Source organism: Streptomyces sp. NPDC055103 (genome assembly GCF_053607625.1).
On the sequence record NZ_JBSGTX010000016.1, the window covers coordinates 1 to 56,768 of the forward strand.

Here is a 56,768-nt window from a genome sequence, read left to right on the forward strand (position 1 = left end):
GCCGGGCGGGGCGCGTCCGCTCTCGGCCGGGCGGGGCGCGTCCGCTCTCGGCCGGGCGGGGCGCGTCCGCTCTCGGCCGGGCGGGGCGCGTCCGCTCTCGGCCGGGCGGGGCGCGTCCGCGGGGGACCGCGTCGGCGGGACCGCGTCAGGACGAGGCGCGGACGACCAGCTCGGTGGGCAGCATGTGGCGGGGCTGCTCGTCCGGGTCGCTGGGGGCGGCGATCTCCTGGAGGAGCAGGCGGGCCATCGTGCGGCCCATCTCCTCGATGGGCTGCCGGACGCTCGTCAGCGGCGGGTCCATGTGCCGGGCGACCGCCGAGTCGTCGACGCCGACGAGCGCGACGTCCTCGGGGACCCGGCGGCCCGCCTCGCGCAGGACCGCGCGCGCCCCGGCCGCCATCACGTCGGAGGCGGCGAAGACGGCGTCGAGGCCGGGCCTGCGGTCCAGGAGTTCCCACATGGCGCGCCGGCCTCCCTCCTCGGTGAAGTCGCCGTTGGCGACGAGATCCTGGTCGGGGGCGTGTCCGGCCTCCGCCAGGCCCTCGCGGTAGCCGTCGAGGCGGCAGCGGGCCACGTACATGTCGAGGGGGCCGGTAATGGTGGCGATCGCGCGCCGGCCGCGGGCGGCGAGGTGGGCGACGGCGGTCCGGCCGGCGCCGGTGTTGTCGGAGTCGACGAAGGCGACGCGCTCGTCCTCGCGGCGGCGGCCGTTGAGGACGGCGGGCAGGCCGAGGGCGCGGACCTGGTCGGGCAGCGGGTCGTCGCCGTGGACGGAGACGAGCAGGACGCCGTCGACGCGCTGGGCGGCGAGGTACTGCTCGAAGCGCTGGCGCTCCTGCTCACTGCGGATCAGGGTGAGCAGCAGCTGCTTGTCGGCGTCGGCGAGTTCCGTGCTGACGCCGCGGATGATGTCGAGGAAGTACGGCTCGGCGAAGAGGCGCGCCTCGGTCTCGGGGATCACCAGGGCGACGGCGTCGGTGCGGCTGCCGGCGAGGGCGCGGGCGGCGCGGTTGGGGACGTAGCCGAGTTCGGCGACGGCTTGTTCGACGGCGGCCTTGGCCTGCTCGCTCACCTTCGGGGAGCCGTTGATGACCCGGGAGACCGTGCCGCGGCCGACTCCGGCCCGGGCCGCGACCTCTTCCAGGGTGGGCCTGCCGGTCTGCCGTCCGCTCACCGCCATGTGCCGCTTCTCCCCTCGGGCCGCCGCCCCGCCTGCGTTTCCCGCGAACCTATCAGGCGGGGCGGGGCGGCCCGGGGTGCTCAGGCGTCGGCCGGGGCGAGCTCGGCCATGGCGCCCCAGCCCTGCTGCGGGACCTCGACGTTGATGATCTCGGGGGTGGAGGCGATGGCTCCGGCCATGGTGGCGAGGCCCGCCGCGAAGTGGGCGGAGGAGACGTGGGCGGCGCCGGCCCCGGCGTCGGCGAACGCCTCCAGGAGGACGAAGACGTTCGGGTCGTCGACGCTGCGGGACCAGTCGAAGAAGAGGTTGCCGGGCTCCTCGCGGGTGGCGCGGGTGAACTCGGCGACCCGGTCGAGCCAGTGGTCGGCGTGGTCGGGGCGGACGGTGAAACGGACGGCGATGAAGATCATGCGTCCACCCTGCGGCGGCCCCCTCCGGTGGGACCAGCCGGGCCGGTCAGGATTCCGGCAGGGCCGGAAACTCGGGTACGGCACGGGCGAGCGCGGCCCGGATCTCTCCCTGCCGCCGTCCGAACTCCGTGGTGGGGAGCGAGACGGACAGCGCGTGCACGATGCCGTCGCCGCGCTCGGGGAGCGCCACGGCGAGGCAGGTGTAGGCGAGGTCCGCCTCGCCCACCGACACGGCGAATCCCTGGTCGCGCACCCGGGCGGCCTCCGCCTCGAAGCGCTCGGCGCTGGTGATGGTCCGCTCGGTGAAGCGGGCCATGCCGTGCTCCGCGAGATAGCGGCGGCGCAGCGGGCGCGGGAGTGCGGCGAGGAGGGCCTTGCCGTGGGCGGTCGCGTGCGCGCGGTCCTCGGGCCCGGGGGTGAAGGGGTGGGTGGCGTCGGTCACGGGGGCGGTGGTGTCGACGACGGTGATCAGGCCGTCCCGGTACGCCGTGTGGTATGCCTCCGCCCCGGTGGCCCGGCGGAGCCGGCCGAGGAGCTCGCCGGTCCCGGTCCCGAGGCCGTGGTGGCGCTGGTGGGAGCGGTGCAGGGCGGGGACCCTGGGACCGGGGGCGTACCCGTCGGCGGTGCGGACGAGGTAGCCGCGCGCGAGCAGGGGGCCGGTGACGTGGTAGACGGTCGACAGCGCACAGCCGAGCCGTCGCGCCAGCGCCTTCGCCCCGACGGGCCGGTCGGCGTCGGCGACGGCGTCGAGTACGGCGAGGGCCCGGTCGACGGACTGCGGTCCGGGACTCGGGTTTGCGCTGGGGCTTGCGCTCGCACGCGGGCTCGGGCGCGGGGTGGAGGGCATCGTTCCAGCTTAGGGGGCCGCGTGCGGCTCAGCTCAGGGGCCGTGTGCGGCTCAGCTCAGGGGCCGCGTGCGGCCCATGCTCAGGGGCCCGCGTGCGGCGCCTCTCCCCGTACCTCGGAACGGTCCGTACCCCTTCCGCCTCGCTCCGTATCCCCGCAGGTCAGCGCTGCTTTATGTGCATTTGACACTCTTTCGGCGTACCGTCGTGGAGATCCCCCCATCCTCGACGCCCCGGGAGAGCGTGTGCCCCGCTCCAGGACCGACCATGCCCCGACGCCCCGCGAGGGGCGCAGCCCGCGCCTCCGGACGGCGGCGATCGCGACGGGTGTGGTGGCCGTCGCCGCGGGCGGCCTGTACGTGGCGGGCCTGCTCACCGCCGGGGACGACATATCCGACGGCACCAGCGTCGCCGGAGTGGATGTCGGCGGCATGAGCCGCGCCGAGGCGCGGGCGAAGCTCGCGGCCGAGGCCCCGGCCGCCTGGAGCGCGCCGATACCCGTCACGGTCGGCGACCGGGCGTCCACCGTCTCCCCCGCCGCCGCGGGCCTGACCGTGGACGTGGAGAAGACCGCCGACCTGGCGGCCGACCCGTCCCGCGACCCCGTGACCGTCATCGGGCGGCTCTTCTCCTCGGGCGAGCGCGACATCCGGCCGGTGTTCGCCTACGACGAGGCCAAGGCGAAGGCCGCCGTGGCCGAGCTCGCCAAGAAGAACGACCGGAAGGTCCGCGAGGGCTCCGTCGCCTTCCGAAACGGCGAGGCGGTCGCGACCCGGGCGGTGACCGGCCAGCAGCTGGACACAGGGCGGGCCGTCGAGACGCTCCGCGCGGCCTACCCCGCCGCCTCGGGCGCCTCGTCCGTGACCCTCCCCGTCACCGTGACGGAGCCGAAGCTGGGCGACTCCGAGGTCACCCGCTTCCTCGACACGTACGCGAAGCCCGCCGTCTCCGGCCCGGTGACGCTCACGGCCGGTACCGAGCGGCTGCGGATCTCCCCCGCCACGCTCGCCGACCACCTCACCGTGAAGGCCGAGAACGGCAGGCTCGGCGCCTCGCTCGACGCCGAGGCCCTCCTCCGCGACCCCGACGTCGCCCGGCCCCTCGCGTCCATGACGGGCGCCCCGGTGGAAGCGACCCTCGGGGTGCGGGACGGCAAGGTCGTCGTCGAGTCGGAGGGCAGGCCGGGGCACGAGGTCACCGCGAAGGCCCTCGGCGACGCCGTGCGCCCGCTGCTGTCCAAGTCGGGCGCCACGGCCCGTACGGCTCCGGTGGCCACCACCGTGACGCAGCCCGAGCTCACCGCCGACTCCCTGGCCAGCCTCGGCATCACCGAGCAGATGTCGACCTTCACGGTGGACTTCCCCACCGCGCCCTACCGGACGACGAACATCGGCCGGGCCGCCGAGCTGATCAACGGCTCGGTCGTGCAGCCCGGCGAGGTGTGGAGCTTCAACAAGACGGTCGGCGAGCGCACCGCCGACAACGGCTTCGTGGACGGCACGATGATCCTCGACGGCCAGTACCGGTCCGCGCCGGGCGGTGGCGTGTCGGCCATGGCCACGACCGTCTTCAACGCGATGTTCTTCGCGGGCGTGAAGCCCGTCGAGTACGGCGCCCACTCCTTCTACATCGAGCGTTACCCGGCGGGCCGCGAGGCGACGGTCGCCTGGGGCAGCCTGGACCTGAAGTTCCGCAACGACTCGGGCAAGCCGATCTACATCAAGGCGAGCGCGACGGACTCCTCGGTCACCGTGAGCTTCCTCGGGACGAAGAAGTACGACGCCGTGGAGGCGGTCGCCGGGCCGCGCACCAACCTCAAGGAGCCCGCGAAGCGCGAGGGCACCGGCGAGGCCTGCATGCCCCAGCCGCCCCTGGAGGGCTTCGACATCTCGGTGGACCGGGTCTTCAAGGACGGTGGCGCCGAGGTGAAGCGGGAGACCTTCAAGACCCACTACACCCCGCGTGACGAGGTCACGTGCAAGTGACGTCCTGGGACAGGAGCTGACGGAAGGGTGTCTTCCACCACCTCCCGGGCATGACTCCGGAGCACGGCCCGTCAGGGACTCGGCGGTCCGGCCCGCAGGCCCCCGGACGGGTCCGCCCCGACCCGCCGGAGGCACGCCTTGGTCCAGCCCAGCGACCCCACGGCCCAGCGCGGCGATACCACGGCCCAGCGCGGCGATACCACGGCCGAGCCCCGCGACCCCACGGCCCAGCGCGGTGATCCCCTCGACCGGCTCCTCGACGACGGTGTGCGCGCGGGCGTGTACCCCGGTGCCGTGTGGGCCGTGGGCGACGCCAGGACCACCCTCTCCGAGGGCGCCGTCGGCGCGCTCGATCCCGCGCGGCCCGGCGGGCCGATGCTCCGGGACACGCTCTTCGACGTCGCGAGCCTGACCAAGATCCTCACGGTCTGGGCCGTGATCGGCACCCTCGTCGACGCGGGGAAGCTGGAGCCGGACGCGCCGCTGGGCACGTACTGGCCCGAGGCCGCGGGGCGGCCCCTCGCGGGCGTCACGGCCCTGAACCTCCTCACCCACACCGCCGGGCTGCCGCTGCGCGCCAATCTGCGGCCCCTGTACGGCTCCGACCCGCAGGACGTCCGGGACGGGGTGCTCGCGGAGCCCCTGCGGCACCGGCCCGGGGAGGCCGTCGCCTACACCGACCGGGCGGCCCTGATCCTCGGCTACCTCGCCGAGCACCTCACGCGCGTCCCGCTGACCCGGCTCGCGCAGGACCGGGTCTGGACGCCGCTCGGCATGACGGAGACCCGGTACGGACCGCTGTCCGCCGAGGCCCGGGAGCGCTGCGCTCCCACCGAGTACGACGAGGAGAGCGGCGCCCCGCTGCGCGGGACCGTCCACGACTTCTCGGCCCGGCTGCTCGGCGGTGCCTGCGGGATCGCCGGCGTCTTCACCACGGCCGGCGACATCGGCCGGTTCCTGCGGCACCTCCTCGCCCCGGTGCCCGGGACCTTCTCCGCGGAGTGGACGGCGTCGTCGTTACAGGTCCGGACCGGCGCGCTCACCCCGCCGCGCGGGCTCTTCTGGCACCCGGCGCCCGGCACCGGCCCGGCGGACGACGTCTGGGCGCACTTCGGCTTCACCGGCACGGGCCTGTGGGTCTCCCCCGCGCGCGGCCGCTGGGCGGTCCTCCTCACGAACCGGCTGTACTTCACCCGGGACCCCGGCCCGCTGGCCCGGGTCCGCGAGGTCTTCCGGACGGTCGCCTTCCGCTGACGGGCCTCTCTTCTGACCAGCAGCTGGAACAGGGGTGCCCCGACGGCGGGACTCTGCGATTCTGCTCACCGTCCGGTGATCGACTCACCGTTCGGTGATCGACGACGGCTCGACGCGTACACGGGGTGCGGAACGATGGGTTTCACGCTGGCAGGGCCGGTGCTGGAGGGCGCGTTCGTGCGCCTGGAGCCGCTGGGACACCGGCACGCCGCCGGTCTCGCCGAGGCGGCGGAGGAGAACCGGGACTCGTACCGGTTCACCTGGGTGCCGGGGCGGGACGGGGCCGGGGCCTACGTCGACACCCAGCTGGCCCGCGCCGCCGACGGCAGGCTCGCGCCGTACGCGCAGGTGGACGTGGCGACCGGCCGGGTGGTCGGCGCCACCTCCTTCTGGGATCCGCGCCACTGGCCGTCCGGTGGGGGTCTGTACGCGATCGAGATCGGCTTCACCTGGCTCGCCGCCTCGGCGCAGGGCACCGGTGTGAACGTCGAAGCCAAGCACCTGCTCTTCCGGCACGCCTTCGAGACCTGGGGCGTGGCGCGGGTCGACCTCAAGACGGACGCGCGCAACGCCCGCTCCCGGGCGGCGATCGAGCGGGTGGGGGCGACCCTGGAGGGCGTCCTGCGGAACGCGGCCCCCTCCTGGGTCCCGGGCGAGGAGGGCCGGCTCCGCGACTCCGCCGTCTTCTCGATCGTGGCCGAGGAGTGGCCCGCGCGCCGGGTGGCCCTGGAGGAGCGTCTGGCGCGCCTGCGCGAGCGGCGCTCCGCGGCCGGGCGTGGGATGCGCCACCCCTCTGAAACGGCGAACGGACCTGGGGTTACCATATGAGCGCCGCCTAGCTCGAAAGATAAACTTGTGACTGTCAATGACGACTCGTTCACCAGCTGGAAGAACCGCGAGGAGATCGCGGAGTCGATGATCCCGATCATCGGGAAGCTGCACCGGGAGCAGGACGTCACCGTCCTGGTCCACAGCCGCTCCCTGGTGAACAAGTCGGTGGTCAGCATCCTCAAGACCCACCGCTTCGCCCGGCAGATCGACGGCGAGGAGCTCTCGGTCACCGAGACGCTCCCGTTCCTCCAGACGCTCACGACGCTCGACCTCGGCCCCTGCCAGATCGACATCGGCGTGCTGGCCGCGGACTACAAGACCGACGACCGCGGTCTCACCGTGGCCGAGTTCACCGCCGAGGCCGTCGCCGGCGCCACCGGCGAGAACAAGATCGAGCGCCGCGACGGCCGTGACGTCGTCCTCTACGGCTTCGGCCGCATCGGCCGGCTCGTCGCCCGCCTCCTGATCGAGAAGGCCGGTTCCGGCAACGGTCTGCGCCTGCGCGCGATCGTCGTCCGCGGCGGCGGCGACCAGGACCTCGTGAAGCGCGCCTCGCTGCTGCGCCGCGACTCGATCCACGGCCAGTTCCAGGGCACGATCACGGTCGACGAGGCGAACAGCACGATCGTCGCCAACGGCAACACGATCAAGGTCATCTACGCCAACGACCCCTCCGAGGTCGACTACACGGCGTACGGCATCGACAACGCCATCCTGATCGACAACACCGGCAAGTGGCGCGACCGCGAGGGCCTCTCCAAGCACCTGCGCCCCGGCATCGACAAGGTCGTCCTGACCGCGCCCGGCAAGGGCGACGTGCCGAACATCGTGCACGGTGTGAACCACGAGACGGTCAAGCCGGACGAGAAGATCCTGTCCTGCGCGTCCTGCACGACCAACGCGATCGTCCCGCCGCTGAAGGCGATGGACGACGAGTACGGCGTGCTCCGCGGCCACGTCGAGACGGTCCACTCGTTCACGAACGACCAGAACCTGCTCGACAACTACCACAAGGCCGACCGCCGCGGCCGCTCGGCGCCGCTGAACATGGTGATCACCGAGACCGGTGCCGCCTCGGCCGTCGCCAAGGCGCTGCCGGACCTCAAGGCCCCGATCACCGGCAGCTCGATCCGCGTGCCGGTGCCGGACGTCTCGATCGCCATCCTGAGCCTGCGCCTGGGCCGTGAGACCACCCGCGAAGAGGTCCTCGAGTACCTCCGCGACGTCTCGCTGCACTCGCCGCTGAAGCGTCAGATCGACTTCACCACGGCCCCCGACGCCGTCTCGATGGACTTCGTCGGCTCGCGCCACGCGTCGATCGTCGACGCCGGCGCGACCAAGGTCGACGGCGACAACGCGATCCTCTACCTGTGGTACGACAACGAGTTCGGCTACTCGTGCCAGGTCATCCGGGTCGTCCAGCACGTCTCCGGCGTGGAGTACCCGACCTTCCCGGCCCCCGCGGTCTGATTCACCGAGGTCACGAACCGCACGACGGCGCGCCGCACTTCCCTTCCAGGAGGTGCGGCGCGCCGCGTTTCTGACGCGCGGTGCTCCGCGTTTCTGACGCGCGGTGCTCCGCGTTTCTGACGCGCGGTGCTCCGCGTGGAGCGGCGCGCTCCCGGCCCCTACGGAACCCAGTGGTTCCCCGAGGCCGTGATCATGACCTGGAGCTGGATGCTGGCCGAGAAGTAGCTGCTCGTGTCGACCGGCGTGACCAGCATCTTGTTCCAGAGGGCGTCCAGCCAGGCCTGGCTGCCCGGGTCGGTCATCGCCGCCACGGCGAACGGCGCGAAGAAGGCGGCCTCGCTGCCCGCCGCGATCTGGGTGCCGTTGAGCTTGTACCCGATGGCGATCTTGTTCGGGTCGCCGCCGGTCTTCGTCTTGATCCAGCTGTTGAGCTTGCGCGCGGCGGCGAGCGAGCCGGCGTCCCCGCTGGTCACCGCGTCGTCCGCGATGCGCCACGGGGTGCGACACGCGTTCCACCAGTACGCGCCGTCGTTCGGGTCCTCCAGGACCTGGCCGGGCGCGGGCTTGGGCGTCGTGTTCGTGTCCACGACGAAGTCGGGCAGCAGGCCGGTGCCGGACGCGTACGTCGACTGGAGCCGCGTGATCTGGGTCTGGTGCGCGCTGCGCACGGCGTCCCAGGTCGTGTCGCCGGAGGCCGTACGGAAGGCGCGGAAGTGGTCGACCATCCAGTCCGAGGTGCGGGAGATGTAGTAGTACTGGTCGCCGGAGCTGCTCCAGTCGCCGAGCTTCAGCAGCTTGGTCGTCGCGTTGAGCTCGTCCTTCTTGATCGCCGCGATGTGCTTGAGCGCGAGGTCCTTGTAGTTGTAGGTGCCGGCGCTCCCCCACTGCTTGTCGGCGAGGAGCAGGCCGTAGGCGACGTCCATGTCGCCGTCGGTGGCGCCGTCTCCGCCGTTGACGCTCTTGCAGGCGACGTCCTGTTCGGCGGCGAGGAGGTTCGGGTTGACCGAGGACGGGTGGTCGATCTTCCACTTCACGAGACCGTCGAAGATCTTCTTCGCGTCGGGGTCGGCGCCCGCCATGGTCGCGGTGACGACCATGCCGTATCCCTGCGCCTCGGCGACGTACGGGTGGTCGGCGTCCGGCGAGATGATCTGGTACCAGCCGTTGCCGCAGTTCTGCCGGACGAAGGCGGCCTTCCACTTGTTGTAGTAGTCGACGACCTTCTGGTCGACGGCGGCCTGGGTGCCGGTGGGCTTCAGGGTGCCCGCGGTGTAGGGCTTGAGGTGGCTGCCGAAGGGGACGGCCGGCCCACCGGGGACGCCGCCGCCGCTCGGGGTGCCGTAGACCTCGAACTCCCAGAGGGAGTAGCCGTACGGCGTGCCGCGTGTGGTTCCGTGCATGCGGACGTACCGGCCGCTGCCGGAGACGGTGAGGTCGTCGACTGCTCCGTCACCGGTCGTGGTCGCGTAGACGTCGGTCCAGGTCGACCCGTCGGCCGAGGTCTGGATCTTGTACGCCTTGCCGTAGGCGGCCTCCCAGTTGAGCTTGACCCGGGAGACGGTGTGCGTCGCGCCGAGATCTATTTTGATCCACTGCGGGTCGATGCCCTCCAGACTGGCCCAGCGGGTGGCGGTGTTGCCGTCCACCGCCAGACCGGGTGCGAAGCCCGAGGCCTCGACGGACGAGGCCGTCGCCGGCTTTCCGGCGGAGACCAGACTGTCGGCGGCCACCGCCAGGTCCTGCGCCCGCGGCTGCACCGGCACCTGGGCCAGGGCCTGCGGAACCGACGTCAGGGGCAGCACCAGCAGTCCGGCGAGCCCGAGAAGCGAGACGCTTCGTCGACGCATGACAACTCCCTTTCCTACGAAGCTCATTGGTTAGGAAGTTTTCCTAACCAATGAGCCCGGAGGGTAGAGAGGGTCGGGGATCCGCGCAAGACCCCCGACCGGTCACCCGCGCCTCACGGGACGATCCGCAGCAGGCGGTTGGGCGAGCCGCTGCCCGGGCTGGTCACCTTGTTCGGGGTCGCGCCGTTCACCAGAGCGGTCGCGACCTGCGCCGGAGTGGCGGAGGTGTGGCCCGCGAGGTAGACGGCGGCGGCGCCCGCGATGTGCGGGGTGGCCATCGAGGTGCCCGAGATCGTGTTGGTGGCCGTGTCGCTCGTGTTCCAGCCCGCCGTGATCGACACACCGGGGGCGAAGAGGTCCAGCACGGAGCCGTAGTTGGGCCAGCTCGCCTTGGCGTCGGTGGTGCTCGTGGCGCCGACGGTGATGGCGGCGGCGACCCGGGCGGGCGACGTGGAGGAGGCGTTGGTACCGGAGTTGCCCGCGGCGACGGCGTAGGTGACACCGTCCGAGATGGAGTTCTTCACCGCGCTGTCGAGGGCGTCGGAAACGCCGCCGCCGAGGGAGAGGTTGGCGACGGCCGGTGCCCCCGCCGTGTGGTGGGAGGTGACCCAGTCGATGCCCGCGATGACGCCGGCGGTGGTGCCGGAGCCCGCGTTGTCGAGGACGCGGACGGCGACGATCTTCGCGGCCTTGGCCACGCCGTACGTCGATCCCGCGATGGTGGTGGCGACGTGCGTGCCGTGTCCGTTGCCGTCCCGGGCGACGGTGCCGTACCCGTGCACGGCCCTGCCGACGAGCTGCGCGCGCGAGATCCGGACGCCGGTGTCGATGACGTACGCGGTGACGCCCCCGCCGGCCGTGTCGGGGTAGGCGTACGTGCCGTTGAGCGGCAGGTTCGCCTGGTCGACGCGGTCCAGGCCCCAGGAGGCGTTGGTCTGCGTCGCGTCGGCGCGGTAGACCTGGTTCTTCTCGACGGAGGCGACGGCGGAGCGCGAGCCGGGCCTTGGTGTGCTGCGGGAGTGCCGTACGAGGGAGTCCTCCTCTTCGACGTCGCGCCTCGTGTGGGGGCGGCGCGACCGCGGGGGGCGCGTGTGGGTCACACGCACGGCCGGGAGCCGTGTGGGGCGCTCCGGGTGGTCAGAGCCTGGCCGGTCTACGGGCGTGGCTCAAGGAAGCTGGGTGCTTGTCATGCATTTGCCATGCCCGCAATCGAAATCCCGCCGAACCCATGGAAAACGCCCACCTCCTGACGGCGGGTCGGAGAACGGCGTTATGCCCCTCTCATCCTGATACCTTCGAATTTGCCGTGACCGATGCGCGGCACGCATCCGTGCCGCCCGCCCGACGGGATCAGACATGACCGGTGGACCCGAGTCTCTCAGCGCCGCCGCCCGTGCGGCGTTCGAGCGCGAACTCGCCGACCTGCGCACCGAGCGCGAGACGGTCGCCGTGACCTTGCGCGACGGCGGCGACGATCCGGTGGGCGACCGCGCGGACCAGGCCGACGAGCTGCAGCGCGCCACCGACATCCAGCGCCTGGACGCCCGCATCGCCCTGATCGAGGGGCGGCTGCGCGAGGGCGCCGTCGCCGGGCCGCCGAGCACCGACACGGTCGGCGTCGGCAGCACCGTGACCGTGCGGTTCGCGGACGCCACGGAGACGACCGTCCAGATCGGCGAGGTCGCCGAGGTCCGGGACGCGACGATGGTCACCGCCGACAGCCCGCTCGGCCGCGCGCTGCTCGGCCACCGCGCCGGGGACACCGTCACGTACGCCACGCCCGCGGGCCGGACGACGGCGACCGTGGTCTCGCTCGGCGGCCAGGACGGCAAGGGCGAACCGTCATAGACGCACGGGCCGAACGGAACGAGCCGCCGACACAGGCGGAGCAGACGCAGGGGACGCAGGGGACGCAGCAGGCAGACCAGGCACACCAGGCGCAGCAGGTCGATCGCAAGGGCGGTCCCGGGCACACCGTCCTGATGGCGCTCGCCCTCGCCGTACCGGTCGCGAAGGTCGCCTACACGGTCGGCGGCGGCGACGCGGTGCGGGACGTGCTCGTCGGCATGGAGCCGGGGAACTGGCCGGACGTCCTGCTCGGCATGGTCATCACCGACCCGCTCCTCGGGTCCGTGCTCGCCGTGGTCGTCTCCCGTGTGGTGTTCGCCCTGTTCGCCGCGCGCGGCTCGGTCCCCCTGGGCGGCGGCTTCGCCGGAGCCGTCCGCCGGGCGGCGCTGACGGTCGTCAACCCGCTCGCGGTCGCGGTCATCGACGCGTGCTTCTTCGGCCCCTGGTGGGGGCTCGCGACGGGACTCGCGGCGTACGCGCTGCGGCAGGGCGTGGTCGTGGAGTACCGCACGGGCCGCCGCCGTTCGCACCGGCACCACGACGCCGGGCACGGCGGGCCCGCCCAGCGCGACACCGCCCACCGGGACGCCGCCCAGCGGGACTCCGCCCACCCGGACGCCGGCTATCGGCCGTCCTCCTGGCTGCGGCGGGCCGCCGCCGTCGAGCAGTGGGTGGCGCTGTCCCTGACCGTGGCCGTGCTGCCGTTCCTGGCGTTCGTCTCGGCGCTGGACGGGCAGGCGTGGACGTCGATCGTCGCGTGCCGGGTGACCGACGGCACGGAGACCCGGACCGACCGGCTGATCGAGCTGGGCCGCAAGGGCAACGGCGTCGTCGGCTGGAACCTCGACTCCGAGCAGGTCTCCAACGGCCTGGGGTGCACGAGCACCGAGAGCCGCTACGTCCGCGAACCCTGGTGGCGCGGCTGAGGCGACGCCGCCGGCTCAGCCCGTGACGATCCCGGTCACCAGATTGACGGTGGTGGCCAGGATGCTGGCGCCGAAGACGTACGACAGCAGGCAGTGCCGGAGGACGATGGCCCGGATCGAGGACTTCGAGACGTTCGTGTCGGAGACCTGGTAGGTCATGCCGAGGTTGAAGCTGAAGTACGGGAAGTCGCTGTACCGGGGCGGGTCTTCGGTGTTGAAGTCGATCCCGCCGCCGGGTTTCAGGGCGTAGTAGTCGTACGCGTGGCGGGCCGCGTACATCAGGTGGAGCGCCGCCCAGGCCATGAAGACGCCGCAGAGCGCGGTCGAGGCGGCGGCGTGGCCCAGGTCCGAGTGGCCGACGAGGAGCATCACGATGATGCCGACGAGACCGCACACGGCGGTCCCGACGACGAGCTCCTCGACGACGGGGCGGAACTCCTCCCGCCGGACGTTGCGGTGGGTGGTGGCCGCGTCCATGGGCCACAGCACGAGCCACCCCGTGACGACGAAGAGGGTCTCCGCCGTGGCGATGCCGGCGAGGACGCCCGTCGGGGTGTCCGAGAGGCCGCCGACGGGGCCACCCCGGTCGCCGCCCCGACGACCGTCGCTCCGACGAGTCGCGGGACGGTGTCGGACAGCCGGCGCTTCCCGGACAGCCGGCGGTTCACGGCTCAGGCCTCCAGGACGACCACGGCCTCGTCGGTGTACGCGAGGAAGGTCAGCGTCTCGTGGAAGTACAGCTCGACGCTGTCCGCGTCATGGCTCGTGTAGCCGATCGCCACGTCCTGGCCGAGCCGCAGCTCGAAGTCACCGCCCCGGGTGGACAGCACGAAGCCGCCGCTGAGCGCCGGTGCCCAGATCGGGGAGCCGTCGAGCATGCGGCCCAGGTGGGCGGCGATCGGGTACCCGTGGTCGGAGGTCTCGCTGACCGCGCGGTACTGGTCGGCGCCGAGCAGCAGCGCGTACGGGCCGTCGACGCCGACGAGCCGGAGCGCCGTCAGGGCCCGGCTGACGGCGTCGGGGTACTCGCGCGGCTCGGTGGGCAGGCGCACGACCGGGTTGGACGACCGGGAGCGCAGTCCCTCGACGCCGGCGGCACCGTAACCGTCGAAGATCGTCCGGTCCTCGACGAACGCCATGGTGCGCGCCGCGTCCTTGACGGGCTGCCAGTCGGAGTCCTTGGAGCCGCGCTCGACGTCGTCGACGGCGGCCCGGGAGACGGTGAACGGTACCCGCAGTTCGACGATCGGCCGCGCCTCGCGCAGCCGCGCCGAGACACCGGGCGCGGGCGGCGCGATGTGGGCGAGGTGGCCGACACCGACGGCGGCGAGCCCGGGGCCCGCCGGTTCCGGCACGTCGACGACGCGACGGCCGGCGACGTGGCGCCGGAAGGTGCGGCGGGCCTCCTCCTCGATCTCCGCCCAGGCCGCGGGGGTGATCGGGGCGAGTTCACGGTGCAGGTTGTTCGTCACGTCGGGAGTCGTCATGGCGCGGGGGCTCCTTTCAGGCTGCCGATGCCCAGGGACTCCCCGGGGCTCACGGCGGCCGCGGACGGGGCGGCGGGGAGGTCGTCGAGCAGGTCGGCGCTCGGGACGAAGAAGAGGCAGCCGGTGACGGCGCGGGAGAAGTCGAGGATGCGGTCCGTGGTGCCCGGGGGATCCCCGAGGAACATGTTGCGCAGCATCCGCTCGGTGACGGCGGGCGTGCGGGCGTATCCGATGAAGTAGGTGCCCATCTCACCGCTGCCGACGTGGCCGAACGGCATGTTCTGGCGGAGGATCTGCTGCTCGGCGCCGTCGTCGTCCACGACCGTGTTGAGCGCGACGTGCGAGTCGGACGGTTTGACGCCGTCGGGCAGTTCGACGTTGGCCTGTTTGGTGCGGCCGATGACGTGCTCCTGCTCCTCGACGGTGAGGGAGTCCCAGGCGGTCATGTCGTGGAGGTACTTCTGCACGACGACGTAGCTTCCGCCACGGAAGTCCGGATCCTCGCCGCCGATGTGCACCGCGTCGGCGGCGGCCGTGCCCGCGGGGTTCTCGCTGCCGTCGACGAAGCCGAGCAGGTCGCGCTGGTCGAAGTAGGTGAAGCCGTGGACCTCGTCGACGACCGTCACCGCGCCACCGAGCCGGTCCAGGATCAGCCGGGCCAGTTCGAAGCAGAGGTCCATGCGCCGGGCGCGCAGATGGAACAGCAGGTCGCCCGGGGTCGCCGGCGCGCGGTGGCGGGGACCGCGCAGGGGCGCGAAGGGGTGCAGGTCGCGCGGACGTGGGCCGGCGATCAGTCGGTCCCAGACGTCCGAGCCCAGGCCGACGACGCAGCTCAGCGCGGATTCCGGGGACCGGAACGCCACCGAACGGGTCAGACCCGCCAGGTCCTGGAGCGCGTCCCGTACGGCCGCCTCCCCGCCGGGAGCCACGGTGGCCACCAGGAAGACGGCCGCCGGGGAGGTGGGTGCGAGGACGCGCTGGGCGACGACCATGGGGCTCCCGTCGAGCAAGGACATGTACACAGACATGGATCAATGGGGCGGCGTCAGCGTAGCCGTGCGCGGCGGAGCCCGCCCGGCCGGACGTCCGGGGCTCGGACCGGGAAGCCGGCGGCGGTCCGCTCTCGCCCCGCGGTGCCAGTTCTCCGCTGCCCGTCCTGGCGGTCACCGCCCCGGCACTTCCAGGACCTCGACGTCGGCCCCCGCCGGTACGCCGCCGGGCGGGACGACCGCGAGACCGTCGGCGACCGCGAGACCGCGCAGCATCGCCGGTCCGTCGGACGGCAGCGGCCCGACCCCGTGCGGCAGGCGCCGCACCGGGAGGAGCCGGGTGTCGAGCGGGTGCCCCGGCAGGGCAGCGGCGGCGGCCGTCCGGAGCGGCTCGGGGTCCGTGTGGCCGCCCAGGCGGCGCAGCAGGGGTACGGCGAGGGTGACCGTACCGGCGACGGCGGCCGGCGGGTCGCCGGGCAGACCGACCAGGAGGCGGGGGCGGCCGTCGGGGGCCGCTGGCAGTGCGGCGAGCAGCATGGGGTGTCCGGGCCGTACGGCGACGGAGCCGAGGAGGAGCCGCGCGCCCAGGTCGCCGAGAGCGGTGTGCAGAGGGTCCATGGGCCCGGCGGCCGTGCTGCCGGTGGTGACGACGACATCGGCGGTGGAGTCGCGCAGGAGGTCTCGCAGCGGTGCGAAGTCGTCCGCCACGAGGCGGCGGCCGATCACGTCGGCGCCGCCGTGACGGTGCAGCCAGGGTGGGAGGAGCGGCCCGAGCGCGTCGCGGACGCGGCCCTCGCGGGGCGGGCCGGACGGGAGCAACTCGTGTCCGAGGAGGAGGAGTTCCACGCGGGGGCGGCGGTGCACGGCCAGCCGGTCGTAACCGGCCGCGGCCGCCAGGCCGACGACGGACGGGGTCACGGGCGTCCCGGCGGGCAGGAGGACCTCGCCCGCACGCCACTCGTGCCCTCGCGCCAGGACACCGCCGGCCGACAGGCGCCACGGCCCGGGTCCCGCGACGGCCCAGCCGTCCCTGGCCGAGGTGTCGAACGGCGGGAGGTCGGTGAGGGCCGTCAGCGGTCCGGCGAGGGCGTGCCCGAGAGCCGCGTCGAGGTCGCGGGTGACGACGGGCAGTGGCGGTCCGGCGCTGTCACGAGCGAGGGCGCGGGCCTGTTCCCAGGCCGCGGCGGCGTGACCCGCCGCCGCGGGCGCCGGCGACCGCGCGACGGTCGAGCCACGCAGCCGTTCGAGGGCGAGCTCACGGTCCAGCTCGGCCTCGGCCGCGGCGATCCATTGACGCATCTGATCCATCCGGCTCCCCATCTCCTCGGGTCCTGTCCTCGCGCGTCAGCCGCCGACGGCCGACAGGGGGCTTCCGGACGGCGGGAGTCCGGGCTGCCAGTCGCTCGGTGCCGGAATCACCGTCATTCCCGACAGTCGACGAAGCTCGAACAGTCACCAGCCGATCGATCGCCTTCGGCGCATTCCCCTCCGGAAGCCGAAGAGGGATTCTCGACGGGGCGCCGTCGGCGGCGCCTATCCGACCACAAAACCCCTGTACACAGCGGTGCGACACATCGAGAGGCCGCGCCTGTCACCTCATCGGAAAGACCTCCTCGGCACTGTCGCGAGACCCCGCGCGCCGCCGCCCTTCCCGTAACCGGAGCGGCGGTGGGTCGGATAGCGTCGTGGGGTGTGCGGAGTCGGTGTTCGGATGCCGGTCGCCGCGGCAGACGCAGGTGCAGACGAAAGGACGGACAGCCATGCCCCTCGAAGGTGAGTACGAGCCCAGCACGTCGGAGTGGGTCCGCGAGCAGGTCGAGCTGTACGAGTCGTCCGGTGGCACGGAGGGCACCACGATGCGGGGCATGCCCGTGGTCCTGGTGACGAACGTCGGCGCGCGGAGCGGCAAGCTCCGCAAGACGCCGCTGATGCGCGTGGAGCACGAGGGCGCGTACGCGCTGGTGGCGTCGAACGGCGGGGCGGTGAAGCACCCCGTCTGGTACCACAACCTGGTCGCCACACCGCTCGTCGAGCTGCGTGACGGCACGCGGACCTGGGACATGAAGGCCAGGATCGTCACGGGCGAGGAGCGGCAGGCGTGGTGGGAGCGGGCCGTCGAGGCCTTCGCCGACTACGCGGACTACCAGCGGAAGACGGACCGCGAGATCCCGGTCTTCGTGGTCGAGCCCGTCGTCCAGGAGCCGTAGGGGCCTGTCTGAACAATCGGCGTCGGATACCTCCTGCCGGGTGCGGCCGCCGCTGACGTCGCGTTAGCAGAACGTTGGCGGCCGTCGGGAGACTTCCTCCGAGTCAAGAGGCGTGAAGGCGCCGGACTTTCGGAGTCCGGCGCGTCCCACCGCGCCGCTCGCGAGAGGACCCGATGCGCGCCGACGAACAGACCCGAGGCCCCGACGCCGCGGCGGCCGACCGTACGCTCGCCGGACCCCCGGCCGCTCTCCGCGGGGGTACGCCGGCGGAGCCGATCGCCTTCCGGAGCGGCGCGGGCAACGCCGCCGTCGTACAGATGCTGCGCCGAGCCGGTCGCTCCTGGGCGCAGGAGGAACACCGGCACGGCGCCGGGTGCGGTCACGGGGCGGCCGAGCGGCCTCAGGTGCAGCGTTCCACGGTCCACGACGTGCTGCGCGGCAGCGGCACTCCCCTGGACGGCGCGCCCCGGGCCGACATGGAAGCACGGCTCGGCGCCGACTTCTCCGACGTCCGCATCCAGGACGACAGCGCCGCCCGCGCCTCGGCCGCGGAGGTCGGCGCCCGCGCTTACACCAGCGGCAGCCATGTCGTCATCGGCGACGGCGGTGCGGACAGGCGCACCCTCGCCCACAGCTGACCCACGTCATCCAGCAGCGCCAGGGGCCGGTCGCGGGGACGGACGTCGGCGACGGCCTGCGGGTCAGCGACCCGTCGGACCGTTCGAACGCGAGGCGGAGCTGAACGCCCGGCGCGTGCTGAGCACCACTCCCCCGCCCCGGACCGAGCCGGGGTACGAGGCCGGGCCGGCGTCCGGGCAGGACGGCGTCGTCCAGCGGATGATGCCGCGGCCCGGGAACACCATGAGCCTCGACACCGACGGGGACGTCCACATGGACTCGGACTCCCAGCAGACGGTCTCCTACGGGCAGTCGAGCCAGGGTTCGAGCACGCCGACCCCGTCCCAGTTCATGTCACCCTCCCAGGATCTGACGCAGTCCCAGGACATTCGCGACGGACCTGAACCAGCAGCCCGTGGCGGACGACAGCGACTCGGAGTCCGACGGCGAAGCGTGACCGCCGACCCCGCCGGCCTCGGCTCAGCCGAGCGCCGCGCGGGAGCGGTTGAGGAAGTCGCGGAAGGCCGTGCGCTCGCGGGCGGTGAAGCCCGTGAGCATCTCGTCCTCCAGGTGCTGGACGGCCGGCGCGTGGAGGGCGAGCAGGGCGCGGCCCTCGTCGGTGAGGCTGATGACATGGCGCCGCCGGCTCGCCGGGTCCGGGGACCGGACGATGAGGCCGCGCCGCTCCAGTGCGCCGACCAGGTCGGACATAGACTGGGGCGTGACGAAGGAGTTGCGGGCGAGCTCCGCCGAGGACATGCCGTCCCGGCGTTCGAGCACGGTCAGGGCCGTGTACTGGAGGGCGGTGACGCCCGAGGGCCTGAGCAGCTCGTCGAGCCGGGCCCGGGTGGCCAGCTCGACCTGTTTCACCGAGTACAGCAGAGACGGCGGTGTGGTCGTGTCCGTCACCTTCGCTCCCCCCCTCCATCATCAGGAATCCTGTCGAAAATTCTAGCGCAACCCCCCTTGCCTGACGGCAGCCCGTCCTCCGATACTCAGGATTCCTGATGATTGAGGAGTCCTTCTTGAGCACGCTTTCGATCGATCGCCGCGACGGGGTGGCGGTCCTGACGCTCTGCCGCCCCGCCAAGCGCAACGCCCTCGACGACGCCACGGTGCTGGGCATCGAGGAGTTCTTCCGGAAGCCGGGGGCCGACGTCCGGGCCGTCGTCCTGGACGCCGAGGGCGACCACTTCTCGGCCGGGCTCGACCTCGGCGAGCTGACCGAGCGGTCCACCGAGGAGGCACTGGAACACTCGCTCATGTGGCACCGCGTCTTCGACACGATCGAGGGCGGACGGGTCCCCGTGGTCGCCGCGCTGAAGGGCGCGGTCATCGGCGGCGGTCTGGAGCTGGCGGCCGCCGCGCACCTCCGCGTGGCCGAACCCTCCGCGTTCTACGCCCTGCCGGAGGGCCGGCGCGGACTCTTCGTCGGCGGTGGCGGCTCGGTCCGGATACCCCGGCTGATCGGCGCGCACCGGATGGCGGACATGATGCTCACCGGCCGTGTCCTCGACGCCGTCGAGGGCCAGGCCGTCGGACTCTCCCATTACCTGACCGACGAGGGCGGCTCGCGGGCGAAGGCCCTGGACCTCGCGGAGCGGATCGCGGCCAACGCACCACTGACCAACTTCGCCGTCCTCCAGGCCCTCCCCCGCATCGCCGAGGCCTCACCCGCCGGCGGCCTCCTCCTCGAATCCCTGATGGCGGCCGTCGCCGCCGGCAGCGGCGACGCCCAGGAACGCATGCGGGCGTTCCTCGACGGCCGCGCCGGAAAGGTCACCCGATGAGCGAGATCCTCAGCACCCCCGGCCCCCGGGTCAGGGACGAGTCGGAGATCGGCCGCTACCTCCGCTGGCTGGAGTCGGAGCGCAAGCTGAGCTTCCCCGACTACGACAGCCTGTGGCAGTGGTCCGTCACGGACCTGGAAGGCTTCTGGTCCTCGGTCTGGGAGTTCTTCGACGTCCGCCCCCACACCCCGCCGACCGCCGCCCTGGGCCGCCGGTCCATGCCGGACACCGAGTGGTTCCCCGGCGCGACCCTCAACTACGCCGAGCACGCGCTCGGCCGCGACGAGGATCTCGACGCCGTCGCGGTCGTCGCCCACTCCCAGACCCGGGCGCCGATGGAACTGACCTTCGGCGAGCTCCGCGACCAGGTCGCCCGGGCCCGCGCCGGGCTCCTCCGCCTCGGTGTCCGCAAGGGCGACCGCGTCGTCGCCTATCTGCCGAACATCCCCGAGACCCTGGTGGCCTTCCTCGCCACGGCGAGCATCGGAGCGGTCTGGGCGGCCTGCGCGCCGGAGTTCGGCCCACGCAGCGTGGTCGACCGGTTCGCCCAGCTCGAACCGAAGGTGCTGCTCACCGTCGCCGGGTACCGGTACGGGGAGCGCGACGTCGACCGCCGTACCGAGGTGGCGGAGATCGCCGCGCTGCTCCCCACCGTGGAGCGGGTCGTCCACGTCCCGTACGGCCCGAACACGCTGCCCGACGCGCTGGGCTGGGCGGAGCTGCTCGCCGAGCCGGCGCCCGGGCCCGTGCCCTTCGAACCCGTGCCGTTCGACCATCCGCTGTTCGTGCTGTTCTCCTCCGGCACCACCGGCATCCCCAAGGCGATCGTCCACCGCCACGGCGGGATCCTCCTGGAGCACCTGAAGAACAACGCGCTGAGCTGGGACCTGCGGCCGGGCGACCGGATGCTCTGGTTCAGCACCACCGCCTGGATGCTGTGGAACACCCTGGTCTCGGCGCTGCTCGTCCGCGCCTCGATCGTGATGATCGACGGCAACCCGGTCCACCCCGAGCTGCGTGAGCAGTGGCGGATCGCGGAGGAGACGGGGGCGACGCTCATGGGCGTCAGCCCCGGCTATCTGATGGCCTGCCGCAAGGCCGGGATCCGGCCCGCCGAGGAGTTCGACCTGTCGCGGCTGCGCCAGCTCGGCGCGGCCGGCAGCCCGCTCGCCGCCGACGGATTCCGCTGGGTGGCCGAGCAGTTCGGCGACCGGGTGCTCCTGAACGTCGGCTGCGGCGGCACCGACGTGTGCACGGGCATCCTCCAGGGCAGCCCGCTCCAGACCGTGCGCGCCGGGGAGATCTCCGGCCCGTGCCTCGGGGTCGCCGCGTACGCCTACGACACCGAAGGCCGGCGGGTCGTCGGCGAGCTGGGCGAACTGGTCATCACCGAGCCCATGCCGTCGATGCCGGTCGGCTTCTGGGGCGACACCGACGGCTCCCGCTACCGCGCCGCGTACTTCGAGGAGTACCCGGGCGTGTGGCGGCACGGCGACTGGGTGCGGTTCGCGCCCGAGGGCCACTGCGTCGTCGCCGGGCGCTCCGACGCCACCCTCAACCGGGGCGGGGTCCGGCTCGGCACCGCGGAGTTCTACGCCGTCGTCGAGGACCTGCCCGAGGTCGACGACAGCCTCGTCGTCCACATCGAGGACCCCGAGGGGGGCAACGGCGAGCTGCTGCTCTTCTTCTCCGGCCCGGTCCAGCTGGACGACGCCCTCCGTACGAAGATCGCCCGGGCGCTCCGGTCGGCACTGTCGCCCCGGCACGTCCCGGACGTCATCGAGCGCATACCGGCCGTCCCGCGCAACCGCACCGGCAAGAAGCTGGAGGTCCCGGTCAAGCGGATCCTCCTCGGCGCGGCCCCCGCGTCCGTCGCCAGCACCGACGTCCTCGCGGACCCCCGCTCGCTCGACACCTTCGTCGCGTACGCCGCCCGGCGCGGCGGCGACATGAGCGGCGACGAAGCGCGTGGCAGGGACGCGCGCGGCGACGCGAAGGGCGGGAGCGCCTCATGAGGATCGCCGTCGTAGGAACCGGTGTCATCGGGGCCTCCTGGACCACCCTCTTCCTCCAGTACGGGCACGAGGTCGTCGCGACCGACCCGGCGCCCGGCGCGGAGGCCAGGCTCCGGGCGGCCGTCACCGCCGACCAGACCCGCCTGACGTTCACGGCGGACCTCGCCGAGGCCGTCGCGGACGCCGGCTTCGTCCAGGAGAACGGGCCCGAGCGGCCCGAGCTCAAGGACGAGGTCTTCGCCGTCCTCGACGCCGCCGCCCCGCCGGAGACGGTCCTGGCGAGCAGCTCCTCCGGGCTGCTGCCGTCCCGGATCCAGCGGGCCTGCGCGGCCCATCCCGAACGGGTCCTGGTGGGGCACCCGTTCAACCCGCCGCACCTGATCCCGCTGGTCGAGGTCGTGCCGGGGGAACTGACGGGCGAGGCCGCCGTCGAGCGGGCGATGGCGTTCTACCGCGGCCTCGGCCGCCGGCCGATCCGGCTGCGCCAGGAGCTGCCCGGCCATGTCGCGAACCGGCTCCAGGCGGCGCTGTGGCGCGAGGCGTACTCCCTCGTCGACCGGGGCGCGGCCAGTGTCGCCGACATCGACACGGCCATCGCGCACGGCCCCGGTCTGCGCTGGGCGCTGCTGGGGCCGTTCCTCAACCAGCACCTCTCGGGCGGCGAGGGCGGCATCGCGCACGTACTGGAGCACCTCGGCCCGCCCATGGAGGAGTGGTGGGCGGACCTGGGCGCACCGCGCCTCACGCCCGGTCTCGCCCGCGCGATCACGCGAGGCGTCGCCGAGGAGCTGGCCGGGACCACCGAGGCCGAGCTCGTCGCCGAACGCGACGCGCTCCTCGCCCTCCTGCTCGACGCCAAGAACCGTACCGACCACCTGTGAGACCCCGATGAGCGTCCCGATGAACCCCCTGAACCCTTCGACTCCCCTGACCCCCTCGAACCGCTTGAACCCCGACGATCTGGTCGCGATCGACTTCCACGTGCACGTGGAGCAGGACGCCCATGGCCATCTCGCGCTCGACGCCGAGCTGATGGACGCGTCGGCCGCCTACTTCAAGTCCGGTCAGGACCGCACGCCGACCGTCGAGCGCCTCGCGGCCCACTACCGCGAGCGCCGGATGGCTGCCGTGATCTTCACGGTGGACGCCACGACGGGTCTCGGCCACCCGGCCCTGTCCAGCGAGGAGATCGCCGCGGCCGCGGCCGAACACCCCGACGTCCTCATCCCGTTCGGATCCGTGGACCCGCACAGGCCCGACGCCGCCGACCGGGCCCGGGCGCTCGTCCTCGACCACGGCGTCCGCGGCTTCAAGTTCCACCCGAGCCTCCAGGCGTTCGCGCCGAACGCGCCCGAGCACTACCCGCTCTACGAGGCGCTCCAGGAGCTCGGCGTCCCCGCGCTGTTCCACACCGGGCAGACCGGCATCGGCGCGGGCCTGCCCGGCGGGCGCGGCATCAAGCTGCGCTACTCGGACCCGATGCTCCTGGACGACGTCGCCGCCGACTTCCCCGGCCTGACGATCGTCCTGGCGCACCCGTCGGTGCCCTGGCAGGACGAGGCGATCTCCATCGCCACGCACAAGGCGAACGTCCACATCGACCTGTCGGGCTGGTCGCCGAAGTACTTCCCGCCACAGCTCGTCCGGGCGGCCGGCTCCTTCCTCAGGCACAAGGTGCTGTTCGGGTCGGACTTCCCCGTCGTCACGCCGGACCGCTGGCTGGCCGACTTCGACGCCCTCGACATCAAGCCCGAGGTCCGCCCGCTGATCCTCAAGGAGAACGCCGTTCGTCTTCTCAGCCTCTGACACGTGCAATATCTCGCCGACGACAGTCGCTCCCGGGAGTCGGACCGGCTGCCGGAGGAGCTGGTCCGCTCGCTGGCCGGGAGGAGCCGTCACGCCCATGTCTCGATCACCTATCCGTGCGCCTTCAGCGAAGGGGGCATGGCAGATCTCCGTCTATTCGAAGACCCATGTGTAACCAACGTCCAGCAGTTTCATACCTAGCCACTGACGGGCCCCGGACGGTCCGGGGGCCCTGGCGGCGGAGTCCCTCGCCCGCCTCGTCGACGCCCGGCGGAACGCCCAGGAGGAGTGCTTCGGGGCCGACGGTCCGGGGCGCGCCGACGAGCGCGCGTAGACGGGTCGAGGGGCGGCCGGTCGGCGCGAGAGAAATGCGTTCGCGAGGCCGGGGAGACGGGTGGCAGGGTGCTGCTCATGGTCCCCCAGCACCAGATTCGTGCCGACTACGACGCGCGCACGATCGTCGTCTACCAGGCGTACGCGCCCGCCATCGCCGACGCTGCGCTGCGGGCGGGCCGCTTCGTCGCACCGTTCTCCCTCCACCGGATGACGTGGATCAAGCCGTCGTTCCTGTGGCTGATGCATCGCAGCAACTGGGCCCTGAAACCCGGTCAGGAGCGCGTTCTCGCGGTGCGGATGACCCGGGAGGGCTGGGAGGACGCCCTGTCGCGGGCCGTCCTCACGACAGCGGACCCGGCGGCCGTGGCCGCTGCGCCCGTGCACGTCCAGTGGGATCCGGAGCGCTCGCCGCGCGGGGCCGCGCTCAACCACTACAGCATCCAGGTCGGCATCGGCCGCGACCTGATCCGCACGTTCACCGACGAGTGGACCGTCAGCCTCACCGACCTCACCCCACAGGTCCGCAAGGCCGCGTCGCTCATCCGGACAGGACAGGCGGCGAAGGCCCGGCGACTGCTCCCCGTCGAGCGCGTCTACCCGCTTCCCCGGGCGCTGGAGCGGGGCCTCTCGGCCCCGGTCGCGGCCTGACGGTCCAGGCGGCGGTGCGTCAACCGGCGACCCCGGAGTCCTTCGGGAGAGTGATCCTGGTTGCCACAAAGATTCGCCGCCCCCTAGGGTTCTGACCTGCTGGAACACCATCTTCCCTCTCGCGCGAAGGGCGCCCTCATGGCTGCCGACCGGCCTGACGACCAGGATCCGGCCCGCGTGCTGGGCAGGGCGCTGCGGGATCTCCAGCGGCGCTCCGGACGCACGCTGCGGGCCCTCGAGACGAGCGTGCGCATCAGCGACTCGTCCCTGTCCCGGTACTTCCTCGGCATCACCGTTCCTCCGTGGTCGACGGTGAGCGCCCTGTGCGAGGCCCTCGACGGCGACCCCGTCGAGTACCGGCCTCTGTGGGAGGCCGCCGACCGGAGTCAGCGCAGGCCGGTCCCGAGCGCCGGTACGAAGGAGGCGGACGCGCCGGAGGCCGGCGACGAGGCGACGGACGTCGCCCCGCCCCAGCCCGCGCGACGCCGCCGCTCCGTACCGAGCGGGCCCATGGCCTGGGCCCTCGCCGGGGTTGTGCTCGGTCTGGTGATCGGAGCCGTGAGCACCGCACTCGTCCAGTCGCGGACCCCGGCGAGCCAGGGCGCTGCCCCGACGGCCTCGCACGGCGCGGAGGGCGCGGAGGGCGCGGAGGGCGCGGAGGGCGCCCGGGGCGCTTCCGCCGTGGCGGACGTCTCCCGCATCTTCGTGAACCGCGCCACGGGCGCCTGCCTCGACGACAGTCTCGACATGGGCACCCGGTCCTTCGCGTGCAACGGCATGTCGTACCAGCGCTGGACCGTCCGCACGACGGCGGACGGCGGCAGGCAGCTCAGGAACCACGCGACGGGTGAGTGTCTGGGCCACCACCCCGACGGCCTGTCGACCACGGCCTGCGGGTCGTCCGCGGCCCAGCGGTGGACCGTCACCGCGCGCGACGACACGGCCGTCGAGATCAGGAGCACCACGGCCGCCCCGCGCTGCCTGGCCGACAGCGCGGGCGGTCTGCGGATGCTGCCGTGCGACGGGACGACCCGTCAGAAGTGGGCCTGACGCGGCGGGTCGCCGAGCCGGCGCCTGTCCGACGCCGGTCCGCCGGTGTCGGACAGGCTCTCCACCACCTCCACGGCGTCCAGCTCCGTGTACCGCTCCCCCTTCGTGAGGCGGACCGTGTTCCACCCCTCGCGCAGGTTCACCGGGACCTCCCGCGGCCGCCATTCGTCCCAGCCTGTGTACGGGTAGTCGACGGCGCCCCCGCCCGCGCCGTTGACCGTCAGACCGTGCGACGCGGCGGCCGGCGCGTGCGCGGCGTCCAGCGAGCCGTTGCCGTAGCGCACGGTCAGGGTGTGGCGGCCCGCGGAGACGGCGAAGACCCGGAACTCCACGAAGCTGTCGGGCTCGTCGACGTGCCCGACGGCCCGGCCGGCCGAGGCCTTCGGGGCCTCGCGCACGGTCGCCCGGTGCACCCGGGCGAGCTCGGCCTCGTACACCACCGTGCTGCCGCGCACGACCGGCCGTCCGTCGGCGAACCCCAGGTCGGCGGCGTACAGCACCCGCCGTGAGCCGTCGGCGCCACGGCCGTGGAAGAGGAGCCGGTCCTGGCCGCCGGGTCCGGTCACGACGTCCTGGCCGCCCGGCCCGCCGATCGCTCCCGCGAAGGACTCCGTGGTCATGAACGGTCCGACCCCCTTCACGTACGGACCGGTGAGGGCGTCGGCGGTCGCCCAGCCCGCCGCGTACCCGATGGTGCGGTAGTCGCCGGCCGAGTACAGGAGCACGTAGCGGCCGTCCCGCTTGACGAGCGTGGGGGCTTCGACGAGGCCCTGTTCCCAGGTGGGGGGATCGTCCTGCCTGAGGAGCCGGACCGGGTCCCCGGTGACCCGGGTGCCGTCCCACGAGACGGGCTGGAGATGGAGCCAGGTGTCCAGTCGGCAGCAGTTCCCGTCGCTCTTCCAGAGCAGGTGGCGGCGGCCGTTCTCGGTGTAGCTCGACGCGTCGATCGCGCCGCCCTGCTCGGTCGGGCAGACCAGGGGGCCGTCGCCGACCGGCCGGAACGGCCCTTCGGGCGAGGCCGCGAGCGCGACGCCGATGCACTGGCGCCCGCCGGCGCGGTCGCGGGCCGTGTAGTGGAGGGTGAAACCGTCGCCGTTGTCGAAGACCTCCGGCGCCCAGACGTGCCCCGGCGGATCGAGCGTGACCCACGTGCCGACCTCGGGCAGCACGTCCGCCGTGTCGACCGTCCAGTGGACGAGGTCGGTGGACGTGGCGTGCTGGATGTTCCGGCCGTGGGCGTTGGTCGCGTAGGCGTGGTAGACGCGGCCGACCCGTACGACGTCCGGATCGGCGAAGTCCTGGTCGAGGACGGGCACGGTCGGGGAGGTCGCCGCGGCCGTGGAGGTCGGGGAGGTCGCCGCGGCCGGGGAGGTCGGAGCGGTCCACGGCGCGGGTGCGTGGGCCACGACCGGGGCCGCTCCGGGTGTGGCGGCGCCGCCACCAGGATGCGCGGCGAGGCAGGCGGCCGCGCCCAGCGCCACGGCCGCGACGAACCCCCGGCGGTCCGTGGCCCGTCCCCGGCTGATCGGCCCGCGGGCTCGGCGGCGGCGTCGCAAGGCCGCGCGGCGGAGGAGCCCGCCCCCTCGCTCGTTCCGGTGGTCCACGGATCCGCTCCTTCCGTACCGGCCGTCCCACCGTCGCGGGTGACGCGCGGACGGCCTCGTCGTCGACGCCCCACGCGCGCCTTCGGTGCGCGGGGCCCACCACGAGAACGACACGGTCGCCGCCGCGTTGCGCGGGCGCCGGCGTGGCCGGGGAGCCGGTACCGGGGCTCACGGACGCGGCGCCCCGGCGGGCCGCGCCGGAGGTCCCCGACCCGTGTCCCGGGCTCGTCCGTGTCCCGGGACAGAAGAGTCCCCGCAGGTCAGCGAGGTGGGGATCCCGACTTCACCGAAGAGGGCGGGACACGGTTGCGGACCGCTTCCGGCCCGGCACAGACTTCGGTTGTCCGACCGCGGCACCGCTCGACAGCGGCACTCCGACCGGACGTGCCGCCCCGGTGCGAACCCGCGCCGTGCGGCGCAGCCACGTGGCCGCCGCGCTCCGGTGCATCCATGCCGACGCCTCCCCCAACCGGGCGACGCCACCTCACGACGCTCGCCCCCACTCGTCTTCGGGTCGCCGGTCTCGCCCGCCCCGCTCGTCCTCGACCACCGCAGGAGATCCCCCATGCCCCGGCACAGCCCTGCCCACCGCACCCCCCTCGCCACCGCCGTGGCGGTCACCGGCGCCGCGGTCGCCCTCGCCGTGACCCTGCTGGCCGGCCTCGGTGAACAGGCCGCCGGCGATCGGCCGCCTCCCGAACGCGCCGACTCCGCCGGGGCGGTCACCGAGGACGACCGGTTGCTCCACGACGCCGAGCAACGGCTGCTCCGCGACTGCATGCGCCGGCACGGGTTCACGTACGAGGTGTTCCCCCTCGACGAGGACGCCGAGGCGACGGCCTTCGTGTACGTCCTCGACGACCCGGACCGGGCCCGACGCCACGGCTACGGCTCCGAACTGCGACGGCAGCGGAAGGCCCGTATCGCGAGCGACCCGAACCGCGCCTACTTCGCCGCGCTCCCGGCGGACCGGAAGGCCGAGGCGCTGGCCGCCGCCAACGGCACCTCGCCCGACGGGCTGACCGTCACCCTCCCCGGCGGCGGAACGGTGCGGCGCAGCGATCACGGCTGCGTCGCGGAGGCGCAACGCGGGCTGTACGGAGACCTCGGCGCCTGGTTCCGTGCCTCGACCCGCTTCGACGCCCTGACGCAGGTCCGCCGCAGCCGCGTCACGGCCGACACCCGCTACCGGGAACGGCTCGCCGCGTGGCGGGACTGCATGCGGCGCGCCGGGCACGCGTTCGCGACGCCCGCCGACGCCCGGGCCGCCGCGCTCTCCCCCGTACAGCCCCTGGGCAGGGACCGCGAGGTGGGCCTCGCGCTGGCGGAGGTCCGGTGCGCCGGGGAATCGGCACTGGCCCGCACGGCCCGGGACCTCGACGCGCACCACGGCGGGCTCCTGGCCCGCGAGTACCGCGCGGACGTCGAGGCACGGGAGCGGCTGAGGTCGGCCGCGCTGCCCCGCGCGCGCCGGGTCCTCGGCGACGGCCGGCTGGGCTGACCGGACAGGCCCTGAGCCCCCGCCCCCAAGACTCCGCCGCGTGCCATGTGCCAGGTGCGACGTGTCATGCGGCGGCCCCCACGGCCGCGCCGCGAACGGCGGTACGGCCACCCCCTTCAGAAGGAGACACACCATGCGTATCAAGCGTGCCCTCGCGACGGCGCTCACCGTCGGCGCCCTCACCCTCATGACCGCCCCGGGAGCCGACGCCCGCGTCGCCGTACCCGAGGCCGCCGCGCCTGCCGCGCTTCCGGCCCCGGACGGCTACCTCTACGCCTGGGAACACCCCCACGCGGGCGGATTCCACTGCAAGTGGAGCGCGGACAACGCCAACTGGGCCGGCTGCCGCAACAAGGTGTCGGACGTCTGGAACAACGGGTACCCGGGACGGGGTGAGGACGTCCGGCTCTTCTACGGCCTGGACTGGACCGGTTCCTGGGTCTGCCTCCACCAGAGCCACTCCCTCCCGGACCTCGCCGCGTCCGGCCTGAGGTTCTTCAGCGCCGGCGCGGGCCAGGGCCAGCTCGTCAACGACAACGTCTCGTCGCACGACTGGGTCGACGCCTGCTGACGTCACCCGCCTCGACACGCCGGCCCGGCGGGACACCCCGCCGGGCCGGCGCACGTCCCCGCGGCACGGGCCGGGGCGCGGAGACCGGGTGGCCACCGGATGCGGGGCGCGGAAACCGGGTGGCCCGGGATCCTGCGCGCGGAAACCGGGTGGCCGCCGGATTCACGGCGCGGCTATCGTCCGGAGTCCCCGCCGGCCCTCCCCGCCGGCCGCCCCGAACGAGAGCGACGCACATGACCAGCCGTCAGGCGACGGCGACCCTCTGGCGCCCCACGGGCCCCACGGAGCTGGACCTCGTCCGCGAGCTGAACTGGCGGGCGTGGCCGCCCCGTCTCCCCGAGCAGCCGATCTTCTATCCGGTGCTCGTCGAGGACTACGCGATCAGGATCGCGCGGGACTGGAACGTGAAGCACGACGGCGCGGGGTTCGTCACCCGGTTCGAGGTCGACTCGGAGTTCCTGCGCCGGTATCCCCTCCAGCAGGCCGGCGGGCGGACGATCCTCGAGCTGTGGGTTCCCGCCGAGGAGCTGGACGAGTTCAACGCCCACATCGTCGGCGAGATCCAGGTGACCCACGAGTTCCGCTGAGGGGCTCCGCGTGCCGTGTCACGCGGTCCAGAGGCGGAGGAGTGCGGTGACCGTCACCGCGCCCAGGAGGGCCGGCGGCATCGGCGCCCGGTAGCGGCGCAGGACGACGACGACCGCGAGTCCGGCGAGCAGGGTGAGGTCGACGCCGCTCCAGCCCGGTCCCGCGAGGTCCGTCACGATGAAGCCGGCGAGCAGGGCCGGCGCCACGAGGGCGATCACCGACCTGGCCCGCACGGGCAGTTCACGGCCGCCCAGGACGGCGGGCCCGACGGCCTTGAAGGTGAAGCTGATCAGGGCGACGGCGCCGATGGCGATCCACAGGGTCATCCGGGTACCTCAGTGGTGGAGTGGGCGGGGCCGGTGGCGGGAGCGGGCCGGGCGGGAGCCGCTGCGGCCGGTCTGACCAGGGCCACGAGGGCGGCGGCGGCCGCGCCCATCAGCGCCGGTCCGGTGGGGAGGAAGAGGACAAGCCCCGCCGCGATGGCCGCACCGAGCAGCGCCGGCAGCCGGTTCGCCCGCTCCTTGCGGAGCTCGTCGAGCAGCAGCATCACGAACAGGGCGGGGGTGAGGACGTCCAGCCCGAGTGTGTGCAGGAGTTGCGGCGACGGAGCGACGACGACGCCCAGCGCGGTTCCGGCGACCCACGCCGGCCACTGCACGACGGTCGCGCCGAAGAGCACGTACCGGTCGAACCGTCCGCCGCCGAGGTGTGCCGCCGCCCACGAGCCGTCGACCACCGCCTGGCCTTCCAGGGCCCGGCGCAGCCGTCCGCCGCGCAGGTCGCCGGCGACGGCCATGCCCATGGGCAGGAACCGGCTGTTGATCAGCGCCGCGGCGGTGACGGCGGAGGCTATGCCGCCGCCGGTGCCCAGGGCCGCCACCAGGGCGAACTGCGCCGATCCGGAGAAGACGACGAGCGAGCAGAGGACGGGGGCGAGAGTGCCCCAGCCCTGCGCCTGTGTCAGCGCGCCGAAGCTGGTCGCGAGCAGGAACGAAGCGGCTGCCAGTCCTGTCCCGACGGAGAGACCGGAGCGGAAGCGCTCACGGGGTGTGGCGACGCCGCGCATCGCCGGTGGGGAGCTTTCCATGGCCTCAACCTAACAGGCATAAGCGCTTTAGGTCGTTAGGTAGGTACACTGGCGGGGTGACAGTGGAGACGAACGGAACCGGCGTGGCGCTCATGGGTGGACACCCCGTGCTGGACTTCGCGAACACCGTCGCCTGGCGGACGGACCCCACGCGCCGCGCCGAGCGGGTGAACAGCGCCTCGGCGTGGGCTCGTTGGTCGGGCGCTACCGGACTGCTCACTCCCGGGCAGACCGCGGAGCTCCAGGAAACGCTGGCGACGACCGAGGCCGGGGAGACGGATCGTCAGCTGGCCGCGCTGCACCACCTCCGCGCCCTGCTCTGGCCGATCCTGGACGCGCTCACCGAGGGCGAGGCCCCGCCGATCGACGAGTGGCGCGGACTCCGGCGGGCGATCCTGCTGGCCCACGAGAGCGCGGAGCTGCCGCCGGTCTTCCCGCTGCGGTGGGAAGCCGGCACCAGCCGGCTCGGCGACGTGAGCCACGCGCTCGCGCTCCAGGCGGAAGCGCTCCTGAGCGGCCCGGGCCTCGACCGGATCCGGCGCTGCGGCGGCCCCGGCTGCGGCTGGTTCTTCCTCGACCGCAGCCGCGGCGGCACCCGGCGGTGGTGCAGTTCGGGGGACTGCGGCAACCGCGATCGCGCCCGCCGCCATTACGCCCGCACCAAGCAGGCCCCCTGACACCTTCACCGCCGAGAGCACGCCCGACAGGAGGCGAGGCTCCGCCATTGGCTGAAATCCGCACGAGCGGGACGGGAGGTCCGAGGTGGGCGAGACGACAGTGGCCGAGGTGATGGCCGAGCTGGCCGGCCTCGAGGACCCGAAGGCGCGCGCGGTCAACGAGCGGCACGGTGACGATCACGGCGTGAACCTCGGCAAGCTGCGCGCGCTCGCGAAGCGGCTGAAGACCCAGCAGGAGCTCGCGCTTCGGCTGTGGGCGACGGACGACACGGCGGCCAGACTGCTGGCACTCCTGATCTGCCGCCCGAAGGCGTTCACGCGGGACGAGCTGGACACCATGCTGCGCGAGGCGCGCACGCCCAAGGTGCACGACTGGCTCGTGAACTACGTGGTGAAGAAGAGCCCGCACGCCGAAGAGCTGCGCCTGGCCTGGTCCGCCGATCCGGATCCCGTGGTCGCGAGCGCCGGCTGGGCGCTGACCACCGACCGGGTGGCGGAGAAGCCCGAGGGCCTCGACCTCGCGGGCCTGCTGGACGTGATCGAGGCGGAGATGCGGGACGCCCCGGACCGGCTGCAGTGGGCGATGAACCACTGCCTGGCGCAGATCGGGATCGAGCACGCCGCGTACCGCACCCGTGCGCTCGACATCGGCGAGCGCCTGCAGGTCCTGAAGGACTACCCGACTCCCCCGGGCTGCACGTCACCGTTCGCTCCCGTCTGGATCACCGAGATGGTGCGCCGACAGGAAGGCGGGTAACTCGCCCAGGGCGGGTGGCACCCCAACGCCCCCAAGCCCCCACCAGGCGCCACTACGCGCCACATGACACCACATGGCGCCACAAGGACTTGCAATGGCGCCACGGTGGTGCCACTATCGCTTCATGGACCTGACCCCCTACGTCGACCACCTTCGCAGCGAGCTCGCGGTCGCCGCCAACGCCGGCGGCGACGAAGCGCGCGCCCTGGCCGAGCGACTGACCGCGCCCCTGGAATCGGCCGCTCGCCTGACCCTTCTCAACGCCCTGTCCGCCGCGTCGGAGGAGATCACCCGCGAGCTGGCGCCGGGCTCGGTGGACGTGCGACTGCGGGGGACGGACCCCGAGTTCGTGGTGACGTCGCCGCTCGCCGCCGAGGCGCCGAACGAGGGCGCCGCCACTGTGGCAGCGCCGATGGCGCCACGTACCGCGGCGGTGGCGCCACTCGCCGGGGACGGCGACGAGGGGGGCACGGCGCGCATCAACTTCCGGCTCCCGGCCCATCTCAAGGCCCGGGTGGAGGACGCGGCCGGCCAGGAGGGCCTGTCGGTCAACGCCTGGCTCGTACGGGCGGTCGCCACCGCCCTGGAACCGGCCGGAGCGGCCCAGCCCGCGCCCCGCGCCACCCGCATCGGCCAGAGCTACCGGGGCTGGGTCCGCTAGGACCGCCCCATCCCCACCCCACCCGCACCACCTGCGCAAACACACACCAGAGCCAAGAGGACGGGACAGCCATGCCTTCTTTCGAAACGCCCGAGCCCATCACCGCGATCCTGGACTTCGAGGTCGGCAACGTGCGGCTCACGGCGAGCGCGCGGACGGACACGGTCGTCGAGGTGCTGCCGGCCAACGGAGCCGAGGAGGCCGACGTACGCGTCGCGCAGCAGACCAAGGTCACCTACGCCAACGGCACGCTGACGGTGAAGGGGCCCCGGAAGCGCTCGCCGTTCGGCAAGCACGGAACGATCGAGATCACCGTCGACCTCCCGGCGGGCTCGCGCCTCGAAGGCACCGCCTCCGTCGGGGACTTCACCAGCCAGGGGCCGCTCGGAGAGTGCCGGGTCAAGACCTCCCTCGGCGACGTCCGGCTCGACGAGGCGGGCGTCATCCACCTGCGGACCAGCCACGGCGACGTCCAGGTCGGCCGCGCGACCGGCCGTGCGGAGATCCACGGCCAGGGCCGGATCGAGATCGGCGAGATCGCGGGCGCCGCCGTCATCAAGAACGGCAACGGCGAGATCACGATCGGCGAGATCACCGGTGACCTCAAGGCCAACTCCTCCAACGGTCGCATCACGGTGGGCGTCGCCCACGCCTCGGTGGACGCCAGGTCCGCCAACGGCGCCATCCGCATCGACGAGGTGGTCCGCGGAGTGATCCAGCTCCAGGCCGCCGCCCACGACGTGGAGATCGGCGTACGCGAGTCCACGGCGGCGTGGCTGGACGTCAACACCCGCGTCGGCAGCGTACGCAACGCGCTCGGGGCGGCCGCCGAGGGCCCCGACGCCTCCGAGGAGACCGTCGAGATCCACGCCCGTACCGGAGTCGGCGACATCGTGATCCGTCGCGCCTGACCCCTCCCCGGCCCGCCCGGCCCGACGGCCGGCCCCACGGCGTCGCCACCTCTCGCGGTGGCGACCCCTCAGAACTCGCACCATTTCACACGTGACATGTCACATCACTCGGACTTCCTCGGCAGCGCCATCGTGCCGACCGACTCGATGCCGACCGGTCTGCGCTGGTTCGCCGAGTACCAGCCCTTCACCCCGGTCATCGAGACCCTGCGCGGCCTGCTCATGGGCACCGAGATCGGCACCAGCGGATACCTCGCGCTCGCCTGGTGCGTCGGTCTCTCGCTCGTCGGCTACCTCTGGGCGCGGTCCGCCTTCGGCCGCACGGCCAAGCTCTGACGCCGACGGCCCCTTGCCGCCCGAGGGCCGCCCCATCGCCGGCCCGCCACCAGCCCACCCGTCACCGGACCACCTCACCGACAGGACTCCTCACCGTGGCCACCTTCCTCTCCCAACTGGGCCGCTTCGCCTTCCGACGGCGGGGCCTGGTCGTCCTCCTGTGGCTCCTGGCCCTCGTCGGCGCGGGCGTCGCGGCCTCCACCGCCGCCGCCCCGCCCGCGGACACCTTCTCGATGCCCGGTACGGAGTCGCAGAAGGCGTTCGACCTCCTCCAGGAGAAGTTCCCGGACGCCCGCGCGGACGGCGCCGCCGCCCGTATCGTCATCCGCGCCCCCGGCGCCGAGAAGATCACCTCGCCCGGCCGCAGGGCGCAGGTCGACCAGCTCGTCAAGGAGCTGGCCGCGGCACCTCAAGTGGCGCGTGTGGCCGGTCCGTTCGAGGCGAACGCCGTGAGCGGTGACCGGACGACCGCGTACGCGTACGTCACGTACGAGAAGCCCGCCACCGAGCTGACCGAAGCGGCGCACGACGGTCTCGCCGACGCCCTGGAGCGGGCCCGGAACAAGGGCCTCGCCGCCGAGGCGGGCGGCGACGCCGTCGCGGTCGAGCAGGCCATGAGCGGTACGGGCGAGAAGATCGGCATCCTCGTCTCCGCCGTCGTCCTGCTCCTGACCTTCGGCTCCCTCGTCGCCGCCGGCATGCCCCTGCTGACGGCCGTGATCGGCGTCGGCATCGGCGTCAGCGGCATCGCCGCGCTGGGCAGCACGCTCGGTCTCTCGTCCACGACCTCGATGCTCGCGATGATGATCGGCCTCGCCGTCGGCATCGACTACGCCCTGTTCATCGTCTCCCGCTACCGCTCGGAGATCACCGAGGGGCGTGAGCGCGCGGAGGCCGCCTCACGTGCCGTGGGCACCGCCGGCTCGGCGGTCGTCTTCGCGGGCCTCACCGTGATCATCGCCCTGGCCGGACTCGCCGTGGTGAACGTCCCGATGCTCACCAAGATGGGCCTCACCGCGGCCGGTACCGTCGCAGTCGCCGTACTCGTCGCGATCACCCTCGTGCCCGCGCTCCTCGGCTTCGCCCCCGTCCGGGTCCTGGCCCGCAGGGACCGCAAGCGGTACACGGGCAAGCCGCTGTCGCCGCGCCAGCAGCGCCGGGCCGCCAGGCGCGAGGCCCGGACGAGGCCCAACCTCGGCGCGCGCTGGGCCGGCTTCGTCCTGCGGCATCCCGTCGCCGTACTGCTCGGGGGCGTCCTGAGCCTGGGTGCCGTCGCCGTCCCCGCCGCGAGCCTCGAACTGGGGCTGCCCGGTGAGGGTTCGATGGCCCCGCACACCACCCAGCGCAAGGCGTACGACCTGCTGTCCGACGCGTTCGGCCCCGGCTTCAACGGGCCGCTGACCGTCACCGTCGAGGCCACGGACGCGAAGTCCGCGGCGGAGCGCGTCCGTACCGCCCTGGAGGGGGTCCGCGGTGTCGACACCGTCTCCCCCGCCGCCGTCAACGCCTCGGGCGACACCGCCCTCGTCACCGTCGTCCCCGCCACCGGCCCCACCGACAGCCGGACCGAGGACCTGGTCCGCTCCCTCCGCGGCATGACCGACGCCCTGGAGTCCCGGTCGGGCGCCACCGAGATCCTCGTCGCCGGGCAGACCGCGATGTTCATCGACTTCTCCCGGACGCTGGACGACGCCCTGCTCCCCTATCTCGCCCTGGTGGTGGGCCTCGCCTTCCTCCTCCTGATGCTCGTCTTCCGCTCCGTGCTCGTCCCACTCAAGGCGGCACTCGGCTTCCTGCTGTCGGTGTCGGCAGCGCTCGGGGCCGTCGTCGCCGTCTTCCAGTGGGGATGGCTCGCCGACCTCTTCGGTGTCGACCAGCCCGGCCCGGTCATGAGCACCCTGCCGATCTTCATGATCGGTGTGGTCTTCGGTCTCGCCATGGACTACGAGGTCTTCCTGGTGTCGCGGATGCGCGAGGCGTACGTCCACGGCGCCCGCCCCGCCGAGGCGGTCGTCACCGGATTCCGGTACGGCGGCCGAGTCGTCGGCGCGGCGGCGATCATCATGACCAGCGTCTTCTCCGGCTTCGTCGTGGAGGACAACGACTTCGTGAAGATGATCGGCTTCGGTCTCGCGGCGGCCGTCCTCTTCGACGCCTTCGTCGTCCGCATGGCCGTCGTGCCCGCGCTCTTCGCCCTCCTCGGCCCCTCCGCCTGGTGGCTCCCGAAGTGGCTCGACCGGCTCCTCCCGAACGTCGACGTCGAGGGCGAGAGGCTGACGCACCGACCGGCGGTCCCCGCGGAGCACCCCGCACGCGAGGAGCACTTCGTGGGCTGACCCACGCCCGCGCAGGAGAGCGCCAACACCAAAGCCCCGCCCGGCCGTCCGGGCGGGGCTTCCCGAGCGTGGCGCCGCTTGACCTTGACACGGTGACAAGGTCTTCACTGTGGCCGAGGAGGTGGTCCCCATGACGGTCCCCATGACCAGGTCGGACGAAGCCACGAACGGCGAAGCCACGAACACGGCACGGATGCTCCGTGGGCTGGAGCACGACAGCGCGTCGGTACGGCTGCGGGCAGCGCTGGCGGTGGGTACGAACCCGCAGCCGTCGTTCGTCGACGGGCTCGTCGGGCGGTGCGCGATCGAGCCCGAGTTCTCCGTCCGCGAGGCACTCACATGGGCGCTCACCCGCCACTCGGCATCGTTGACGGTCTCCCGGCTCCTCGACGAGCTCCGCTCGGAGCGCGCGCAGGCGCGCAGCCAGGCCCTGCACACACTCTCCAAGATCGGGGATCGCGGAGCATGGCCGGCGATCACGCGGGAGCTGCTGACCGACGCCCACGACGAGGTCGCGCGGAGCGCCTGGCGAGCGGCGGTCGTGCTCGTGCCCGAAGGGCGGGAAGGCGAGTCGGCGGCGGTGCTGGCGACACAGCTCGGGCGTGGCGGGCGGGACACGCGGTTGAGCCTCAGCCGGGCGCTGGTCGCGCTCGGCGAGGCGGCCGTGCCGTTCCTGCGCGTCGCGACGGAGGATGCCGACCCGCTCGTGCGCGAGCACGCGATCGCCACGGAACGGCTGTCGCGCGACCCGGATGCCGGATTCGATTTCGCGATCGAGGAGGCGAAGCGCATCGTTGCCCTCGGCGTGAACGGCCAGGAGGAGTGACAGGACAGGAGACACACGGTGTTGATCGGTGAGGTGGCACGGCGGTCCGGGGTCAGCGCCCGCATGCTCCGGCATTACGAGGCGCGCGGCCTGGTGCGGCCGACGGAGCGTACCGACGGCGGCTACCGCGAGTACTCCGACCAGGACATCCGGCGGATCTTCCACATCGAGAGCCTGCGGTCGCTGGGGTTGTCGCTGCGGGAGATCGGGCGTGCGCTCGACGATCCCGGCTTCGCGCCCTCGGAGCTCGTCGACGATCTCGTCCGCCAGACGCGCGAGCGCATCGCGGCCGAGACGGAGCTGCTGACGCGGCTCCGTCGGATCGGGGCAGCCGGTCCCGCCGACTGGGAGGACGTCCTGCGGAGCGTCGCCCTGCTCCAGGGGCTGGGGTCGCAGAGTGCCGGGGCTCGGCAGCGCGCGGCCCTGTCCTCGGCCGACGGGGTTCCGGTCCCGGTGGAAGCGCTGGTCGAGGCGGCGTTGAGCGAGTCGGATCCGGTCGTCGCCGGCGCTCTTCGCTGGGCGCTGGAGCAGCGGGGCGAGGGCGGCCCGGCGCTTCTGGCGCAGGGCCTCGGCTCGCCGGTGGCGGAGGTGCGGGAGCGCGCGGTCCGGTCGCTTGCCGAGATCCCCGGGGACGAGGCGACCGCCGTGCTGCGGGACGCGCTCGCGCACTCCGACGTCGTGGTCCGCAGGCATGCGGCCCTGACGCTCGGGGCGCGTGGCGTCGCCGACGCGGTTCCGACGCTCATCGACATGATCGTCGAGGAGACGAGTGACGTCGACGCGGCCGACGCCCTGAGCGCGCCGGCGGGCCGTCCCGAGGTGGCGGACCGGATCGTCGCCGGACTCGTCGGCCGCCTCGGCCACGCCACGGCGGGGGCGTCCGCACGCCGACGGCTGGCGCAGGCCCTCGCGGACATTCCGGGGGCCGCGGCGTCACGGGCCCTCGCGGAGCTGTCGCGGGACGAGGACCGTTCCGTCGCCCTGACGGCGGCGTACATCGTCGAGCTGCGCGACGCGCGGGTAGCGCGCGAGGAGTAGGTCCTCGGCGGATCCTGGGCAGGTCCGCTTGCCCGGCCTGGGCAGGTCCGCCTGCCTGGCCCGGGCAGGTCCGCCTACCCGACCCGAGTGCGCCGTCACGCTCCGTGTCCGCCATGCGCCCGCTCAGGTGGTCCCCGCCGGCGGACGGCGGTGACCGGGTCCGTGATCGCCGTACGCTCCCGAGGTAACCGTTCGGAGGAAAAAGGGAGTTGTGGTGTCCACAGCAGTGGTGGTCGGTGCCGGGCCGGGGATCGGGAAGGCCGTGGCCGCACGGTCCGCCGGTCGACGCGGCCGTCTACAACGCCGCCCCACCGCATTCCCGACTCCCCTGATAGGGAAGGATGTTGACCGAACACCATCCCCGGAACGGCCGGTCCGCTCCTCTCCGGTGAGGGGTCGGGAAAAGATTCCCGGCCGGAGGTGAATCCTTTCCGGCCCTCCCCGCCTCCTATGTGCGTACCGGCCGAACGGGCCGACAGAACCCGGAGGAAAACCCATGATGGTCACTGGCCTCGTCGTCATCGGAGTACTGCTCGTCGGCGCGTGCAGCTGGCACCTGACGCGGCGCTACAGGAGCCGGAGCTGACCGGATCCCGCACGCGGGGGCGCCTACGGGGAACGAGTACCAGGGGAATGAGCACGAGATGAAGCAACGGTATTCCTGGCCGGACGAGCGGCTGATCAAGGCCGCCCAGGAGGGCGACATCACGTCGCTCACCAGCGTCGTCGTGGAGTCGCAGCCGCATGTGCGCAAGTTCGCCCTGTCGCTGTGCGCCTCGCCGCAGGACGCGGAGGACGCGGCCCAGGAGGCGCTGATCATCCTGTACCGGAAGATCGGCACCTTGCGGGCCACCGGCGCGCTCGCCTCGTGGATGTTCCGCATCGTGCGCAACGAGTGCCTCCGGCAGGTACGGCTGCTCGTCTCGCGCGGCGACGAGCAGCCGGCCGGAGCAGAACCGGAGGCACCCGTGGAACCGTCCGCCGAGGAGGCGGTGCTGCACAGGCTGGAGGCGGAGCGGATCGCGGCGGCGGTCAGCGCCCTCCCCCGCGAGCAGCGGCAGGTCCTGATCATGCGGGACGTGCAGGGCCTGCCCGGCAGGACCGTCGCCGACGCGCTCGGCCTGAGCGTCGCGGCGATGAAGTCGCGACTGCACAGGGCCCGCGCGACACTCCGCGACTCGCTGACGGCGACCGACCGTCCGCCCACCTGACGCCTGACACCTGACACCTGATCAAGCCATGACCGGCCAACCGGAGGAGAGGCACGACCGTGAACACCATCAGTACCGTGAAGCCCGGACAGGAAACGCAGGGCACGCAGGAGGCGCAGGAGGCGCAGGCCATACGACCCCAGCCCGCCGTCCCCACGGCAGAACCCGCACCGCCCGCGACGAACTTCGCCAGCAAGTCCGTCCCGCGCCACCTGGCGCGCGGCGCCATCGGCTTCGGGCTGATCATCGCCTCGATCGCCCTCGTGCCCGTCGCCGGCCCGGCCACCCTGCTGGCGGCCCCGTTGGCCCTGATCGCCTTCCGAGGCTGCCCCACCTGCTGGATGGTCGGCCTGGCGCAGACCGTCTCCCGCGGCCGGCTGGAGCGCCAGTGCGTGGACGGCGTCTGCACCCTCACCAGCGCCGGGTCTCGCGACGGCTACAGCACGGGAAGCCAGGGTCATTGAGCCTCGTCCTCTAAGGAGCTTAGAATCCTAGAAGCCTTTGCGCAGCAGGCCGACCATCCGGGGCGGCGGTGAAGGCACCGCCGTGCCCGCTGCCCGCGCGCATCCCTCTCGGCGGTCGAGGAAGCAAGGAGCTCCGCAGTGGCCTCCCACCGCCGCCCGAAGCAGACAAGTCCGCGCCGCACCGGCGTCCTCACCGTCACCGCCGCGGCGGCCATGGCCCTCTCCCCCCAGGCCGCCTCGGCCGACCCCCTGCCCGACCCCACCAAGAAGGGCGTCAAGGCACAGGTGGACCGCCTGTACGAGCAGGTGACCCAGGCCACCGAGAAGTACAACGGCGCCCGGGAGAAGGCGACCGTGCTCAAGAAGCAGGTGGCGAACCTCCAGGACACTGCGGCCCGCAAGCAGGGCGAACTGAACGAACTCCGGGACCGCATCGGGTCGGTGGCCGCCGGCCAGTACCGCTCGGGCGGCCTGGACCCCGCCCTGCAGCTCTTCCTGTCGGACGACCCCGACTCGTACCTGGAGCGGGCCTCCGCCCTGGGCCGGGCCGGGGACCGGCAGACCGCCCAGCTCCAGCAGTTCCTCGCCCAGCGGCGGGCGCTCCAGCAGCAGCGTGAGGAGGCCTCCGGGAAGCTGCGCGATCTCGACGCCGTACAGAAGGAGTTGGGTGGGCGGAAGAGCGAGATCCAGGGCAGACTCCGCGAGGCCCAACGCCTCCTCAGCACCCTGTCGGCGAAGGAGCGGGCGCGGATCGAGCAGGAGGAGGACCGGGCCGACCGGGCGAGCGCGCGGGTCGACCTCGGCAACGAGGCGAGCGCGTCCGGCCGCGCGGCCGCCGCTTTCGCCGCCGCGAAGAGCCGAGTCGGCATGCCGTACGTGTGGGGCGCGAGCGGCCCCGGCTCGTTCGACTGCTCCGGCCTCACCTCCTGGGCCTTCCGCCAGGCCGACGTGTCGATACCCCGCACCTCCCAGGCCCAGGCCGGCGTCGGGACGCGTGTCGACTCCCTCAGCGCCCTGAAGCCCGGTGACCTGATCATCATGCGCACCGACCTCAGCCACGTCGGCTTCTACGCCGGCAACGGCCAGATCCTCCACTCCCCCAAGCCCGGCTCGCAGGTCCGCTACGAGTCCATCGCCCGCAGCGGCATGCCCTTCATGTGGGGCGTACGCATCGGCTGACGCGCGGAGCCGCCGAGCGCGGAAGCGCAGGTGAACGCCCGTCCGGGCCCGCCACGCCCGTCTACTATGGAGCCGAGCGCGGATCGGCGGAGAGGAACGGGGCCATGCGTCGGCTGGGGGAACTCGAAGCGGAGATCATGGACCGCTTCTGGCGATGGGACCGCCCCGCCACGGTGCGCGAGGTCGTCGACGACATCAACCTCCAGCGTGACGTCGCCTACACCACGGTGACCACCGTCACGAGCATCCTCTTCCACAAGGGCCATCTGACCCGCACCCGTGACGGCCGGGTCTGGCTGTACCGGGCCTCCGCGTCCCGCGAGGCGTACGCGGCGGCCCTGATGGAAGACGGGCTCGGGGCGAGCGAGGACCGCGAAGGAGCCCTGGTCCAGTTCGTGGAGAACCTCGACGCGGAGGAGATCGCGGCACTGCGCAAGGCTCTCCGGAACGTCGAGCGGCGGGCGACACCGTGAACGGCGCACCCGCGCTTCTGGGGTACGCCGCCGTCGTCGGCATCGCCGCCCCGCACGTCCTGCTGCGCAGCGCGTGGCCGCACCGTGCGCCGGCGCTGGGCGCGGCGGTGTGGCTCGCGCTCATGGTGTCCTTCACTCTCGCGACCGCGCTGGCCGTCTCCCAACTGACCGCCGTCCCCCTGCCCACGGCCACGCTCACCCCCACCGGGCATCTGCACGCCGGACTCGTGGGCCTTCTGCACGCGTGCGGTCTCGGTTCGGGTGACGTGCTGCTGCCCAGCGCCTCGAACCCCTCCACCACCGGCCTGGTCGCCACGGCCCTGCCCGTCGCGGTGTTCGCCGCCGTCCTCGCGGCCTTCGCCCACCACATGCTCCGCGCCGGTCTTTCGCGGGCGCGCCACCGCGACCGGCTCGACAAGGTGGGGTTCCGTTCCGACCGCCTGGGAGCGACCGTCCTGCCGCACGACACCCCCGCGGTGTACTGCCTTCCCGGTTTCCGCTCCCGCGTCGTCGTGAGCGACGCGGCCGTCCGGCTGCTCAGCGACGAGCAGCTGGAGGCCGTCCTGGCACACGAGCGGGCGCATGTCGCCGGTCGCCACCATCTGCTGGTCGCGGCCACGAAGGCGTTCGCCACGGTCTTCCCCTGGCTCCCGCTCGCGCGCCGTGCCCGGGAGCAGATGACGGTGCTCGTCGAGATGATCGCCGACGACCGGGCCCTGCGAAGCCACCCGCACGAGGTCCTCGCGACCGCGATGTACGAGATCGCGGCCGGCCGGGCCCCGAAGGGCGCGTTCGGCGCGGGCGGTACGACGGCGCTGCTCCGCATCCGGCGCATCCTCGGCCCGCGCCGCCCCCCGCACCCGGCGCTCCGGGGCTCCTTGGCATCCCTGGCCCTGGCCACGCCACTGCTCCCGCTCCTCGTCGTCTGCCCGCCCGGCGTCTGACCGGGACGGCCCCGCCCCCGATCGGGGCTGCGGATCCGGCTACGGCCTCGCATTCGGCTGCGGATACGGCTTCGGCTGCGGATACGGCTTCGGCTCGGCTTCGGCTTCGGCTTCGGCTTCGGCTTCGGCTTCGGCTCAGTGGCCCTGGCAGACGAAGGCCGCCCACAGTTCCGGAGCCGCCGGATCGGCATCATGGAGGATGTCGGCCACGGCCAACGGCATGCCGTCCGGAAGCCGCCGGTCCGGGTCCAGGAGCCACATCTGGGTCTCGCGCAACGCCCGTGCCAGAGGTACGCCGTGCCGGAGCCGGTCGTGGAACACGTACATGATCAGCCCCGTCGGCCCGTCCGCCACCTCCCAGCGCGAGCCGACCACGCCGGTCGCTCCGGCGGCGAGGAAGGCGGTGGACAGGGTGAGGGACTCGTCGAAGTCCCCCGCGAGGTGGTCGCTGACGCAGGCGTCGAGCACGACCAGCCCGCCCGGCGCCTCCGCCGGGCGGCCACGGGCCTGCTCCAGGATCACGCGGACCGACAACGGTGCCCGGCCGTCCTGTGATCCCGCGAGAGCCAGACAGGCGTCGAGGGGGGACACGGCCGACGGCCAGGCGTGGCACGCCAGGTGCAGCACCGACGCCCCCGACCGTTCACGCCCCGGCAACGCCGCCAGGACCTCGGCGGGCGTCCCGGGTCCCTTCGCCCCTCGGACCCGGCCCAGCAGCAACCCCTCCCGGTAGATCGCCTTGTGGATCTGGCGGGCCTCCGTGGCCGCCCCGGGCAGGGACTCGTCCGGGTTGCCGACGATCACCGGCGAGGCCTTCAGGGGCAGCCGGGGGCGCCTGGTCACCTCCTGGAGCTGGCGGGCCGAGGCGGCGTACGAGAGCACCGTCCGCTCGACGGCGCGGACCGGGCGACCGCCGTGCCGCAGCCCGCTGCTCAGGACGGCCGCGTGCCAGGGGATGCCGCCGAGCTCCCCGAACGGCACGAGTACCAGATGAGGTTCGGGTCCGGCCGCGCGGATCAGCGGCGAGCGGAGGAGCGGGGCCATCACCACGGGCCCGGCCCAGTCGCAGAGTTCGGCGAGCGCCGCGCGCCAGCGCGCATGCGCGGCGTCGCGGGCCCGAAGGGCCGGACCAGCCGGATCGGTCGCATCACCCGCATCGGTCGGGTCGGTCGGGTCGGTCGCATCGGTCCAACCGTCGGGACCGCCGAGGTCGTCGACCGCGGCACCGGCCTCGACCGCTGCGGCGGCCTCAAGGGCCGTCTGGCGGTCGCGATGAGCCTGCCGGTAGGCGGTCAGCACATCCAGTCCGCGCCGCCTCAGCAGGCCGAGCGCGACGGTGTCGATCTCGCCGTCACGGGTCACGACGACCGCCACCCCTCCGCTGCCCGCGTCCGCCGGGAGGAGCTCGGCGCCGCCGGGCGGCAGGAGGTAGACGAGAGCGTCGGCGCCTGCCGCGCGCAGTGCGGCGCCGATCTCCTCCGGAGTCGGCGGGGTGGTGAGCGCGGTACCGGCCCCCGAACGCGCGAGCGCCGTGAGCGCGCGCTGGCGCAGGTCGTCGGGAAGCGGCGGTTCCATCCCCTCGGCGAGCGAGCCCAGCAACGAATCCGAGCCCTCCAGGAGGGTGCCCAGATCGGCGACCACGCCCGCCACGCCGGCGACGACCGGGCCTTCGTCCCACTCCGCCGCCAGGTCCGCGTGGCCCGCCTCGCGCAGCAGCGCGGGCAGGTCGGAGGTGGTGGTGGCGGCGTGCAGGACCTGGCCCCTGCCGAGTTCGAGCGCCTTCAGCGCGCCCGTCAGATCGCCGTCGAAGAGGCACCACCGGGCGATCTGCAGGGCCCGGTCGGTCGCGGTGCGGGCCATCTGGAGGGCCGCTTCGGCGCCGGCCTGGAGCAGCACCACACTCGCGGCCTCGCGCAGGGCCGCGATCCCGGCCTCCCGCGCGGCCCGGGCGTCGTCGGATACGGATACGGAGGCGGGGGCGGGCTCGTCGACGGGTACGGGGGCCGGGGGCGCGTCGCGGGAGGCGCGGGCGCGCAGGGCGTCGGCGAGGACGTAACCGAGGAACGTGCTCACCGGGGACGGGGCGCGCTGCCGCATCCGTTCGAGCGCCGCGACGGCGATCTCCACGGACTCGTCGACGTCGGCGGGCACCCCTGTGTGCCTGAAGCGGTTGAAGAGCAGAGCCGCGAGGAGGACCGTGGCCCGCATGCCCTCGGGGCTGTCCGGCGAGACGGCGGCGCGTGTCTCGCGCAGCAGTCGATCGGCGCTCGCGACTCCCCCCGCGTTGTACGGGGTGAACGAGCTGACCATCAGCGCGCCGGCCGTCCGCAGCAGCAGACGCGGCCGCTCGGGATGGTCCTCGGGAAAGGCCTCGACGCTCTCCAGCATGATCACGAGTCCGTCGAACCGGTCCTGCGCGGCGCCGGTGAAGAAGGCCAGCACGAACAGGGCCAGGCCGAAGTCGGCGTCGATCGTCAGCCGCTGGGGGGCGTCCGGGTCGACGGAGTCCCGCACCCGGCGCATCGCGGCGACCGCGGCCGCCATGCCCGGTGGGTCGTGCGCGGTGCAGGCGAGCACGAACTGCAGCTGCGCGAGGCTGTGTTCGAGGATCAAGCGGTCCCGGTCGACGAGCCGGCGGTCGGTGTAGCCGGTGGTGCCGCCGGTCACCGCACCGGCGACCTCGCTGAGGTAGCGGTGGGCGGCGTGCAGGTCCTGGAGGTCGCCGCCGGCGAGATAGCGCTGGTAGAGCCCGACTCCGAGGTTCTGCAGGTAGACCACCCGGTTGACGTCGGAGACCGTGGTCTGCCGGAACGCGGCGCTCAGGTGCCGGATCGAGGCGTCCAGGTCGTCGCTGGAGTGCGACAGGGCGTGGCGCTGGCTGAGCGCGGCGGCGTAGGCGCCGTGCGCGTGGGAACCGAAGCCGGGCGTGTCGGACGGCGTGCTCATCGACTCGTTGAGCAGGTCGATGGTCCGGTCGATGTGGTCGAGCCTGCGGGCGCTCCGGTCGTCAGCGAGGTTGGCGTGCGCCAGGTGGTTGATCAGCTCGCTGCGCAGGGGCCCGTCGTCGGGGTGGAGTTCGACGGCGCGCTCGAGGTGGAACGCCGCCTCGGCGACCTCGTACCGCGCGGGCTCGTAGTCGTGCAGGGAGTTGAGCAGGGTGCCGAGGGCCGCGTGTCCGCTCGGGCGCAGCGGGTCCTCGGCGGACAGTCCGTCGAGCGCCGCCCGCAGCAGCTCGACGGCCTCGTGGTGGTTCTCGGTCGGACCGGAATCCGCCTCGCCGGGACCGGAGTCGCCGCCGTCCCCGTCAGCGCCCTCGGTCGGCCCGGGGCGCGTCGCGGCGGTGTCGACGCGCTCCGCGAGCGCCGAGCCGAGGAGGGCCGTGGCCCGGGCGTGGTCCGGGTCCTCGGGGTCGATCAGCCGGTGCAGGTCACGCAGTCGGGCCAGGCGGGCGGGGCGGTCCTCGGGGCGTACCCGGCCCCCGCCCCGCTCCAGGTAGATGTCGATGAGATGGCCGGCGGCGAAGATCCGCGCGGGGTGGTCGTCCGGTGCCGTCGCGGCGAGCAGTTCGAGGTGGTCGGCGGCCCGTTCGGCGTCGCCGGGGTCGCCGGAGGCCTGGAGGAGGCGGATCAGGCGTACGCGGGTCTCGATCTCCAGCGGGTCGGCCTCGTCGGCCGGGTCCGCGGAGGCGACCGGAGCTGCGGAGGCGACCGCGTCCATATAGTCAGCAGCGTCCGCCTCGCCCCAATGGACGAACGCGTCCTCCCCGGCTCCCGGCCGCATCGCGTGGAGCAGTTCCTCCAGGAGGGCGGCGGCGGTGAGCAGGTCGGCGGTTTCGCCGTCGCGGTCGTAGCGGTCGGCGAGCGCGCAGCCGTACGTGACGAGGAAGCCGGGGTGCGGGTCCTCGTCGAGCAGCCGCAACCCTTCCTCGAAGGCGGCGAGCGCCTCGTCCAGATCGTCGGGACCCGCGTCCGGCTCCGCGCCGTCGTCCGGCTCTTCGTCAACCTCGTCCGGACTCTCGTGCCGGTCGTGGAGCAGCAGCGCGAGCCGGATCGAGGCGTGCGCGTGGACCGGGTCGTCGTCCGGAAGCAGGGCCCGGCTGAGGGCGAGCAGGGGCATCGCCTCGCGCCGCAGCGCGTGCGGGTCCTCGACGCCGTACGCCTCGGCCTGGCCCGTGGCGGCCTGCCAGTAGCCCACGGACAGGGTGAGGCCGTGCAGATAGCGGGAGAAGGCCAGTTGGTACGGGTCGGCCCGGCCGCCCTGCCGTTCGAGGGCGCCGCGGGCCCGGAGCAGTACGTCGCGGCAGCGCCACAGCGAGCGCGCTGCCTCATCGGGCAGCTCCTGCTCGTCGTGGTGCTCCAGCAACTCCTGCGCCGCACTGATGAGTTCATCCGGGTCGGCGCCCTCCGGGGGCTCGGCCGGCCGGGTCGCCACCGCCGTCACCGGCCCTCGCTCCTGGTACGGCGCAGGGCGAAGGCACCGGTGGCGCCGGCCAGCGGCAGGGCGAGGAGCAGCGCGGCCCAGAACGCCGCGGGTCCCCAGGTGGCGGCCGTCTCGGCGAAGAAGGCCTCCCAGACGGGCACGCTCACGGCCTGCGCGGGCTCGACGGGCGGCGGCCAGGCCCCGAGGACGGCGACGGCGAGCAGACCGCCGCCGAGGATCCTGCGCGCGGTCCGCGGAGCGCACACCGCCGCGAGGGCGCAGAGCGCGGCGCAGGCCGCGAGGTAGTGCGACTGGTAGGCGGCGCCCTGCTGTCCGGTCCCCCAGGAGACGAGGGTCGCGTGGTCGCCGGTGAGGGCGAGCCGGAACTCGACGGCCGCGCCCAGCACGACGACGAGGGTGACCACGCCGGCGAGCGCGAAGAGACCGCGGTCCCGCATCCCGCCGGAACCCGTCCGCCACGCGGCCGGGTTCTGGTACGGACGCCCCGGCAGCCCCGCCTGGGTACGGCGCCGCTCCGCGCGGGCGCGCCGCAGTCCCGCCTGTTGCTGCTCGGCGGCCCGCGCCCGGGCCAGGTGCCGGGCCGCGTACGACAGCAGGAAGAAGCAGAGGACCAGGGCGGCGAGGGCCACGACGCCGTTCCAGCTGCGCCAGCCGCCGAGCAGCCACCGTGCGCGCTCCACCAGCCACGCGGGGGCGTGCAGCACCTCCAGCGGGGGAAGGTCGGGACGGCGGTAGCCGACGAAGACCGCGAGCGCCGCGCCGAGGACCAGCACCCGGCCGGAGACGGGTGTGCGGGGCAGGACGAAGGCAAGGGCCGCCGCGAGCGCCACGGCGCACAGGCCGCCGATGGTCACCGACGCCGCGTCCGCGGCCCGGGTGAGCGGCGCGACGAGCGCCTCCTCCGGCTTCAGCGCCGCCCAGCCGATGCCGCTGTCGACGACGGTGCGGGCCATGGCTCCGCACCAGGTCAGCACCCACACCACCGTGAACAGCACGGTGGCGGCCCAGACCCGCCGTCCGAGCGGGGGCCAGGTGACCGACCACCACTCGGCGAGGGTGACCTCGTGGTCCTGCCCGAGCGCGTCGGCGCGGAGCAGCCGGGGCAGCAGTGCGACCGCGGCGACGAGAGCCGTGCGCCCGGAGACGGCGGCCGGCGATCCGGCGGCCGCTCTGCGGTGCAGGCCGGCCCAGCGGCGCAGGAAGGGCGCTTCGCCGCCACGTTGCCGCACGGCGGCGGTGACGCGGTGGCGCACGGCGTTCAGGTGGGCGAGGAGGACGAGCAGGACCAGCGGGGCCCGCACGGCCAGGGGGGCCAGGGCGCCGGGCAGTCCGGCGAGCGGCAGCAGGGCCCGCTTGCGGTCGGCGGGCCGCACGATCAGGGCCGCGCTCAGCCCGTACGCGATGTTCCGCTCGTACGGGGTGAGGTCGTCGTTCCGGCCGTCACGGTGGCCCAGGGTGCGGGCCTCGGCGCGTACGCCCTCGATGGTGAGCGGGAGTTCGTCGGCGAGGGCGAGCAGGAGGCGGCAGCGGTCGACGCAGCCGTCGTGGCCGCAGCGGAACCCGGCGGCGACGGTGGGCACCGAGGCGCCGATCAGCTCGTCGATGAACGTGACAGCGTCGCCGCTCTGGGCGATACGGGCGATGCCCTCGGCGTCCACGCGCCGGCCGCGGTACTGCGGGGTCGCCGTGGGCGCGAACACGGCGACGAAGGCGAGGGCAGCCACGGCGGCGCGGACCGGCCTCGCGGGGCCGCGGTCGAGGCCCTGGAGCTGGCCGATGTCGAAGGAGGTGTCGTGCAGTTCGTCGCGCAGCCAGGCCGCGAGGCGCCGTCCGCCGTCGGCGGCGAGCCAGTCGGCGGCCTCCTGGGAGTTGCGGGCCATCGCCGCGGCAAGGTTCTCCGCCTCGTGGTGGGCCTCGCCGCGGAAGGTGATCGGCCGGTTGGCGTGGCGGGCCGTGGGCCGGGCCTCGGGGATCTCGGGCCGGACCACCTCGGGCGACTCGCCCTTGAGCCAGCGGCGCACCTCGGCCGCCGTCCACCGGTCGTCGGGGTCCTTGGTGAGGAGGCCCTGGAGCAGCAGGTTCTGCCGGGGGTCGGCGACCGCCGTCAGGTCGACCTCCCCGTTCATGATCATGCCCCGGGTCCAGGCGGTGTCCGTGATCCGGGCGTCGTCGTCGAGGACGTACAGGGGTCGGCCGACGAACACCTGGTACAGCACGAGGCCGAGGGTCCACCAGGGAGTGGCCTTCAGGTTCTGGTGGACGATCTGTTCGGGCGCCGTGTACAGCGGCGTGACCTGGAACTCGCGGTAGCTCTGGCTCGCCGTGAACCGGGCGATGCCGCCGAAGTCGGCGACGACGAACTCGTGACCGCCCCGGCCGCGGGACCTGACCAGGATGTTGGCGGGCTTGAGGTCGAGCGGGTTGCGGTCGATGCGGGTCTGCCAGAAGTCGAGGAGTTCGGCGAGCTCCTGGACCGTCCCCTCCGCCTGGATCCGCTCGCCCCGGCGGGCCCCGGTGCGCTGCCGTCCGGCGAGGTGGTCGTCGAGCGTCTCCGGCAGGTACTCCATCGCGACCCAGCCGCACCGGGCCGCACCGACGGCGACCTCGTCGAACTCGACGATCTCGGGCACGTGCCGCTGGAACTCGGGCGCGGCGAGGTGGCGGAGGGTGTCCAGGTCCATGGACTGGCCGGGATGGGCGATCTTCAGCGCCAGCTCCCGACCCTCGTCCAGCCGCACGTGCCAGACCGTGCCCTCGCTGCCGGCGCCCGCGATGCCGATGGGGTGGTAGCCGCGCCGGCGCAAGGCCTCCGGGAACTCGGCGTTCGGTGTACTGCCCCGCGCGCGGCGCGTACGCGGAGTGCCGCGGGAGGGGGCGCTCGTCGGGACCTCCGAGTCGTGGACGGGATCCGGGCCGACGGTCGCACCCGACTGGTGTCGGGTGGGGGGACTCGGTGGGACCTTGTCCGCCGGCCGGTCGGGCGCGGCCCGGTCCACCGGCTGCCGACCCGCCGACTTCGCGCCCTCCGGCGTCTCGTCCGCCGGTTTCTCGCCCGTCTGCTGGACCCGTGTGGGCGGGCTCGCCGGGGTGGCGTCCTCGGTGCGCTGCACGCGGGTCGGTGGACTCGGCGGGGTGGCGTCCTCGGTGCGCTGCACGCGGGTCGGTGGACTCGGCGGGGTGGCGTCCTCGGTCCGCTGCACGCGGGTCGGTGGACTCGGCGGGGTGGCGTCCTCGGTCCGCTGCACGCGGGTCGGTGGACTCTGCGGAGGCGCGGGCGTCGGGGGCGGGGACGGCGGCGGTGTGGACGGCGGTGTGCCCTGCCGCGTCGGATCCGGCTTCTGCTGCCGTGTCGCGGGGCTCTGCCGCCGCGGCTGCGGCACGCCCGGGCGCTGCTTCCGGGTCGGCGGGCTCGGGCGGCCGCGCCCGGGTGGCGTGCTGTCTTCCGCCGGGTCGTCGGTCGGATTCTCGGCCATGAGGTGTCCCCGTTCCCCGGCCTGGCGCCGGGTCTGTTCGGATGACGTGCGGTGGGTGGGCGGTTCGGTGTGCGGTACGGACGGGCGTGCGGGCGGTTGTCGGTGCCGGCGTGCGGGTCTTCGAGCGGCGGGCGCCATGGCGTCGTACGTTCTACAGCGGGGCGCCGAACTCGTCGATCTCCACGACGACCAGGTCGACGTCCTGGGCGAGACGGACCTCGTGGCGGCCCGGCCAGACCCTGGCGGGGCCCTCGATGCGTTCGCCGTCGACGAAGGTGCCGTTGCTGGAGCAGGAGTCGCGGACGTACAACCGGCCCGACTCCCAGAAGAACTCGGCGTGTTCGCGGGAGATCTGATCGAGCAGGTCGAGTCCCGTCACATGCGCGCAGTCGGGGGCGTCACGGCCCAGCCGGGTGGGTGGCTCGCCCTCGCCGCGCAGCGGTACGAGCACGCCGGCGAGGACCAGGGCCAGACGGACGGTCGGGGCGCGAACGGCGGCCGGAGCGACGACCGGGGGCCGGGCGGGTGCGGGGCGGGGCGTCCGGGTCACGGCCGGACGCGGGGCGCCTTCGGCCGCGCCCGCGCCATCGGTTCCGCGTTCCGGAGCCCCACCCGAAGCGCCCGACGGACCTGGCGCACCCGACCCGTCCGACACACCCGCCTCGCCCAACTCGGAGGTGAGGAGGACGCGTTCGGGAACGAGTCGCTCCCACTCGTGGATGGGGCAGAAGCCCCGGCTCGTCGACGTGGGGCAGTCGTCCGGTGTCACCGGGCAGCGGTAGCGCGTCAAGGACGCCATGTGTTCTCCCGAAAGGTCACTCCGCGGGACGCCAACTCCCGCTCCAGCGATCCTAGTTCTCCAGGCCGCGGCACGCCGATCACCCGGATCTCGGTATCCGTCACCCGTACCTGGAGCTCGGGGCGGTCCGACTCCCGCCGCAGGTGGTCCGCGTATCGGCGCTGTCCCAGTGGTGTGAGGGGCACGAGCCGCTGGTTGGCCGAGCCGCGCCAGACGAGCCGGGTGGGTTCGCCCGCGCGGTACCGGCCGGTGATGACGGCGTCGGCGAGGGCCAGCGCCGCCCGGGCCTCCGCCGCGTCGGCGAGCTCCGCCTCCTCGTACCCGGTGTACACGAGAAGGTCGGCGTCGGCCCGGTCTGCGGCGCGCCGTTCCCGGTCCGCCGCGGCGAGCAGTTCGGCGAGCGCGGCGGGTTGCTCCAGGGGTTCGCCACCGCTGACGGTCAGCCCGTCGTAGCCGTCGGCGAGGGCGCGGCGCCAGGCGTCGGCGAGCCGCTCCACCGGGATCTCCCGGCCGCCCCGAGGGTCCCAGGTGTGCCGGGACATACAGCCGGGGCAGGCGAGCGGGCAGCCCTGGACCCACACGCCGAGCCGTCGCCCGGGCCCGAGGGAGGTGACCGGTCCGAGGACGTCGGCGACGCGCAGGGCCGGCCCCGCGGGACTCCCGGCAGGACTCCCCGCGGGACTCCCGGCGGGGCTCGCCGCGGGCAGCCCCGTCTCCCCGGTCACATCCATCGCCGTATCGTGAGTGCGTACGCGTCGCCCTCGCCTTCGACCGCCTCGACCTCGATGTGCTCGCCCGCGCGGGGCGGTTGGTGGAACAGCTCGCGCGACAGGGGGTTGACCAGGGCCGACTCCACGGCGGTGACCACGCCTCGGCCGCCGTGGTCGAGCCGTCCCGCGGCTTCCACGCGCAGCACCTCCCAGGCCTCGTCGGAGATGGTCAGTTCGGCGTCGTGCACCTCGCGGACACGGCCGGCGACGGAGTCCAGCGACTTGTTGAGGATGAGCGGCACGGACACGGGCTGGATGAAGTCCATCGGGACGAAGCTGTCGCCGAAGCGGTTGCGGAGCTCCGGCCGGCCGATGTGCTCGTTGAAGAAGGTGTCGAAGGCCGAGCGGAGCGCCTCCCGCACCACCTCCGGCTTGTCGTGGCGGGTCAGTCGGGGCTGTTGTCGGGACCGCCCTCGCGCCGCGCGCTCCCGGGCCTCCTCGGCACCGCCGCCGCTCGCGCCAGTCCCGTCGTTCGCGCCGTCACCGTCACCCCCTTCGTCCGAACCGGCTTCGCCACCGCCCCCGCCGCCCGGTTCGGCGCCCTCGACCCCGCGCCGGGCGGCCGACCGCCGCACCTGCGCCGAGATGCCCAGGTTGGAGGTGAAGATCAGTACGCACTCGGTGAAGTGGACCGTGGCGCCCTGGCCGTCGGTCAGCCGCCCGTCCTCCAGGATCTGCAGGAACAGGTCGAAGAGGCGCGGGTGCGCCTTGTCGATCTCGTCGAAGAGCAGGACGCTCATCGGGTGCGCCCGCACCGCGTTGGTCAGCTCGCCTCCCGCGCTGTGCCCGACGAAGCCGGGCGGGGCCCCGATGAGCCGGTCGCGGGCGTGCTCCTCGGCGAACTCGCTCATGTCGAAGCGGATGGGGCGGGCGTCGTCGCCGAGGATCATCTTCGCGACGCCCTTGGCCAGTTCGGTCTTCCCGACCCCGGTCGGCCCGGAGAGGAAGAGGGTGCCGCGGGGCCTGCTGGGCGAGCTTGCGGACTGCGCGCCGGTGAGTCCGGCCGCCGAGCGCATGAAGATCTCGACCGTACGGCGGACGGCGTGCGGCTGACCGATGACATGGGCGTTGAGATACGCCTCGCCGTTGAGGATGTTCTCGCGGACGGCCCGGGTGGCCCAGGGGTTGTCGAGCACACCGACGCGGTAGAGCCTGGCGGCCTCGTCGAGGCGCCCCAGCGGCAGCTGCCGGTCGGCCGCCATGCGCCCCACCGCGAGGATCTCGCCGACCCCGAGGCCGTACGAGGACTTGGCCAGGGCCTCCGCCGACCGGCCGCACGTCTCCTCCGGAACCGCCTCCCCGCTCTCCCGGGCCTGGCGTCCGGCGAGCCGGTCCACCACGTACCGGCCGGCCGCGTGGCGCTGGTCGTGCGGTGGCTCGGGCACGGAGATCACCCGCAACGCCCGGCTGCCGATGGCGAATTCGAGCGGCAGGTCCTCCTGCTTCTCGACGACCCAGAAGATCGTGTTGTACGGCGTGATGCCGCCGTCACCGGCGACGGGGCGTGCCGTGTGTCCCAGCTCCTCGACCGTGGCGAGGAGTCGAGCCGCCTCGCCCGCGACGGGTCCTCGCGAGGAGCCCAGGCGGTCGGTGTAGGGAACGATCAGGCCGATGGCGGGGCCGCGGTGCCGTACGGCGCCGATCATGATCTCGCGCAGCCGGGCCGTGCCGGCCTCGACATCGTCGTCCTCGCCCTCGTCGCCCCCGTCCTGTTCGGCGCGGGCGTCCTCCTCCGCCATGCGGCGCAGGGCGGGCGGGAACGCGAACGGGTCGGGGGTCAGCCGCCAGGCGACCACCCGGTCGATCACGTTGTCCTGCCGGGCCAGGGCGCCGTAGCCTCGCGCGCGGCAGACGGACTCGATGACCTCCTCCAGGCTGTACGGCGTGAGCGGCCGGCCCGGTTCGGGCGCGGCCACGCCCGCCTCGCCGTCCTCGGGCAGGAGGAACTGGTCGCGGACGTTGCCGGTGAGCAGGACCTGCGGGTAGACGGCGAGCGCCATGTCCAGCTCGCGGATCCACGCCGGGGCGAGGGGCGCGGGCGGCGGGGGCGGCGCGGCGGCCTTGCGGAACGGATCCGCACCGTCCGGCCCCGCACCGCCGCCCGCCGCGCTGTCGTTCGCCGCGCTGTCGGTCGCCGCGCTGTCGTCCCCCGCGCTGTCGTCCCCCGCGCCGCCGTTCGCCGCGCTGTGGGTCGCCGCGCTGTCGTCCCCCGCGCTGTCGTCCCCCGCGCCGCCGTTCGCCGCGCTGTCGGTCGCCGCGCTGTCGGTCGCCGCGCTGTCGTTAACGGCCACGCTGCCGCTCCTGGTTTCCGGTGGACCACGCGGAGGTGGACGACTTCTTGCCCTTGCCCTTGGCCTTGCCCTTCGGCTTGGAGCGGTCCTGGCGCTGCTCCTGCCCGGGAGCATCCGCGGTCCGGTCCGGCCAGGGCGCGTCGGGCGCCTCGGCCGTGGGCCGGACGCCGGGCGGCAGCACGACGGTACGGTCGAGCGCGACGCCCTTGTCGCGGATCGCGTCCTCAAGCCCCGGCAACTGCTCGTCGCAGAACCAGCGCTGGACCCTGGCGTCGGCCTCCGCTTCGCTCTCCGGGTCGGCGTCCGCCCCGCTCTCCGGGTCGGCGTCCGCTCCGGTCCCCGGGGCGCGTACGAGTGCGGTGGTCAGGCCGGCCCGGTCGGCGGCGAGCGTGATGCGGAGCCCGTACCCCTCGGGCATGCCGGTCCCGTCCTGGCCGTGGTGGGCGCCGTCCTCCGCCGGGTCGCCCTCGGTCGCGTCCGAGGAGCCGAAGGGCACGACGACGCTGCCGTCCTCGAAGAGGAGGTCGGCGAAGTCGTCGCCCACCAGGTAGTCCCGCTCGCGGAGCACCTGCATGAGGGTGTCGGCGACCGTGGTGCGGTTGCGGGAGGTGGTCTCGCGTGTGACGGCGCGCGCCACGTCGTCCGCGAGGTCGGAGGGGTCCGGTGCGTCGGTCACGAGCGGGGTGAGGCGGCGCCGGTCCTCGGGCGAGGCGTCCTCAAGGCGTTCGAGCAGGGCGGCCCGCAGTTCGGCGGCCCGCGCGGCCTTCCGCCGGCGCACGGCCGAGCGGTGGACGAGGACGCCCAGGTCCGTCAGGAGCGTGCGCGCCGTCTCGGCGGTCCCGGCCTGCCGTAACGCCTCCAGTCGACGCGCGAAGACGGGCAGGTCGGCGGGGTCGCAGGCGGCGCCGTCCCGTTCGAGGAGCGCCTCGGCCTCCGTGAGCGCGGCCTCCCGCACCGCCGCAGCCTTGCGCGCCTTGTCGGCGGCGGCGTCGGCGGCGATGTCGGCGGCCGAGGGCCCGGTGGGCCGGGTCGGCTCGGGACGGCCGGGCGCGGCCTCCTCGGGCGGCGCCGACCAGACGCGGGCGGCCGCCCCCCTCAGTTCGGCCTCGGCCCGGTCGTTGTTCCGCCGGGCCGCCTCCAGGGCCTGGGCCAGTTCGGCGGAGCCCGCCTGGGACGACGCGGTCACGACGGGCACGTCGACGCGGGCGGTCCGGTGGACGCGGCGCAGGGCCTTCGCCTGGGCCTGGAGTTCACGCGACCTGGCGGTCTCGCGGGCGAGTTGGGCACGCAGTTCGCGGCGCCGCTCGGCCTCCACGTCCACGTACGTCCATCGATATGCGGCGGAGTTGCTCATGGACCCTCCCCCGGGGACCGCGTGTGATTTCGGACGCCCATGATGCCTCACGCGAGGTGCTGCCGGAGCCCGTCGCCCATCTCCGGTGATCACAACCCGGGTGGACCCAGGGGCTGTTACGGTGGCGATGACGGCGCACGCGGTGAGCACGGTGAGCGCCGTCGGACGATGACGTCGGGAGTCCGGAGGGGGTGGCGGCGGTGGCCTTCGACCCGCAGGGCGGCTCGGCGTTCCTCGCGGTGGCCATGGAGGCCATCCAGCGGTACTGGGCGGAGCTGTACGCGCTGCTCGACCCGGCCGCCCGGGAGGAACTGGCCGAGATCCTGGAGGACGCGGAGAACGATCCCGTGGCCGCGGCCCGCGATCTCCGTGAACTGATCAAGCCGTTCACGCCGCCGGACCATCCGGCCCGGATCGCCCTCACGCCGACCGGCGTCCGCTTCCGCCCGACGGCGGGCGGACCGCCCCCGGACGCCACGCTGCTCCCAATGCTGCAGGCGCTGCGCGCCGACGCGCTGTCCGGCGAGTCCCCGGAGAAACCGGCCGCGACCCTGGACGCGCCGCCACCGGCGCCCGCGTCCGCTTCCTCGGACGCTCCCTCGCCCGCGTCCTCGTACGTACCTCCGCCCTCGTCCTCGTACGTAGCCCTGCCCTCGTCGCTCAATGACGACCCGTACCGCCCCGATGCCGACGACGCGTGGCTGCTCGCCCCGCCCGCCGTGCCGGCGGCGGAGCTCGGGCTCACGCCGGAGCAGGAGCGGGACCTCATCGCCCTGACCTACCAGGACGACGTGGAGCGGGTGCCGTCGTTCCAGCTCGACCGGGAGTCGGGGACGCCGTACCCGGTGGTGACCGAGATCAACCGACTCCTGTCCGCCGACGAAGACCCCTGGGGCGCCGCCGACTGGTGGCTGGGGCCCAACGTGTGGCTCGAC

At 73.6% G+C, this 56,768-nt stretch carries 48 protein-coding genes and 2 pseudogenes (1 of these 50 running past the window's edge); 31 read left to right on the top strand and 19 right to left on the bottom strand.

The features are described 5' to 3' along the window. Positions 1 to 145: 145 nt before the first annotated feature. From ACWFR1_RS13000 to ACWFR1_RS13010, 3 genes are all read right to left on the bottom strand, one after another. Entirely contained in the window at positions 146 to 1,180 is a 1,035-nt protein-coding gene (locus tag ACWFR1_RS13000; RefSeq protein ID WP_453549905.1) for a LacI family DNA-binding transcriptional regulator, read from the bottom strand. A gap of 80 nt (positions 1,181 to 1,260) precedes the next feature. Continuing rightward, positions 1,261 to 1,590 carry a putative quinol monooxygenase gene (locus tag ACWFR1_RS13005; RefSeq protein WP_453549907.1) on the bottom strand — a complete coding sequence of 110 codons (330 nt, stop codon included), beginning with the start codon at positions 1,588 to 1,590 and terminating at the stop codon, positions 1,261 to 1,263. A gap of 46 nt (positions 1,591 to 1,636) precedes the next feature. Further along, entirely contained in the window at positions 1,637 to 2,437 is an 801-nt protein-coding gene (locus tag ACWFR1_RS13010; RefSeq protein WP_453549910.1) for an IclR family transcriptional regulator, read from the bottom strand. A gap of 243 nt (positions 2,438 to 2,680) precedes the next feature. On the opposite strand from ACWFR1_RS13010, the gene ACWFR1_RS13015 reads away from it, so the two are divergent. The 4 genes from ACWFR1_RS13015 to ACWFR1_RS13030 all read left to right on the top strand — a co-directional run bounded on the left by ACWFR1_RS13015 (position 2,681) and on the right by ACWFR1_RS13030 (position 7,975). Continuing rightward, positions 2,681 to 4,420: a VanW family protein gene (locus ACWFR1_RS13015; protein ID WP_453549913.1), complete on the top strand. Its 1,740-nt coding sequence runs from the start codon at positions 2,681 to 2,683 to the stop codon at positions 4,418 to 4,420. 138 nt (positions 4,421 to 4,558) lie between these two features. Continuing rightward, complete coding sequence (locus ACWFR1_RS13020; protein ID WP_453549916.1) at positions 4,559 to 5,674, top strand: serine hydrolase domain-containing protein; 1,116 nt, start codon at positions 4,559 to 4,561, stop codon at positions 5,672 to 5,674. Between the two features lie 135 nt (positions 5,675 to 5,809). Next, positions 5,810 to 6,502, top strand: coding sequence for a GNAT family N-acetyltransferase (locus ACWFR1_RS13025; protein WP_453549919.1), 693 nt, complete (start codon positions 5,810 to 5,812; stop codon positions 6,500 to 6,502). 27 nt (positions 6,503 to 6,529) lie between these two features. Continuing rightward, on the top strand, positions 6,530 to 7,975 hold the full coding sequence (locus ACWFR1_RS13030) for a glyceraldehyde-3-phosphate dehydrogenase (RefSeq protein ID WP_453549922.1): 1,446 nt from the start codon (positions 6,530 to 6,532) through the stop codon (positions 7,973 to 7,975). Positions 7,976 to 8,133: 158 nt separating this feature from the next. On the opposite strand, the gene ACWFR1_RS13035 is transcribed toward ACWFR1_RS13030, so the two are convergent. Continuing rightward, the gene (locus tag ACWFR1_RS13035) at positions 8,134 to 9,822 is read right to left on the bottom strand and encodes a glycosyl hydrolase family 8 (protein ID WP_453549924.1); all 1,689 of its coding nucleotides are present in this window, start codon (positions 9,820 to 9,822) and stop codon (positions 8,134 to 8,136) included. A 113-nt stretch (positions 9,823 to 9,935) separates the two neighbouring features. Then, entirely contained in the window at positions 9,936 to 10,928 is a 993-nt protein-coding gene (locus ACWFR1_RS13040; RefSeq protein WP_453549926.1) for a S8 family peptidase, read from the bottom strand. 250 nt (positions 10,929 to 11,178) lie between these two features. Between ACWFR1_RS13040 and ACWFR1_RS13045 the strand changes: the two genes are divergently transcribed. Next, entirely contained in the window at positions 11,179 to 11,670 is a 492-nt protein-coding gene (locus ACWFR1_RS13045) for a GreA/GreB family elongation factor (RefSeq protein ID WP_453549929.1), read from the top strand. A gap of 134 nt (positions 11,671 to 11,804) precedes the next feature. Further along, positions 11,805 to 12,596 (top strand): hypothetical protein, encoded by a 792-nt coding sequence (locus ACWFR1_RS13050; RefSeq protein ID WP_453549931.1) that lies wholly within the window; start codon positions 11,805 to 11,807, stop codon positions 12,594 to 12,596. 15 nt (positions 12,597 to 12,611) lie between these two features. Here the strand turns inward: ACWFR1_RS13050 and ACWFR1_RS13055 are convergent. The 4 genes and pseudogenes from ACWFR1_RS13055 to ACWFR1_RS13070 form a co-directional block, all read right to left on the bottom strand. After that, positions 12,612 to 13,234 (bottom strand): annotated as a pseudogene (locus ACWFR1_RS13055) (DUF1345 domain-containing protein). A 33-nt stretch (positions 13,235 to 13,267) separates the two neighbouring features. Then, complete coding sequence (locus tag ACWFR1_RS13060; RefSeq protein ID WP_453549934.1) at positions 13,268 to 14,083, bottom strand: family 1 encapsulin nanocompartment shell protein; 816 nt, start codon at positions 14,081 to 14,083, stop codon at positions 13,268 to 13,270. Continuing rightward, positions 14,080 to 15,075 carry a Dyp-type peroxidase gene (locus ACWFR1_RS13065; protein WP_453550128.1) on the bottom strand — a complete coding sequence of 332 codons (996 nt, stop codon included), beginning with the start codon at positions 15,073 to 15,075 and terminating at the stop codon, positions 14,080 to 14,082. Before ACWFR1_RS13065 ends, ACWFR1_RS13060 begins: the two co-directional genes overlap by 4 nt. 171 nt (positions 15,076 to 15,246) lie before the next feature. Then, entirely contained in the window at positions 15,247 to 16,380 is a 1,134-nt protein-coding gene (locus ACWFR1_RS13070; RefSeq protein ID WP_453549936.1) for a molybdopterin-binding protein, read from the bottom strand. A gap of 452 nt (positions 16,381 to 16,832) precedes the next feature. On the opposite strand from ACWFR1_RS13070, the gene ACWFR1_RS13075 reads away from it, so the two are divergent. Together ACWFR1_RS13075 and ACWFR1_RS13080 are read left to right on the top strand one after the other, a co-directional pair. Continuing rightward, entirely contained in the window at positions 16,833 to 17,279 is a 447-nt protein-coding gene (locus tag ACWFR1_RS13075; protein ID WP_453549938.1) for a nitroreductase family deazaflavin-dependent oxidoreductase, read from the top strand. Positions 17,280 to 17,452: 173 nt separating this feature from the next. Then, positions 17,453 to 17,917, top strand: coding sequence for an eCIS core domain-containing protein (locus ACWFR1_RS13080; RefSeq protein ID WP_453549941.1), 465 nt, complete (start codon positions 17,453 to 17,455; stop codon positions 17,915 to 17,917). Positions 17,918 to 18,377: 460 nt separating this feature from the next. Here the strand turns inward: ACWFR1_RS13080 and ACWFR1_RS13085 are convergent, their stop codons facing one another. Then, the gene (locus ACWFR1_RS13085; RefSeq protein ID WP_453549944.1) at positions 18,378 to 18,806 is read right to left on the bottom strand and encodes a MarR family winged helix-turn-helix transcriptional regulator; all 429 of its coding nucleotides are present in this window, start codon (positions 18,804 to 18,806) and stop codon (positions 18,378 to 18,380) included. A 116-nt stretch (positions 18,807 to 18,922) separates the two neighbouring features. Here ACWFR1_RS13085 and ACWFR1_RS13090 point away from each other — a divergent pair, with 116 nt between their 5' ends. The 6 genes from ACWFR1_RS13090 (at position 18,923) to ACWFR1_RS13115 (ending at position 25,542) form a co-directional block, all read left to right on the top strand. Beyond that, positions 18,923 to 19,687, top strand: coding sequence for a crotonase/enoyl-CoA hydratase family protein (locus ACWFR1_RS13090; protein WP_453549946.1), 765 nt, complete (start codon positions 18,923 to 18,925; stop codon positions 19,685 to 19,687). Further along, positions 19,684 to 21,702 carry an acetoacetate--CoA ligase gene (locus ACWFR1_RS13095; RefSeq protein ID WP_453549948.1) on the top strand — a complete coding sequence of 673 codons (2,019 nt, stop codon included), beginning with the start codon at positions 19,684 to 19,686 and terminating at the stop codon, positions 21,700 to 21,702. Before ACWFR1_RS13090 ends, ACWFR1_RS13095 begins: the two co-directional genes overlap by 4 nt. Then, on the top strand, positions 21,699 to 22,583 hold the full coding sequence (locus ACWFR1_RS13100; protein WP_453549950.1) for a 3-hydroxyacyl-CoA dehydrogenase NAD-binding domain-containing protein: 885 nt from the start codon (positions 21,699 to 21,701) through the stop codon (positions 22,581 to 22,583). The genes ACWFR1_RS13095 and ACWFR1_RS13100 overlap by 4 nt, the downstream gene beginning before the upstream one ends. A gap of 19 nt (positions 22,584 to 22,602) precedes the next feature. Next, complete coding sequence (locus ACWFR1_RS13105) at positions 22,603 to 23,508, top strand: amidohydrolase family protein (RefSeq protein WP_453549953.1); 906 nt, start codon at positions 22,603 to 22,605, stop codon at positions 23,506 to 23,508. A gap of 411 nt (positions 23,509 to 23,919) precedes the next feature. After that, positions 23,920 to 24,492, top strand: coding sequence for a DUF4291 domain-containing protein (locus ACWFR1_RS13110; protein WP_453549956.1), 573 nt, complete (start codon positions 23,920 to 23,922; stop codon positions 24,490 to 24,492). Positions 24,493 to 24,630: 138 nt separating this feature from the next. After that, positions 24,631 to 25,542: a helix-turn-helix domain-containing protein gene (locus ACWFR1_RS13115; protein ID WP_453549959.1), complete on the top strand. Its 912-nt coding sequence runs from the start codon at positions 24,631 to 24,633 to the stop codon at positions 25,540 to 25,542. On the opposite strand, the gene ACWFR1_RS13120 is transcribed toward ACWFR1_RS13115, so the two are convergent. Beyond that, positions 25,527 to 27,146, bottom strand: a complete 1,620-nt coding sequence (locus tag ACWFR1_RS13120; protein WP_453549961.1) for a family 43 glycosylhydrolase — start codon at positions 27,144 to 27,146, stop codon at positions 25,527 to 25,529. The two genes, ACWFR1_RS13115 and ACWFR1_RS13120, sit on opposite strands and share 16 nt — an antisense overlap. Before the next feature lie 565 nt (positions 27,147 to 27,711). On the opposite strand from ACWFR1_RS13120, the gene ACWFR1_RS13125 reads away from it, so the two are divergent. From ACWFR1_RS13125 to ACWFR1_RS13135, 3 genes are all read left to right on the top strand, one after another. After that, entirely contained in the window at positions 27,712 to 28,647 is a 936-nt protein-coding gene (locus tag ACWFR1_RS13125) for a hypothetical protein (RefSeq protein WP_453549963.1), read from the top strand. 133 nt (positions 28,648 to 28,780) lie between these two features. Further along, positions 28,781 to 29,218, top strand: a complete 438-nt coding sequence (locus ACWFR1_RS13130) for a peptidase inhibitor family I36 protein (RefSeq protein WP_453549966.1) — start codon at positions 28,781 to 28,783, stop codon at positions 29,216 to 29,218. Positions 29,219 to 29,451: 233 nt separating this feature from the next. Continuing rightward, entirely contained in the window at positions 29,452 to 29,805 is a 354-nt protein-coding gene (locus ACWFR1_RS13135; RefSeq protein WP_453549968.1) for a hypothetical protein, read from the top strand. An 18-nt stretch (positions 29,806 to 29,823) separates the two neighbouring features. Here ACWFR1_RS13135 and ACWFR1_RS13140 read toward each other — a convergent pair whose 3' ends face one another. Then, on the bottom strand, positions 29,824 to 30,132 hold the full coding sequence (locus ACWFR1_RS13140) for an AzlD domain-containing protein (protein WP_453549971.1): 309 nt from the start codon (positions 30,130 to 30,132) through the stop codon (positions 29,824 to 29,826). After that, the gene (locus ACWFR1_RS13145) at positions 30,129 to 30,893 is read right to left on the bottom strand and encodes an AzlC family ABC transporter permease (protein ID WP_453549973.1); all 765 of its coding nucleotides are present in this window, start codon (positions 30,891 to 30,893) and stop codon (positions 30,129 to 30,131) included. The genes ACWFR1_RS13140 and ACWFR1_RS13145 overlap by 4 nt, the downstream gene beginning before the upstream one ends. A gap of 56 nt (positions 30,894 to 30,949) precedes the next feature. Between ACWFR1_RS13145 and ACWFR1_RS13150 the strand changes: the two genes are divergently transcribed. From ACWFR1_RS13150 to ACWFR1_RS13210, 13 genes and pseudogenes are all read left to right on the top strand, one after another. Beyond that, a complete protein-coding gene (locus tag ACWFR1_RS13150; RefSeq protein WP_453549975.1) occupies positions 30,950 to 31,570 on the top strand; it encodes a CGNR zinc finger domain-containing protein in 621 nt (206 codons plus the stop codon). A 112-nt stretch (positions 31,571 to 31,682) separates the two neighbouring features. Then, positions 31,683 to 32,327 carry a DNA alkylation repair protein gene (locus ACWFR1_RS13155; protein ID WP_453550130.1) on the top strand — a complete coding sequence of 215 codons (645 nt, stop codon included), beginning with the start codon at positions 31,683 to 31,685 and terminating at the stop codon, positions 32,325 to 32,327. Positions 32,328 to 32,451: 124 nt separating this feature from the next. After that, on the top strand, positions 32,452 to 32,988 hold the full coding sequence (locus ACWFR1_RS13160) for a hypothetical protein (protein WP_453549977.1): 537 nt from the start codon (positions 32,452 to 32,454) through the stop codon (positions 32,986 to 32,988). 71 nt (positions 32,989 to 33,059) lie between these two features. Further along, positions 33,060 to 33,899 carry a DUF4097 family beta strand repeat-containing protein gene (locus ACWFR1_RS13165; RefSeq protein WP_453549980.1) on the top strand — a complete coding sequence of 280 codons (840 nt, stop codon included), beginning with the start codon at positions 33,060 to 33,062 and terminating at the stop codon, positions 33,897 to 33,899. A 114-nt stretch (positions 33,900 to 34,013) separates the two neighbouring features. Further along, positions 34,014 to 34,235: pseudogene (locus ACWFR1_RS13170) on the top strand (ABC transporter permease); the annotation flags it as partial. A 95-nt stretch (positions 34,236 to 34,330) separates the two neighbouring features. After that, a complete protein-coding gene (locus tag ACWFR1_RS13175) occupies positions 34,331 to 36,571 on the top strand; it encodes an MMPL family transporter (RefSeq protein ID WP_453549983.1) in 2,241 nt (746 codons plus the stop codon). Positions 36,572 to 36,701: 130 nt separating this feature from the next. Continuing rightward, positions 36,702 to 37,397 (top strand): HEAT repeat domain-containing protein, encoded by a 696-nt coding sequence (locus tag ACWFR1_RS13180; protein ID WP_453549984.1) that lies wholly within the window; start codon positions 36,702 to 36,704, stop codon positions 37,395 to 37,397. 18 nt (positions 37,398 to 37,415) lie between these two features. Continuing rightward, positions 37,416 to 38,435 carry a MerR family transcriptional regulator gene (locus ACWFR1_RS13185; RefSeq protein ID WP_453549986.1) on the top strand — a complete coding sequence of 340 codons (1,020 nt, stop codon included), beginning with the start codon at positions 37,416 to 37,418 and terminating at the stop codon, positions 38,433 to 38,435. A 644-nt stretch (positions 38,436 to 39,079) separates the two neighbouring features. After that, on the top strand, positions 39,080 to 39,646 hold the full coding sequence (locus tag ACWFR1_RS13190; protein ID WP_453549988.1) for an RNA polymerase sigma factor: 567 nt from the start codon (positions 39,080 to 39,082) through the stop codon (positions 39,644 to 39,646). Positions 39,647 to 39,705: 59 nt separating this feature from the next. Next, positions 39,706 to 40,110 carry a hypothetical protein gene (locus ACWFR1_RS13195; RefSeq protein WP_453549991.1) on the top strand — a complete coding sequence of 135 codons (405 nt, stop codon included), beginning with the start codon at positions 39,706 to 39,708 and terminating at the stop codon, positions 40,108 to 40,110. 138 nt (positions 40,111 to 40,248) lie between these two features. Next, positions 40,249 to 41,289 (top strand): NlpC/P60 family protein, encoded by a 1,041-nt coding sequence (locus ACWFR1_RS13200; RefSeq protein ID WP_453549992.1) that lies wholly within the window; start codon positions 40,249 to 40,251, stop codon positions 41,287 to 41,289. A 104-nt stretch (positions 41,290 to 41,393) separates the two neighbouring features. Continuing rightward, positions 41,394 to 41,762, top strand: coding sequence for a BlaI/MecI/CopY family transcriptional regulator (locus ACWFR1_RS13205; RefSeq protein ID WP_453549995.1), 369 nt, complete (start codon positions 41,394 to 41,396; stop codon positions 41,760 to 41,762). After that, positions 41,759 to 42,706: a M56 family metallopeptidase gene (locus ACWFR1_RS13210; protein ID WP_453549998.1), complete on the top strand. Its 948-nt coding sequence runs from the start codon at positions 41,759 to 41,761 to the stop codon at positions 42,704 to 42,706. Before ACWFR1_RS13205 ends, ACWFR1_RS13210 begins: the two co-directional genes overlap by 4 nt. 135 nt (positions 42,707 to 42,841) lie before the next feature. On the opposite strand, the gene ACWFR1_RS13215 is transcribed toward ACWFR1_RS13210, so the two are convergent. The 6 genes from ACWFR1_RS13215 to ACWFR1_RS13240 form a co-directional block, all read right to left on the bottom strand. Beyond that, on the bottom strand, positions 42,842 to 47,146 hold the full coding sequence (locus ACWFR1_RS13215; RefSeq protein ID WP_453550000.1) for a CHAT domain-containing protein: 4,305 nt from the start codon (positions 47,144 to 47,146) through the stop codon (positions 42,842 to 42,844). Next, on the bottom strand, positions 47,143 to 50,391 hold the full coding sequence (locus ACWFR1_RS13220; RefSeq protein ID WP_453550003.1) for a protein kinase domain-containing protein: 3,249 nt from the start codon (positions 50,389 to 50,391) through the stop codon (positions 47,143 to 47,145). The genes ACWFR1_RS13215 and ACWFR1_RS13220 overlap by 4 nt, the downstream gene beginning before the upstream one ends. Before the next feature lie 379 nt (positions 50,392 to 50,770). Beyond that, positions 50,771 to 51,418, bottom strand: a complete 648-nt coding sequence (locus ACWFR1_RS13225; protein ID WP_453550005.1) for an FHA domain-containing protein — start codon at positions 51,416 to 51,418, stop codon at positions 50,771 to 50,773. Then, positions 51,406 to 52,149, bottom strand: coding sequence for a 4Fe-4S cluster-binding domain-containing protein (locus tag ACWFR1_RS13230; RefSeq protein ID WP_453550007.1), 744 nt, complete (start codon positions 52,147 to 52,149; stop codon positions 51,406 to 51,408). Before ACWFR1_RS13230 ends, ACWFR1_RS13225 begins: the two co-directional genes overlap by 13 nt. Next, positions 52,140 to 54,479: an AAA family ATPase gene (locus ACWFR1_RS13235; RefSeq protein WP_453550009.1), complete on the bottom strand. Its 2,340-nt coding sequence runs from the start codon at positions 54,477 to 54,479 to the stop codon at positions 52,140 to 52,142. The genes ACWFR1_RS13230 and ACWFR1_RS13235 overlap by 10 nt, the downstream gene beginning before the upstream one ends. Further along, on the bottom strand, positions 54,469 to 55,833 hold the full coding sequence (locus tag ACWFR1_RS13240) for a hypothetical protein (RefSeq protein WP_453550012.1): 1,365 nt from the start codon (positions 55,831 to 55,833) through the stop codon (positions 54,469 to 54,471). Before ACWFR1_RS13240 ends, ACWFR1_RS13235 begins: the two co-directional genes overlap by 11 nt. Positions 55,834 to 56,033: 200 nt before the next feature. On the opposite strand from ACWFR1_RS13240, the gene ACWFR1_RS13245 reads away from it, so the two are divergent. Further along, positions 56,034 to 56,768 carry the 5' portion of a hypothetical protein gene (locus ACWFR1_RS13245; protein WP_453550014.1) on the top strand. The gene runs 81 nt beyond the window's last position, so the window shows 735 of its 816 coding nt (coding positions 1-735); it begins with the start codon at positions 56,034 to 56,036; the stop codon falls past the right edge of the window.

Bases quoted from the DNA above. Each gene is read 5' to 3' on its own strand.
- ACWFR1_RS13060 (WP_453549934.1), bottom strand. From the start codon at position 14,083: ATGACGACTCCCGACGTGACGAACAACCTGCACCGTGAACTCGCCCCG.
- ACWFR1_RS13095 (WP_453549948.1), top strand. From the start codon at position 19,684: ATGAGCGAGATCCTCAGCACCCCCGGCCCCCGGGTCAGGGACGAGTCG.
- ACWFR1_RS13000 (WP_453549905.1), bottom strand. From the start codon at position 1,180: ATGGCGGTGAGCGGACGGCAGACCGGCAGGCCCACCCTGGAAGAGGTC.
- ACWFR1_RS13065 (WP_453550128.1), bottom strand. From the start codon at position 15,075: ATGGTCGTCGCCCAGCGCGTCCTCGCACCCACCTCCCCGGCGGCCGTC.
- ACWFR1_RS13100 (WP_453549950.1), top strand. From the start codon at position 21,699: ATGAGGATCGCCGTCGTAGGAACCGGTGTCATCGGGGCCTCCTGGACC.
- ACWFR1_RS13190 (WP_453549988.1), top strand. From the start codon at position 39,080: ATGAAGCAACGGTATTCCTGGCCGGACGAGCGGCTGATCAAGGCCGCC.
- ACWFR1_RS13155 (WP_453550130.1), top strand. From the start codon at position 31,683: ATGGCCGAGCTGGCCGGCCTCGAGGACCCGAAGGCGCGCGCGGTCAAC.
- ACWFR1_RS13010 (WP_453549910.1), bottom strand. From the start codon at position 2,437: ATGCCCTCCACCCCGCGCCCGAGCCCGCGTGCGAGCGCAAGCCCCAGC.
- ACWFR1_RS13140 (WP_453549971.1), bottom strand. From the start codon at position 30,132: ATGACCCTGTGGATCGCCATCGGCGCCGTCGCCCTGATCAGCTTCACC.
- ACWFR1_RS13115 (WP_453549959.1), top strand. From the start codon at position 24,631: ATGGCTGCCGACCGGCCTGACGACCAGGATCCGGCCCGCGTGCTGGGC.
- ACWFR1_RS13050 (WP_453549931.1), top strand. From the start codon at position 11,805: ATGGCGCTCGCCCTCGCCGTACCGGTCGCGAAGGTCGCCTACACGGTC.
- ACWFR1_RS13240 (WP_453550012.1), bottom strand. From the start codon at position 55,833: ATGAGCAACTCCGCCGCATATCGATGGACGTACGTGGACGTGGAGGCC.
- ACWFR1_RS13130 (WP_453549966.1), top strand. From the start codon at position 28,781: ATGCGTATCAAGCGTGCCCTCGCGACGGCGCTCACCGTCGGCGCCCTC.
- ACWFR1_RS13165 (WP_453549980.1), top strand. From the start codon at position 33,060: ATGCCTTCTTTCGAAACGCCCGAGCCCATCACCGCGATCCTGGACTTC.
- ACWFR1_RS13225 (WP_453550005.1), bottom strand. From the start codon at position 51,418: ATGGCGTCCTTGACGCGCTACCGCTGCCCGGTGACACCGGACGACTGC.
- ACWFR1_RS13075 (WP_453549938.1), top strand. From the start codon at position 16,833: ATGCCCCTCGAAGGTGAGTACGAGCCCAGCACGTCGGAGTGGGTCCGC.
- ACWFR1_RS13145 (WP_453549973.1), bottom strand. From the start codon at position 30,893: ATGGAAAGCTCCCCACCGGCGATGCGCGGCGTCGCCACACCCCGTGAG.
- ACWFR1_RS13025 (WP_453549919.1), top strand. From the start codon at position 5,810: ATGGGTTTCACGCTGGCAGGGCCGGTGCTGGAGGGCGCGTTCGTGCGC.
- ACWFR1_RS13135 (WP_453549968.1), top strand. From the start codon at position 29,452: ATGACCAGCCGTCAGGCGACGGCGACCCTCTGGCGCCCCACGGGCCCC.
- ACWFR1_RS13125 (WP_453549963.1), top strand. From the start codon at position 27,712: ATGCCCCGGCACAGCCCTGCCCACCGCACCCCCCTCGCCACCGCCGTG.
- ACWFR1_RS13105 (WP_453549953.1), top strand. From the start codon at position 22,603: ATGAACCCCCTGAACCCTTCGACTCCCCTGACCCCCTCGAACCGCTTG.
- ACWFR1_RS13180 (WP_453549984.1), top strand. From the start codon at position 36,702: ATGACGGTCCCCATGACCAGGTCGGACGAAGCCACGAACGGCGAAGCC.
- ACWFR1_RS13005 (WP_453549907.1), bottom strand. From the start codon at position 1,590: ATGATCTTCATCGCCGTCCGTTTCACCGTCCGCCCCGACCACGCCGAC.
- ACWFR1_RS13035 (WP_453549924.1), bottom strand. From the start codon at position 9,822: ATGCGTCGACGAAGCGTCTCGCTTCTCGGGCTCGCCGGACTGCTGGTG.
- ACWFR1_RS13205 (WP_453549995.1), top strand. From the start codon at position 41,394: ATGCGTCGGCTGGGGGAACTCGAAGCGGAGATCATGGACCGCTTCTGG.
- ACWFR1_RS13080 (WP_453549941.1), top strand. From the start codon at position 17,453: ATGCGCGCCGACGAACAGACCCGAGGCCCCGACGCCGCGGCGGCCGAC.
- ACWFR1_RS13045 (WP_453549929.1), top strand. From the start codon at position 11,179: ATGACCGGTGGACCCGAGTCTCTCAGCGCCGCCGCCCGTGCGGCGTTC.
- ACWFR1_RS13160 (WP_453549977.1), top strand. From the start codon at position 32,452: ATGGACCTGACCCCCTACGTCGACCACCTTCGCAGCGAGCTCGCGGTC.
- ACWFR1_RS13070 (WP_453549936.1), bottom strand. From the start codon at position 16,380: ATGGATCAGATGCGTCAATGGATCGCCGCGGCCGAGGCCGAGCTGGAC.
- ACWFR1_RS13230 (WP_453550007.1), bottom strand. From the start codon at position 52,149: ATGGATGTGACCGGGGAGACGGGGCTGCCCGCGGCGAGCCCCGCCGGG.
- ACWFR1_RS13110 (WP_453549956.1), top strand. From the start codon at position 23,920: ATGGTCCCCCAGCACCAGATTCGTGCCGACTACGACGCGCGCACGATC.